This window comes from Pedobacter sp. AK017 (assembly GCF_014200825.1).
Lineage (GTDB): Bacteria > Bacteroidota > Bacteroidia > Sphingobacteriales > Sphingobacteriaceae > Pedobacter > Pedobacter heparinus.
In genome coordinates this window covers 57,672-115,342 of record NZ_JACHCW010000003.1, presented here as the reverse complement: position 1 = coordinate 115,342, position 57,671 = coordinate 57,672, and the positions used below count along the sequence as shown (strand labels likewise).

Below are 57,671 nucleotides of genomic sequence, written 5' to 3'. Positions count from 1 at the left end.
TCAATACCGCTCGAACGTGTTTCGGCAGTAAATTTGATAAATTTTGCTCCTTCAGGTGCAACAGCATGACTATGGCTGTCCTGTAAAGCCGCAAGCTCTACTATAGATTTTCCTTCAGGCGTATCATCTGCCAGTGAGCTCAGCACACAGGCATCCATGAAGTTTTTGATCACTATCCCGGTGGTAGGGTAAAAATTTGTGGCCTTACGGTTACCTATGGTAATGGTTCCGGTTTTATCTAAGAGGAGGACATCTATGTCGCCCGCAGTTTCAACGGCCTTGCCCGATTTGGTGATCACATTGGCTCTTAATGCCCTGTCCATCCCCGCAATGCCAATGGCAGAAAGGAGCCCGCCAATGGTTGTAGGGATCAGACATACAAACAGGGAGATCAGGGCTGCTATAGTGATCGGCGTATTTGCATAATCGGCAAAAGGCTTTAAGGTTACGCATACGATGATGAAAACCAGGGTAAAACTGGCCAGCAAAATGGTCAAAGCAATTTCATTGGGTGTTTTCTGACGGGATGCACCTTCTACCAGGGCGATCATCTTATCCAGAAAGCTTTCGCCAGGCTGAGTGCTTACCTGTACTTTGATCTCATCAGAAAGCACTTTTGTACCACCGGTTACGGATGATTTGTCGCCACCCGATTCGCGGATAACGGGGGCTGATTCACCTGTAATGGCCGATTCATCAATTGTAGCTATACCTTCAATGATCTCGCCATCGGTGGGGATGGTATCGCCTGCTTCGCAGATAAATACATCCCCTTTTTTGAGCAGGTTTGAAGAGTGCACCTCAACCTTTCCATTGCTCAGCAATACTTTGGCCGGTGTTTCTTCCCTGGTTTTCCTTAAACTGTCGGCCTGAGCTTTTCCGCGGGCTTCGGCAATGGCCTCGGCAAAGTTGGCAAAAAGTACGGTAAGCAATAAGATCAGGAAAATAAAGAAGTTGTATACGGCCGATCCCTGTCCGGGGTTGTTCATTGAATAAATGGTAACATAGGCCATAATGGCCGTACCGATCTCGACCGTGAACATGACAGGGTTACGGACCATCACCCTTGGGTCGAGTTTAATAAAAGACTGTTTAAATGCAGTTTGCACTAAAGCAGGTTCAAATAATTTATGAGAAGTTTTCATCTGTCTGTTTCTATTTAAGCATCGTAAAATATTCTGCCAGGGGGCCTAAGGCCAGTGCAGGGAAATAAGAAAGTGCATTTAACACCAGGATTACTGCAAAGGTCATCAGGCTGAAAGTCAGCGTATCTGTTTTTAGCGTACCAGCCGATTCGGGGATGTATTTTTTGGCACCTAGTAAACCGGCAATAGCCACCGGACCAATTATGGGCAGGAAACGACCAAGTATCAATACGAAACCTGTGGCCACGTTCCAGAATACATTGTTGTCGCCCAGCCCTTCAAAGCCCGAGCCATTGTTGGCATTGGAGGAGGTCATTTCATATAACATTTCAGAGAAGCCATGAAAGCCGGGATTGTTCAGCCAGTTTTTGGGCTGTACGGCCCAGGCCGCATCCCCATGGTTTGTAAAGACATAACTGGCTATAGCGGTACCAGCCAAAATCAAAAAAGGGCTTAACAACGTGATCAGCGCCGCTATCTTGATTTCCCTGGCCTCTACCTTATGCCCAAGAAACTCTGGTGTACGGCCCACCATCAGTCCGGAAATAAATACAGCGATGATCAGGTAAATAAAGTAATTCAACATCCCTACTCCACAGCCCCCGTAAAAGGAGTTGATCATCATGCCCAGCAATTGCCAGGTTCCTGTTAAAGGCATGGTGCTGTCGTGCATGCTGTTTACCGAACCGGTAGAGATGATGGTGGTTACTGTACTCCAGTAAGCAGATATGGCTGGACCAAAACGTACCTCTTTACCCTCCATGGCGCCTGTAGCCTGCGAAATACCCATTTTTGCAATTGCCGGATTACCCCCCAGTTCGCTGCTCAGCGTAGGGACCAGCAGGAGCAGCATGCCTATGGTCATTACCCCGAAGATCATCCAGGCCAGTTTTTTACGCCTGATGAAGTAACCGAAGGCAATGACCATGGCGATGGGGATGATCACCTGGGCAATCAGTTCGACCATAGCGGTCAGGTAATTTGGATTTTCCAAAGGGTGTGAAGAATTGGCACCAAACCAGCCTCCACCATTGGTACCCAGGTGTTTTATGGCAATAAAGCCGGCGGCCGGGCCACGGGATACATTTACGGTATCACCCTGCAGGGAGATAAACTGGTCTTTACCTTCGTAACTGGTTGGTGTGCCATTAAAAGCCAGGATAAGGGCCATAATTAAAGACAGGGGCAATAACAAACGGGTAATTGATTTTACAAAGAAATCCCAGAAGTTGCCCAGTTTAACCGAAGTTTTATCTCTGAAAGCTTTAAAAAACACGACCGCAGCAGCTATACCGGTTGCACAGCTTACAAACTGTAAAAACATGAGTACATAATGCTGGGTGAGGTAACTTACCCCAGATTCTCCGGAATAATGTTGCAGGTTACAGTTTACGACAAAACTGATAATGGTATTGAAAGACAGATCTGCCGTCATACCGGGATTACCATCAGGGTTCAGGGGTAGTTTATCCTGGTATATCAGTACAAAAAAACCGTATACCAGCCAAACCAGGTTAATGGTAAGCAGTGCTTTCATGTGCTGCTTCCAGTTCATCTCTTCTTTGGGGTTGATTCCGGACAGCTTAAATATGCCGTTTTCGAGTGGTTTCAGAAAGTCTGTCCAGACTTTTTCTCCGGCAAAAACTTTTGCCAGGTATTTACCCAGCGGAATAGCTATGACCAGCGTGAGCAGGTAAGTAGCAACAATTCCAAGTAATTCAGTGTTCATAGTTTTTAATTAAAATTTTTCTGGTTTAATCAGCACGTAGATCATATAGATGAAGACGGCGATTGCGATAAGGAATAATGCGATCATAACTTTTAGATTTTTTCGAACCAGTCGATTGATTTGTAAAATAACCTGCATAAGATGAGCAGGGCAAGGAGCAAAAGGATTGTTAACATAATTGTGTTGTTTTTGAGAAGCTATAGCCAATTGGCATACCACAAGAAGAAAAAAATACATAACTATCTATAAATCAATATGTAAAATAAAATACAAAAAACCTGGTAAATAAAAAACCCTTCCAAAATGGAAGGGTTTTTATCATTATGGAAGCTTAGGGAAACCTGTGTTAAATGTTGATCCTTCCTTCTACTGAGTCATCCAGTGTTTTGCCAATTGCTGTACCGATCATCATTTTAACACCCGCAACCAGGTTACCATGCTTGTTATCCCAGTAATACCCGAAAGACGGCACTATTTTTAACAGCGAAATACGGGGATCATTCTCCCCTTCTGTAAACCATACTTTCAGGAAGGGGCTCCAAAGTTCCTTTATTTTTGTCTTGTCGTCATGAATACTTGCTTCTGCGGTAAGATATAGGTAATCCGAATGCTTAGAGCCCTGAAAATAGAGTTTTACCCTTGAATCAAGTGCTACTTCGGCATTTACATGGCTGTCATTTGCACTGATGACCCATAGGTTCCCCTCATCATCCACCTGTTGGATAGTCATTGGTCTTACGCCACCGGAAGGTCCGGAAGCCGGTTCTGTACAAAAAAAACAGGTTTCAGCCTGCTCTATTAGCTCTTTGATTTTTTTTACGGCTTCTTCCCGGCCTAAATTTTCTATAGTATCTTCCGGCTGATTTTTATTAATGCTGTTCATAGGAATAGGAGTTAGATAAATTTTATGTTCCTAATAAACAGGTTATGGATGGGAATGTTTCCGCTCTTTTAAGAAAATGAAATTGTTCACACTACCGTGCCTATTTTCAGTTCTTCAATTTTACGGTACAGGGTAGTCAGGCCAATTCCCAATAGTCTTGCGGTTTCTGTTTTATTGCCACGGGTGTATTTCAGTACTTTAATGATGTGCTGTTTTTCCACGGATTCCATTTTTAAGGCATCAGTCTCAGGAATTTGTCCACCCAGATGAAACTCATAAGGCAGCAGGCTGCTGCTGAGTTCCTGCCCATCCGCCAGAATAGCCACACGTTCCATCACATTTTTCAGTTCCCTGATGTTACCTTTCCAGGCGTGTTTCAACAACAATTCTTCAAAATCAGTATCCATTTTAAACTCGGGCTTGTTCACCTTATCTGCAAACTCTTTCAGATAATGCCTGGCGATCAATAAAATGTCAGATTTACGCTGCGATAAAGCAGGCAGCTCTATAAAAAACACAGAGAGCCGGTAATACAGGTCGAGCCTGAACCTACCTGCTTCTGCTTCCAGTTTCAGATCTCTGTTGGTAGCTGCTATGATACGTACATTTACTTTGCTGGTCTGCGTATCGCCCACCTTAATAAAGGTTTGGTTTTCCAATACCCTCAGCAATTTGGCCTGCAGTTCCATGTTCATTTCTCCTATTTCATCTAAAAATATAGTGCCTTCATGGGCTTCCTCCAGCAAACCCTTCTTGTCTTTAACCGCCCCGGTAAAGGCACCTTGTTTATGGCCAAACAATTCACTTTCCAGCAGTTCATGGTTAAAACCACTGCAATTTACGGCAACAAAGGGTTTCATTTTACGGGGACTTTCGTAATGGATGGCCTGTGCAAACACTTCCTTACCCGTTCCGGTCTCGCCCAAAAGCAATACAGTGGTATCTGTGGCCGCTACTTTTCTGGCTAGTTCTATGGCTGCTATGATGGCTTTCGACCGGCCTAGAATCCCCTCAAAACTATACTTTTTACCTACCTTGTTTTCCAGCTCATTTATGCGGTACTGCAGCTTTGCCTTATCCAAAGCTTTGTAAACCAATGGAATGATCTTATCGTTATCATCGCCTTTGGTAATGTAATCAAAGGCACCATTGCGCATGGCCATTACCCCGTCGGCTATGGTGCCAAAGGCCGTCAGGTTAATTACCTCTGCATAAGGCTTTATTTTTTTAATTTCCCTGACCAGCTCGACACCGTTAATATCAGGAAGTTTTACATCGCTTATGACTACATATACATCCTGACTGGAAAGAATTTTGAGCCCCTCCTTTCCGGTACCGGCCTGAAAGACCTTAAAACCTTCCAGTTCTATAATGCGTGCCAAAAGGCTGCATATTTTTTTTTCGTCATCAATGATCAGAACCGTATTCTGCATAGCCTATAATTTCAGCAATATTAGCAATTATTCGAGACAAGTATGTCGTCATGAACGTCAAATTTACTCCTGATGTGGTTCCTTACCGTATTCAGGATTTCCTTTGCTGTATAACTGTGATCGTATCTGATCTCGACTGTAAAACTACATTGGCCCGCCAGATTATTTGTCATGATATCTGTATGAATTGCAGTTACCTGCATCCTTACCGGATCAGGTAAATCCCTTTCTATTGGAAAAACGTATTCAGAAAACCATCTGATATCGTTTAATGCTGTACATAGTGCATTGGTTCCTTCTGCAAAAGGAACCAGACTTGCTCCAGGATGAGCAGTACACTCGAGCCGCATTACCTGTAGCCGGTTTATATTTTTTGCAGGCTGCCCTCCTTCTGCCTTATGCGGATCGAAGAGCATGGCCGTACACAAACAATTGCATCGCTTTTTATTTTCCAGAATGTTATAATTTACACAGCTTTTGCAACCTTCCCAAAAAAATTCGTCCTGCGTGATCTGGGCAAAGCTAACCGGTTCAAATCCCAGCTGGGTGTTCAGCTTCATCATTGCGGCGCCAGAGGTGATACTGAAAATCTTTGCCCCTGGATACCTGCTGCGCGACATCCTGAAAATCCGCTCCTTAATTGCCCTTGCTACACCTGCATGGCGAAACCTGGGCGCAACGATAAGACCAGAGTTGGCCACAAAACTGTTGTTTTGCCAGACTTCAAAATAGGCAAAGCCTACCCATTCGCCAGTACCAGTAACTGCAACCACAGCTTTTCCACCCTTCATTTTTTCGGCAATGCTTTCCACTGTACGGTTGGAAATACCGGAGCCACGTGCTATGGCCGAAGCAGCGGTTTCATTTACAATTTCATGTGCATACCTGATGTCTTCTTCAGTTGCTATACGTACAAATATCATTTGATTATCCATGATAAATTCAATTTTACAAGCCCCTTTCAAAGTGGATGCCTGTTTGGGCCGGTGCTTAGAAAAGCGTATAAAAACCATTGAAAACATCATTTATTTATTTCATGACCTTTTTATGGCAATAGGGAACCTTATCAAAATGACAGGGTTAATTTCATTTTAGTTACCTTTGTTCGTCCCAATCCTATCACAACATGAAATTAAGATCCCATATACCCTTTTCTTTTTTAATTCTTTTGGTTTTTATACTTTCTGCCTGCGGTGATGCAAAAAAGCTACCTGTATTGGGGCCCAGGACAACAGAAACGGTTAAAAATGCTGACGGAACGACCCGCGTGGATACTGTTTATAAAACGATTCCGGCATTTAGCTTCTTAAACCAGGATTCTGTAAACATTACCCAGGATAAGTTTAAAGACAAGATTTATATAGCCGATTTCTTTTTTACTTCCTGCACCACCATTTGTCCGACTATGCACCGCAACATGAAAGCGATTTTTGAAAAATACAAGGACAATCCTGAGGTAATGTACCTTTCACATACCATTGATTTTAAGTATGATACACCTGCTGTACTTAAAAAATATGCGCAGAAACTTGGTGTTGATGATGGCAGATGGCAGTTTGTTTATGGCATTAAGGACAGCGTGTATAAGATAGCCGAGAAGGACTATCTGGTAGCCGTAATTGAAGATACGACTGCTAAAGACGGCTATATACATCAGGGCTGGCTGGTATTGATAGATAAACAAAAGCGCATTCGCGGTGCTTATGATGGTACCGATACCAAGCAGGTAGACCAATTGATGAAAGACATTCCGGTTTTACTGGCTGAAGATAAAAAGTAAAATATGCGCAGGTATTTTATAGGTTTACTGTTTTTATTTGCTGTTGCCACCATCATATTTTCCTGCCAGGATGCCGGCAAAATTAAACAGGATGTTTATTATGTAAATGGACGTGATCTGTACCTGAAGCATTGCCAGAACTGTCATGGGGCCAATGGCGAAGGCCTGGGTACTTTAACACCGCCACTAACCGATACCATCTTTTTAAAAGTAAACAAACAAAAACTGGCCTGTTTTATTAAAAATGGTATAAAAGAGCCCATTACAGTGGGTGGGCTGGAGTATGAAGGCACTATGCCAGGTTTTGCCAATCTTCAAAACATAGACATTGCCCAGCTCCTGGTTTACATTAGTAATTCATTTGGCAATCATCAGGGGATGTATACTTATGAGCAGGTAGCCAAAGATCTTAAAAGCTGTAAATAGCGGCCAGGCTAAAGCGGAACTTCATCAGCAACTGCTATTGCTACCTTCTTTTTTCCGGCCAGCTTTTGAACCACATGGCCTGTTTCTTTTACAGGCTTCTTTTTCTTTTTAAATTTCCGGCCATACCAGATCAAAAACCCTGTTATAGGCAGACTTGCCCCTATTAATGAAGCCAGAAAGGCCATTACCTTACCCGGAAACCCAAGTATACTTCCTACATGAATGTCGTAATTCATTTTACGGAGCTTGCCACCAAGGCCTGCTTCAGCATAAGCTGTGGAATAGATATCTGCCCTGGGGAGTTCTTTAGCCGTATGCTGATCAAAAGTATAACCCTGGCTATTGTAAAACTGACCAGTATTGGGATATACTGTAATGCCGATTGTAGCCTTAGCTTTTGAAGTATCCGGGAAATTATAATAAAAGCCCTGCGATTTTGGATGTTTTGCAATGACCTTATTCCAGGCCAGATCCATAGCCGCCTCTGGTGTATAATATTTATTGGCCTGCAGGGAATCTGATTCCAGCCTTTTAAATTCTGCCAGTTTTTCTCCTCCGGTGGTTACCCAATATAAACCTTCACTATACCATTTAATGCCATAGACCATACCCGTAAGTGCAATGGCCAGCAAAAACAGCAATGAATAAAAACCCAGTACATTGTGCAGATCGAGGTTTACCCTTTTAAACGAAGCTCCCCATTTGACCTTAAAACTCTTGTCGCGCGTAGATTTGTTCCATTTTTTGGGATACCACCAGATCAGACCTGTAATCAGGAGCAGTACAAATACCAGGGTTCCATAATTTACAATAGGCCGGCCAATCTCATAAGGCATCCAAAGAAACCGGTGACCATTCAGAATGAACCTGAAAAAATCAGTCTCATTTTTTTTTCTGACTTCCGTAACCACCACTGCTCCGGTATAGGGGTTAATTTTAAGGGTAGTACCCCCGCCCCTTCTTCCAGCTCCTCTTTCGCCCCTTCCTTTTTTTTCTACTTTATCTTTCAGGTTAAGGTTAATGGTACGCCCCTGCTGATAAGTGGCATATGCTGGTAGTTTATCTGGATAATCGCGGGCTACAATGGCCGACAACTGTCCGGGTGTGAGTACGGGTTTATCTTGTTTTTCAATTCTTGTTTTTGGTTCCAGCAGGCCATTGATCTCTTCATTAAATACCCAGATACAACCTGTTAGACAAACAATCAGCACAATGATACCGGAGGCAAGCCCCAGCCATAAGTGAAGCCATTTATTGATCCTGGTAAAAAGAGTATCCTTACTCTTTTTATTTGGAACTGAATTTTTGTTTCCTGTAGTCATTGTGCTGATGTATTTGGTATTAAAATGTAATTTTTATGGATGTTTAAGATGGGTATTATGGTAAATGCTGGATAGCTGTAATCAGTCCTCCTTCTACTTTCAGTCCTTTTACAGCTGTGCCGGCTGCAGCATCTATTTTATATACATAAGTAGTTCCGTCTTTCAGGTTAAAACCGATATAAGCATGCTTACCATCATTTGGTGCATAGTTATTGGTGGTGACAGTCTGAATATCTGCAGCAGCAGGTGTACCAGATATCAGTTTAAATGTTTTATCGGCCACATTGACAACAGCAAGTTGTTTACCTGTAACATAAGCACCTTTTTCTGCTTTTGGCGTAACATTGGCTATAAAATTATTGCTGCCAATATAGATCCAGTTGGTGACTACATAACCACCCGAAATGGTTTCAAAATTGTAAAAATAGCTCTGGTCAAATTCAGTGGTACCCGCCTTAATTCTGGTAATTGCAGAAGGTTTGGTTGAAGTTAACACGCCGCCATTAACAGCTACAGAAGAAGAAAATGCATAAACATCCCCATTTTCGACCAGGCCAAGTCCGTCTACAAAGTATCTGCCGATAAAGCTGGTACGTGTATCTTTAATTACTTTTTCCAGCTGCATGGCCGGATAAGAATAAACCGCTATACCTGCAAAATCCGGGTAATCCGTTTCAAACGATCTGTTCTTGATCGAGAAAAATGGGGCAAATACCTTAGTACCCACCTGTTTGATCCAGCTAAAATGGGCAATCTCGCCGTTACCAGTGGGTGCAATGGCATCAATTGTACCCTCGCCACTAATGGCGGTGCTGTTATTGGTATTTACCCGGTAATAGTTGGCCAGTGTGGCGCCCGTTTCATTGATGGTACGTGGGATTTTAAGCATCAGTATATCCTCGTTTACCGGTGCAAAAGCCTGAACGGTTTCTGAAACAAAATTAGAAAGTTTGTTTAATTTACCGTCTTTCACATCATAGGAAGTTACAGCACCTGGATTTCCTTGTCCGTACAACATACTGAAAAACTTGTTATTGGCCGTTACATAATAACGGTAGGTACCATCTTGCTCCACACCGTTTCCTATAATAGATACCGCACCTTCATCTAAGCTGCTGGCGGTTACCAGATAGTCGGCAACCCCGGTAGAGGCAATTGGTGTAACAGCGAGTACAAAGTTACCTGGATTTTCAGGTATGTTATTTTTATCTTTTTTGCAGGAAGTTAATGCTGCTGCAAATGCAACAGCCATAATCGCTTTTGTAAGCTTTGCTTTCATATCAATTGTTTTTAATGGTGTATTAATTGTTTTTGTTAAAGAAATATCTTAGGTTGAGGTAGAAACCGCGACCTGGCTTTTGCAGGCTAAAATTGTCAAAAAGGTCTTCATTGGTAAGATTTTTGGCTTCCAGTCCGATATTATACCTTCCTTTAGCCATGCTGTATACAAAGTTCAGGTCATGTGCAAGCTGCTGGGGAACTTCCCGTTTTGCATCATTTGCACTTTTTCCACCCAGGCTGGGCCAGTACAGCCAAAAAGCATGTACATACAATAAATTATAACCAATGCTCAGGTTATTGTTCTTATTTCCAACATTTTTAAGTGATACAGAGATGTCTGCATTTCCATATAAATACGGAATATTCGGCATCTGATCTAAATACAATGGGCTTACAGCACTATAATTGGGTTCATATTTCTGAAGGTTGCGCAGAAACTGATAAGTAAACGTAGATCCGGCTGAGAGCCAGTCTTTATAGGAATATCTGATCTCAGCATCTCCCCCCCAGGTGCTTACTCCTTCCCGGTTATCGGCCACCAGTTTGGTCTGGTTCAGGTTTAGTCTGTTGTAAATAAATTGGTCCGATTGCCTGTAAATTGCATTGGCGGTAATGGAAAAATTGTGTATTTTATTTAATGAAAAGCCATAAATAAGGCCAAGGTTGATGTTGTCACTTTTTTCAGGTTTCAAGGCAGGGTTGCCATCCATATTTTCCAGGTCGCCAAATATCTCGTTGGCTTCAGGCATACGGTTTGTGAGTTCATAAGAACCTTTAAGTTGTAAACTTGAATTGAAATAATAAGTGACTGCTGTACAGTATCCTATTTTTTCTATGGCCGACTCTCCTGTAGCGGCAGTTCCATTAACATTGTTCTGATAAATGTATTTTCCAAATAAGTTGACACTCCACCTGTCTTTCACATTATAACTATAGCCTAGCCCGAGTACGTTCTTATAGGTCTTTTTAAGCAGGTTACTGATATTGTTTGCCGGGTTCAGCAGGTCGTTGGTCTTACGGTTAAAAGTAGTAAAAACATTGTTCAGGGCCACCGACTGGTTGTCGCTGATGTTATAATTGACCATAGCAGTGGCTAAACCATTATTGTTTCTGTATTTAGCAAAAGTTCTTCCACGCTCTCCACTGGTACCTGTATTTTTAGGTACGCCATACCAATCGTACCTTACATTCATGGTATCAATATTCTGTTCATACCCCAAATTGTAGTTGGCATTCACCGTAACATCCAGGCCTTTAATCAGGTCTGTTTTTTTATACTTCAAAGAAGGCATTACAATACTTCCACGTCTGTGTAAAGCACCAAATACAGCTTCCATGCGTGCGCCTGTTTGTATTTCCTTATAATTTTTACCCAATGTAATGCCCAACAATAATTTATCAGCAAAGCCTTTATCTACCAGTCCGACGTTTGCAATCACTGTTTCATTGTGATAGTTATCATGAAATCTTCTCAATTTGATGTCTTCCTTTACACCCGTATTTATAGTAGAGAGCGTTACCTTATAATCATTGTCGGAATAGTTTTGAAAAGCATTCAATTGTACAGTAAAGCCACTTTTACTTGTAGCAACCGTATTGAAAACAGTCCTGTGCGTATTAAAAGAACCATACGCATAAGCAGCATCTATAAAATTGCGCTGACGATCGCCCGTTACTATATTGATGGCCCCACCCAGCGCATCAGCGCCAAGCCACATGGGTACTACCCCTTTGTAAACTTCTATGCGTTCTGCGACATTAATGGGAATATTATTGATCTGAAAAGAGCTGCCAAAGTTATCCATCGGGATTCCATCAATAAAATACCTGATGTGATTTCCTGAAAAACCATTTAAAGAAAGGTTAAAGTTAGACCCTACCCCACCAGATTCCCTTACACGTATACCGGCAACCCTATCCAGTGCACCAGAAATATCCAGTGTAGTGTTGTATAGTTTTTTGGCATCAACAGCCGTTACATTAAAGGCCTGCCTGTTGGTTTCCTGGACTACGGTCCGCCCGATTACCGAAACTTCAGAAAGGTCGTTGTCCCTAGCTTTTAACACCAGCTGTATACCTGAAGTATTGCCTGTTATTGTTACCTTTTGTATCCTATCGGCATAGCCAATATATTTCACTTTTAAACGGTATTCACCTGCAGGAATATTTCTGATGCTGAATTTCCCTTCTCCGTCTGTTACTGAGGATTTATTGCTGCCCTGCAATACAACTCCTGCACCTGTGAATAGTTCTCCACTACCAGATTTTACAATACCTTCAAGTGTATATCCTTGTTGTGCCTGGGCATAAAAGCTAGTGAAGATGAGGAAAATCAACATTAAATACCTGTATATGGTAAAAATTTGCATCTTTGAATTATTAATATTTATTTAGACTTATTCTTAATTGATGCAAAAGTATGTGTTACTTTGTACGAGAGTTGCAGGAATTTATACGAATTAAGCAGAAAAAATTATGGTAGATATTTACATTAAAGATGTTTCAGGGAACATTCTTTTCAGGGAAAAGATGGAGCTCAGTAAAGTTAGCGAACTGCTGCTGCTGGTTAAAAAGTTTACCATACCGTCGTCATCCCTTTCGGGCGCAGGCTGGACAGAAAAAGAAACAGATACTTTTACCGCTATTGCCGAAATGATCGGGAACGAGCTGTCGAGAAATTTTTCCATCCAGGAGCTGGCAAACCATGCGGGCATGAACCGTACCAAGCTTCAGGCGGGCTTTAAGCAGGTATACAAAAAAACGATCAACTCATTTACGCATGATTTAAAAATGGAGCGGGCCAAAGTGCTGCTGACGGCTGCACAGGGCATTGGTTTGAAGGAAATAGCCGGTATGCTGGGCTATCGTTATACCAATCACTTCTCAGCAGCATTTAAGAAAAAATTTGGTATTTCACCTTCAACATTCAAGAACAACAATTCCCGGAACTGATTCATCAGCTAATATACATTCTTTTCCTATCTTTGCTGAAAATGCAAGCTGTTCTATCGCTGGCCCGGTTCGCCGGGAAAGAGGAAAGTCCGGGCAACACAGAGCATCCCGCTTCCTAACGGGAAGAGGTTCAGGAATGAATACCTGAATTATGGAAAGTGCCGCAGAAAATATACCGCCGATGGCTTTTAAGCACAGGTAAGGTTGAAAACGTGAGGTAAGGGCTCACGAGTTTTGCCAGTGATGGCAAGGTTGGTAAACCCCGGGAGTTGAAAGACCAAATAGGCTAACGCATGTAGGGCTGCTCGTCCGATGTTAGTGGGTAGGTCGTTAGAGATAAATGGCAACATTTATAGTAGATTAATGGTAGAAGCCCGATTTATCGGGAACAGAACCCGGCTTACAGGCTTGCATTTTTTATTTTATAAATGGGTTATTAAAATTATATTAGTAGCCAGACACAAAATGATTAGCATTACCTATGGCAAAATTATTAATAATTGATGATGAAAGGGCAATAAGAAGTACTCTTCGTGAGATTTTAGAATACGAGAATTACGAGGTTGAAGATATTGACAATGGTATTGACGGACTGGAACTGATCAAAAAAAAGAAATTTGATCTTGTACTGTGCGACATTAAAATGAATAAAATGGATGGCATGGAAGTACTGGAACAGGCCCTGGCCTATAGTCCGGATCTTCCTTTCATCATGATATCTGGCCATGGTACTGTAGAAACCGCCATAGAAGCCAGCAAAAAAGGGGCGTTTGATTTTATATCTAAACCACCTGATCTGAACAGGTTGTTGATTACAGTCAGAAATGCCCTGGACAGGGGTAATCTGGTTACTGAAACTAAGGTATTAAAAAGAAAGGTAAGCAAGACCAGGGACATCCTGGGCAGTTCAGAAAATATTGGAAAAATTAAAGAAACCATTGAACGTGTTGCGCCTACTGAAGCCAGGGTATTGATTACAGGTGCAAATGGTAGTGGTAAAGAGTTGGTGGCACGCTGGCTGCACGAGAAATCGCAACGTGCGGAAAGTCCGCTTATAGAAGTAAACTGTGCTGCAATCCCGTCGGAACTGATAGAAAGTGAACTATTTGGTCATGAAAAGGGTTCATTTACCTCTGCAGTAAAACAACGTATCGGTAAGTTTGAACTGGCCAATGGCGGCACTTTGTTTTTAGATGAGATTGGCGACATGAGCCTGTCTGCGCAGGCTAAAGTACTTCGAGCCTTACAGGAACATAAAATTACACGTGTAGGTGGAGAAAAAGAACTGGAAGTTAATGTCCGAGTACTGGCGGCGACAAATAAAGACTTGCTCAAAGAAATTGAAGCCGGAAATTTCAGAATGGACTTATACCACCGTTTAAATGTGATCAATATTCATGTTCCACATTTAACTGAGCGTACAGAGGACATCCCCGAAATTGCCTTAAACTTTCTTGAAGAAATTTGCAGGGACTACGGTATGCCGGTTAAAAAAATCAGTGATGGGGCTATGACAGCCTTACAGGCTTTGCCATGGACAGGGAATGTCCGTGAATTGCACAATATGATTGAGCGGCTGATTATTTTAAGTGATAAGGTTATTACTGAAAATGATGTAATTGCTTTTGCGAATCCTGGCGGCGGGACCAATATTGGGGCTGTAAATACGGCGAATGGCCAGTCAGGACTGGGGCATGGGCCGGCAGTTGATTATGATAAATTTAATAATTTCCAGGATTATAAAGATCATGCAGAAAGGGAATTTATTAAATTCAAGCTGGAAAAAAACAACTGGAATGTATCTAAAACAGCTGATGATATTGAAATCCAGCGTAGTCACCTATACAGTAAGATTGAAAAATTCGGTTTGAAAAGGGTAGCAGAATAAGCTAGCCCATATAATCTGCCTGTCTGCTCAACAAGGCCCTGTATTTATTAAAGATGGCTGTTTTTGAGACAAGGCCAAGATATTTTCCTTGCTCATCCAATACAGGTAGCAGCCATGCATTTTCTTTTTCCATCTTTTGCAGCAGGTGTTTTAAAGAATCGGAAATGACTGCTACATCCGGTGCAGTTTGCATCAGGTCTTGCACGGCTAATGTATCTGAATTGCTGATGCCTTTTTTAAGCAGGTCTTCCACATATAACAAACCCTTAAAGTCCTGCTCATTCCCCACTACGGGGAACAGATTTCTTTTAGATTGTAATATTTCGTTCAGTCTGTCAGAAATCAGGTCATTTTCATTTAAAACCAGGTAATCATGCTCTAAAAGATGCCTCAGTTTCATCATGTTCAATACAGTTGCATCTTTATCTTCAAGAGAAAGCAGTTCCCCTCTTTCTGCAAGTGGCTGTGTATAAATGGAATATTTATGCTTACTGCGGTTAATCAGATAGGCAATTGCCGAAGTAATCATTAACGGAACCATCAATACATAGCCCCCGGTAATTTCTGCAATTAAAAAGATACCGGTTAAAGGGGCATGCATAATGGCACTTAAAGATGCGGCCATACCTGCAACAATAAAATTGGCCACGCTTAAATGGGCAAGACCGAGTGTATTGATTGCAAATGCGACAGCAAAACCAATTAAACCACCCATAATTAAACTGGGAGCAAAAATTCCCCCGTTACCACCGGCGCTTAAAGTAATCAGTGTGGCAGCAGATTTGGCAAAAACAGTAACGACGGTAAAGAGAATAATGACCCAGGGCAGACTGCTGTATTCGGCAAAGATACTGTTACTGAGCAGTGTAGTATAATTACCTCCCAGCAGATTTTTGATGGTAATGTATCCTTCCCCATATAACGTAGGAAATAAAAAGACCATTATTCCCAGCATTAAACCACCCAATACTACTTTTTTATAGGGGTTTCTAATTTTGTAAAATGATGTTTTAATAAAGCTGTTTACTTTTTTAAAATAAATAGAAAACAAGCCGATCAGTACAGCCAGCAATACGTAATAGATCAAAGCATTCATCTTCCAGCCTTCTGTAACCAGAAAAAACAGCTGCTCGTTATAGAACAAACGGGCAACTACAGCTGCCGTAGCCGCAGAAAGCAATAAGGGGATAAAAGCTGGAATGGTAAATTCTGGCAGCAGGATCTCTATGGCAAAGACTATCCCGGCAATGGGACTGTTAAAGGCTCCTGCAATACCTGCCGCGGCCCCACAGGCCAGCAGCATAGTAGTTTCCCTGTAAGATAAGCCCAGAAAACGACCAACTACAGAACCAATGCTACCACCACTGGTTACAATGGGTGCTTCCAGTCCTGTCGAACCACCAAAACCCACCGTTAAAGCTGCGGTTATCACTTGCGAATAAATATTGTGTGGCTCTATTTTGCTCGACTTTTTAGATATGGTATAGAGTATAGGCGTTAAACCGGTTTCAAACTTACCTTTTCGGATAAACCGGCGCACATACAATACGGAGAGCAGAATTCCTATGAAAGGAAAGAAGAAAAAAAGATAATACTTATACTGCCAGTGAAAACCAGTCTGCAAAAAATCTTCAATGTGGTGTGTCAGCGATTTAAGTAATGCCGCTGCAAGACCCGCCAGTATACCGACAATCAATGCAGCTATGACCAGGAAATTCCTGTTAGAAATTTTTGTTTTCCTGTACTGATTAATGGCATCTATATAACTTACTAATCTAACGTACATCTTAAAACAGCTTTAAGCGTCGAACTTGTCCAGTAATTTAATCAGTGTAGCAAAATCTTTAGGATAAGGAGCCTCAATTACAATATCCTGTCCGTTCAGTCCCTTAAACACCAGGTGCCGCGCGTGAAGTGCAAAACGCTTCATAATGGGCTGTTCCTCTTCATCTTTTGCCAAACGGTAACCTTTTTTTAAGCTGGAAAGGTATACAGGCTTGCCCCGGTACATATCGTCGCCGGCAATGGCTGCACGTTGTGTAGCCAGGTGTATCCTGATCTGGTGCATGCGCCCGGTAATGGGCTTGCATTCTACCAGTGTATAATGCCTGTAATGTTTCAAGGTATTGAATATGGTTTCTGCACGTTTGCCTTCCTTACGGTCGATGGTCACACTTTTATTACCATCATTTAAAATGGGGAGGTCGATAAACAATTCTTTGAATGTAAACTGTCCGTCAACTACCGCATGATAAGTTTTATTTACTTTACGTTTTTCAAATTGCATGGCAACGTTACGGTAGGCTTCTGGTGTTTTGGCGATAATAATGGCACCTGACGTTTCCTTATCTAAACGGTGACATACCTGTGCATCAGCTACATATTGCTTTGCCAGGCGGAGAATGTTCACTTCTCCTGAGCCGCCACGTTCATCTAATGATGCGACGAAGGGCGGTTTATTTACTACGACATAATCATCGTTTTCAAACAGTATGAGATCTTTAAAATTTGGGTACTTCACTCGGTAATTTTATGTAAAGTACAAAAGTAAGCATTCTTAGTGGCAATGTCTAAGACAACTCGAACTTATACCCTACTCCTTTTACGGTAGCGACGTAGGTTTCGCCCAGTTTCTCGCGTAATTTACGGATATGTACATCAATGGTACGGTTGGTTACCACTACAGAATCTTCCCAGATATTCTTTAATATAGATTCGCGTGTATATACCTTACCTGGTTTAGAGGCCAAAAGGTACAACAGTTCAAATTCTTTTTTAGCCAGCACTACCTTTTGCCCGTTCTGGTACACCAGGTAAGCTTCCCTGTCGATTACCAGGTCCCCTATTTCCACCTTATTGTCTGACACGTCGTCCGTACTTGAATTTCTTCTTAAGATGGCATTGATACGGCTTACCAGGGCACGGGGTTTAATGGGTTTGGCGATGTAATCATCAGCACCCACGTTAAAACCGGCAATCTCGGAATATTCTTCACTGCGGGCAGTAAGGAATACCATAAATGTATTTTTAAATTCAGGAATGGCACGCATCAATCTGCAAGCTTCGATCCCATCCATTTTAGGCATCATAATATCCAGGATGATCAGATCAGGATGTACCTTTTTCGCAATCGTAATCCCTTCCTGTCCGTTACCCGCCAGATAAACCTGATAACCTTCTTTTTTTAAGTTGTATTCTATTAATTCTAAAATATCGGGTTCATCATCAACAATAAGTATCTTCTGTTTTACGGTGCTCATAGCTTTAATTATTTGTTACGAAATTAGGTAATCAATTATAATATAGCGTTAAACACAGGTTAACAAATTGTTAATTACACCCTGTATATTAACATGAATTTAGGGTTAGCGTAAAGTTTTATTTAAAAAAGCATCCAGTTCTGCACCGCGAAGGTTTTTAGCTATTATTTTTCCATTCGGATCTACAATAAAAGAACTTGGAATGGCATCTATACCATATAACAACGCTGTTGGACTTTCAAAATCTTTCAGGTCGCTGGCATGTGCCCAGCTCAGGTTATCGGCTGCTATGGCTTTTTTCCAGGCTTCTGCATCTTTATCCAGGGAAATTCCTAAAATGGTAAAATTCTTATCTTTATAGGCATTGTAAGCTTTCACTACATTGGGATTTTCCTGTCTGCAGGGCATACACCATGATGCCCAGAAATCAAGCATTACATATTTACCTTTAAAATCGGCCAGTTTAATAGGCTTGCCATCTACACTGTTGATGATAAATTCCGGGGCTTGCTGCCCTACTTGTACAGATTTAAGTTTAGCCATTTTTACCAGAAATTCGGCAACTGCAGCATTGTTATTGAAATTACTTTTAATCTTATCGGCATAATCTACCAGCTCTTTTTCATACTCTGCCGGGTTTAACAGATTAACGGCATAAAAGCCCGCAAGCGAGCTGGTATTGTTTTGTGCGAACTTAAGGACAGCCTTATTTAAGCCATCAATCTCCTGGGTATAGGCAGGTCGCATTTGCTCCATGATCATGTCCCTCTTATCGGGCTGTGCGGCTACGGCTTCATCAAAACTGCGCTGGATCTCCCCTATCTTAACCATATACTGGTTTTTAGTTTTGTTCAGTTCTTCCAGTTTATCTGCTTCTACAGCACCTGATATGGTATAGCCAAGGTTTTTATCGGCCAGATCTGCCTGTATTTTGATCTGATCACCATTCTGGGCTATAATCATGTATTCACTATGACCTGAAGATATCCTGAAAAAATCTACTGCGGGCGTGCTATGGATAAATTTAAACTCCCCTTTTTCTGAAAACACCGTTGAATCCAGGGGTTTTACCTGATCCTTTTGTATACCAAACAGGTAAACCTTACTGCCTGCTGCCGCATTTTTAAATGTTCCTTCTACTACAAAATTCCCTTTGTCTTTACATGCTGCAAAAACAATGCATAGCAGCACTATATATCCGATTCTCTTCATCATATTCCTGATTATTTTAACTTATCCTGTAACAATTGATTTATTTTCTGAGGGTCAGCCTTACCTTTGGCGAGCTTCATTACGTCGCCGACAAAAAGACCCAACACCCCTTTTTTACCTTTTTTATACGCTTCAACCTGCGCCTGATACCTCGCCAGTACTTCATCTACAAAGGCAGACAGTTCATCACCGTTGTCTACGATCAGCAGGTTCAGTTTTGCTGCCAGTTCCAATACGTTAACGGCAGGGGCTTTAAGCAATTCGGGCAATAACTGATGTAAAGCAACCTGCTGTGTAATTTGCTTATCATCAACCATGTTGATCACATCGGCGAGCTGTTCCGGAATAACTTTAAAATCTGCTATGCCGATCTCTTTTTCATTTAGCAATGCCCTTATTGGTCCTGTAAGCCAGTTTACCAAATTCTTTTTATTATTAACAAACTCCAATGCATCGTTAAAATACTGCAAAAGATCGTGGTCTTCAGCAAGCATAGTTGCCTCAGAAGTACTTACTCCATAATCTGCTACCAGTTTTTTGGCAATTTCCTGTGGTAATGCAGGCATATCAAATTTTAACTGGGCCAGCCATTCATCTGAAATGTGTACGGGTGCCAGATCCGGGTCAGGAAAATAACGGTAATCGTTGGCTTCTTCCTTGCTCCTCATGGGTGCAGTAGTTCCCTTGTCTGCATCAAAAGTAAGTGTACTCTGGACAATACTGCCACCACTCAAAACCACTTCTTTCTGACGGCCAAACTCAAAATCAATTGCCCTGCGCACATTTCTTATGGAGTTTAAGTTTTTTACTTCACAGCGCGTACCAAATTCAATTGCTCCCACTTTCCTTATAGAAATATTGGCATCACAGCGTAAGCTTCCTTCTTCCATATTTCCATCACTCACATCCAGGTGCCGCACCAGTTTTCTGATCTCGGTAAGCAAAAGTGAAGCTTCTTCCGCACTGCGGATATCGGGTTCAGTTACAATTTCAACTAAAGGTACACCAGCCCTGTTCAGGTCGACATAAGAATATCTGTCATCCTGGTCGTGCAGACTTTTACCTGCATCTTCTTCCAGATGGATGCGGTTGATACCGATCCGTTTTTCTTCTCCGCTGCCCAGGGTTACATTGATAAACCCATTCTGACAGATGGGTTTATTGTCCTGTGTGATCTGATACCCTTTAGGCAAATCGGCATAGAAATAGTTCTTTCTGTCAAAATAGTTAACCTGATTGATATTACAGTTTAAGGCCAGGCCCATTCTGGCAGCTTTAGCTACTACTTCCCTGTTCAACTTAGGCAGTGCACCAGGCAGGGCCAGTGAAACTGCCGAGATGTGTTCATTGGGTTTTGCTCCGAAAGCTGCACTATCGGATGAAAATATTTTAGATTGTGTATTGAGTTGTACGTGGATCTCTAAACCAGATACCAATTCGAATTCTGATGGAGAAACTGAGGTTTTCGTACTCATTTATAGGCAATAGTTTTCTTAATTTCTGATGTGTTTTACATACAAACATAACCATTTATACGTTAAAAACCTTTATTTATCTACAGCAACGATACTACTATCCGCCACTTTAGCCGAATCTTGCGACGTAAAATTTACACTGTCTGCATTTTCAGTTGCCACCTTACCGGCAGCTACCGGGGCTTCATATTCGATAACTTTACCGCTTTTATGCCGCACAGGCTTAGGGTGTTTGTTATAAAAAACAGCACCTACAGCTGTAACAATTAATGCTGTACAAGCAATTGTAAGATATTTAAATTCCCTTCTGCTATAAAACGGTGTACTTTTTTCTTCTGTCATTTTAAGCTGTCATTTCTATAATGGTACCCTAAAGTACTCAAATGCCTGTTTTATTTTAAATAAAAACAAGTATCAAATAAATTTGTTTAACTGGACTCCGGTTAAAAACTCGTTTTTAACCCTGTTGTAAACCAGCTGCCAGGCATGGGCACTGCTCCAGCTTCAATGTACTGAATGTTAAACAGGTTTGCCCCCTCAGCATATAGGCTATAGTGTTTTTGCTTAAAGGCTATTCTCGCATCCATGGTCATGTAATCCTTGTAATTGATGCGCTCATTGTAGCGGCTGGTTAACGTAAGCGAGAACAGCTGATAAAACTCTCCGCTGATGGTACTGCTCAGTTGGTTCCTCAGACTTTCCAGTGCATAACGCGAAAAATTTGCTGTAGCCGATGTTTTTTTAAAGCTGGGATCCAAATTGGTATAAGCTATACCAATCCTGATGTGGTTCAAAACCTGTCCTTCCAGTTTCCGGGTATAATCTGTACTGAAGGTAAGACCATTTGTATTTACGCGGCTAAAGTTTTGTGGTTGCCATGGATCGGTCTGTATATTTTTAACCCAATCAATGAAGTTATCTATGCGGCGAACGAAATAACTGGCATTCATGGTAAAGTTCTCGTTGTTAAATTTAACTCCGGCTTCGGCATATCTGGATTTTTCCGGTTTTAGCTGATCATTCCCGATATTGGTAGGTCCTTTATAGTAGAGATCTGTATACGTAGGCAGGCGTTGTCCGGTTCCGACATTGGCGAATACACGCCAGTTACCATAAAAATTATATCCAAGGTCCAGTCCCGGGAAGCTTTGCCATCCATAATCCGAATTGTAATTTATATAAGCCCCAAGGTTGATCTGTAAATGTATGAGCGGTTCAAATTTATATTCAGCAAAAAGCCCTGCATTGTTACGGTTCCTTTTACCCAGGTTTGTACTGTTAATGCGCTCTGACCTTGCTTCCAGTCCGAGCCCAAAAACCCCTATATCGGTTTGTATATTATTGTTCAGTTCTGCATCAAAAACATTAGTCTGGTGATGGTTATGAAATTTATCCGGCGTTTGTTTGATGTAAAGATAATCATCTGTGTTGTTCCTGAAGCTGATTCTGGGCACCATTATCCAGTTTTGGCCCAGCTTAGCGGTATAAGAAACTGAGGCCAGGGCTGTTTTTACGGTTTCTTCTGCTTCTTTATCGCCTGGTGCCGAATAAAAAGCATTTGCACCAAAATTATTATGGGTATAACCGGCAAGCACATCAATTACATCCGTTTTACCCGCAGCAAATTTTCCCTGGTAATATACTTTCTGATTGTTAAAAGCAGTATTGTAACGATAGCCATTACCTGCCTCCTGGCTGGCCGAAAACAAGTGCTGAGCCGTTTTTGACACCAGGTTCCCTGTGGCCTGAAGACCATAATTGTAATATGTATCACCCGAAATATTGTCTTTAAAACTACTCCCGGCAAATACATTTGCAGAAAGGCCTGTTTGTTGCGCATTGCGGGTTACAATATTAATGGCACCGGTTAAAGCGTTAATACCATAAACCCGGGACGCCGATCCACGCAAGACTTCGATATGGTCAATATCGTTTATGCTTATGGGTAGGTTCATCATGTTGTGGCCTGTCTGCGGATCAGAAACTTTGAAGCCATTGATCAGAACAAGCGACTGGTCAAATGTCCCCCCATCTATACTGATATCGGCCTGCACACCACCGGGACCACGCTGACGGACATCTACACCTGAAATATAGCTGAGCAATTCGGCAACTGACCTTGCCGGCAAACCCAGGACCTTCTCCCTGTCCATGATCCAGATGTTCCTGTTTTGCTTGGAAAAAGGAAGCTGAAGCCTGTTTTCTTTTACTACAACTTCATTCAGTTTATTAACGGTATCCTTATTTAATTTAACCCGGCCTTGCTGTGCACGGGCAGAAAAAACCATCGAAAACCAATAAAACATTAATAGCATTAATAGCGTGGAGAGCTTTGAGAGCGCCGAACATGTTGAGCGCGTTCGTACAGGAAAAACATTAGCTTTTAAATACATCTTTTTTGATTTCGAGCGGCAAATATAATGCTTTCCGGAAATCTGTTTAAAAAAGCATTGGGTTGTTATAATACCCCAATGCTTTATAAGATATATTATTGAAGGGTTACTGTTGCCACAACAGGAAGATGATCTGAAGCCAGTGTATTTATTGTTCCATAGCTCAACACGTTAAAGCCTCCGGGTCGTGACATAAAATAATCTATACTCCTTGTTGCTGCATTAGAAGGATGTGTTGCCGGGCAACTGCTTATACAGCCTAAAGTAAACTTTTCTTTTAACTTGGCTATGGTAACAGAACTAGGTATTTCATTAAAATCACCACCCAGAATAAAAGGATAGCTAATGCCAGTTACGATGTTGTTGATGGCGGTTGCCTGCAGTAAACTATTCCCTGCTGCAGGTCCAAGATGATCCAGGTGCGTACCGGCAAAATTAAACATGGCCCCATTTTTCTCAGTCCTGATCACAGCCATCTGTCTTGGCTCTCCCGTTCCGGCAGGCAGCACATAACGCGTAATTTCATACAAGGGCCATTTAGAAAGTATGGCATCACCGTATTCGCCCCCGTCAAAGTCCATTGCTTTTGAGAAATAATAATACATTCCTGTTAATTTACCCAACTCTTCGGCCTGGTTTATGGAAGTACCCGAACGGTTGGTATATTTATCTACCTCCTGCAAGCAGACCAGATCCGGGTTTTGCGCTGTAATTACATTTGCGATGGTCTGCAAACCACTGCATGCCAACAGAATGTTGTATGTCATGAGTGTAATTTCTTCAGACTGGGCGGCAATGCTGTAGTCATATTTCCAGATCCTTGCCCTGTAATTTGATGTACCTACGAGGTTTTGCCATTGGTGCCATACACCGCTGCTTGCACAAAAATCAATATGTGCAGCGTTTGATGGGTCTGCCTGGATCAACCTGCCTGAGATCTGGTTCACGCAGGATTTCACACCGCTTCTAAAGGCATAATTTCCAATCGCTGTAAATGCTTTGCTGGTCTTGTTATAGGTATATACACCTGTACTGCTGCATACCCATAATTTATTGGGATCACCGGCAAAATCTGTCACATCCTGTCCCCCTGCTGTTGGTAATGTACTTCGTAAAGAAACATTTTCGGTAAGTGTAGGTGCTGCAGCAGTACCACCCACGGTTAAGGCGGCCAATACAGAAGCTCCGGCAATTGTTCCGGTTACCCGGATTACATTATTTACCGGATCCCAAAGTACTGCAGTGGGCGAAGTAATGCTAAACTGCGTGTAGCTGGTACTGCTGCCCCCTTGAGAGGAAGTATATACCCGCACCCAATTGCCATCCTTTGCTGCAACTACTATATTCCCATTGGGCAGAAGCTCCACGCCGTGCGGTGTGGTACCTGCCCCGAGGTTTAATGCCCACTGCCTTTTTCCGGTGCTTTGAATGGCAATGGTGGCCAGGTTACCTCCAACAGCAGCCCATGCACCACCCCAGGGGCTTTGGCGGATCCTTACATCTCTTGGATCTCCCCAGGCATTTACTTCTGTCGAACTGTATAATCTTGCCGTAGTAGGGCTCCAGCTCATTTTTAGTGCCGCCGCCGTCCAGTTTGCTGCGTAACAATCATAAACATTGATCTTGTCGTTGGTTACATCCAATACAGCTACCCAGCTATCTTTAATGGAAGTTCCGGCCAGGCTTGTTAAAGGGGTCAAAGTACTTTGAGTTGCCCCGCGGTTCTGTTCTGCTTCATTTCCCGGGTTTAATTCTGCTTTGTAACATGAGCTGGCCAAAAACAAGGCTGAGGCGACTATTATTGCTATAACATTAATTCTTTTCATAACGCTTTCTTTTAATTCAGGCAGATTTGACCCTGCTTTTTGATGAATAACTGATTATTTAACCAATTGTATCTCTGTAACAAGCGGCAAATGATCTGATGCATAACTTTCATTCACTGTCACATAACTCAACACATTAAATTTTTCTGCAGGGCGCATCATTACATAGTCAATTGTTGAACCTGGTTTTTGCGCAGAAAAAGTTAAAGGGCAGGAAGATTTACATCCCCAGCTCAGTTCCTGCCTTAAGATCGTAAGGGGGTTAGACATGGGGGTGGCATTAAAATCACCGGCAATAATTAGTGGCAAAGTAAAGGTCTTCACAATTTTAACGAGTTCAGTAGCCTGGAGCATCCGGTTATCCTCGGCAGTCAAATGGTCCAGGTGGGTAGAGGCAAACAAAAAGCGCTGGCCTTCTTTCTCCACAGTGATGAGGGCTACAGACCTGGTTTCGCCTCCAAGTTTTGCAGTTACCGGCAGTTCATAACCCTTGCTTTCCAATATTGGGAAACGGGAAAGCACAGCATCACCAAACTGACCGCCATCATAATCAATTGCCTTGGTGTAAAAATAATTCATCCCTGTAAGCCTGGCCAGTTCTTTAGCTTCGTCAAGACTTGTCCCTGAACGGTTGGTATTCACATCTACTTCCTGTAATGCGACCAGGTCCGGGTCCTGGGCTTTTATTACAGCAGCAATAGCAGGCAGATCAACAATACCGGCAGGTTTCGAGGGTGGGTTGCCAATATGAATGTTATAGGTCATGACCTTTATTTTTGCACCTGTAACCTGAACCGGTGGTTCTGGCTGTTCTACATTTGAACCTCCTTTTCCTTTGCCACAAGATAGCAGCAACAATAAAAAAAAGGCTGGTGTACAATATTTTACTGACAATATTTGTTTCATGGTACATTTAATTAACAAACAGATCAGGCACCTGTAAGTACTATACAGGTGCGCTGTTCTTAAAAAGAATTGGTTATTTCCAGCCATCTGGCTGAACGAGATTAGGGTTCAGATCCTTTTGTGGCAATGGTACCGGCCACAGGTAGTTTTTAGGTTCTACGAATTTCCGTCCTGAATTGATAATAAGGTAACCCTGTGCATCTGTGGGGATAGTAGCAATGTAGACCTGATTGTAAGCCGGCACAAGACTTTTCTTTATCCCTTTCACATCTTCTGCCAGTAAGCTGCCTTGCTTCCAGCGCAGGATATCAAAATAACGGTGTCCTTCCAGTGCCAGCTCAATCCTGCGTTCCCTTCTGATCTCGGTACGAAGGTCCATACCCCAGGCATTCAGCTCAGTGATCTTCATCTGGACCATACCAACCCTGGTTCTTAATTTATTAATGGTATCGTCCAGATCGGTCTGGGTTAAAGTACCCTGCTCCATCCTGGCTTCTGCGTAGGTCAGCAAGACCTCCGCATACCTCAGCAAATGGATGTCGTTGGCATCTTTATTATAAACACCCACTGCAGTTGGCTCTACATATTTAAGGTTGTAATAACCTGTACCGGTTACCGTTCCTTTTTTATCGGCATCCCATTTTGGCAAATTGAAAATGGCATTTGGGTTTGAATCCTGATCACCGTCATCTTTACCTTCCCAAGCCGTACCTGGACTTAGCACAGTTTGTATCATCCGGGGATCCCTGTTCTGGAAAATAGCAGCATAAGTGCTTTCGCTATATAAGGCAGATTTGTCAATCGGTTTTCCATCGCTGCATAAATAAGCATCTACAAGGGATTTGGTAATGCTAAAACGCGAAACCTGATCGGGCACCCAGCTTTCTCTGCTGAGGTTATGCTCCGATACATTGGCAAGATATGGCCTGGCCAGGATAGTTTCTTTATTGGCAGCATTGGTTATTTTACCTTTGTAAGTAAACAGTTCCTTGTAGCTTGTGCTGGTATTTCCATTTGAGTACAAGCTGTATATCCCTAAATTCATAACGGCTTTAGCGGCTGCTTCAGCCACATCCCATTTCTGAAAGAACAAGGCAACTTTTGCTTTCCATCCCAGGGCTGCGCCCCTGGTAATCCTACCCGAATCAACGGCTGTATAAGTTGGGGGAAGCGAAGGCGCTGCAGCTTCCAGTTCCTGCAAAACAAAGTTCAGTACTTCAGCCTTTGGCGTCTGAGTGGCCATTATCTCCGGATCACCTATATTTAAGGTTTTGGTGATCAGAGGCACATCGCCGAACAACATGATCAGAAAGCTATAATAATGGGCGCGTAAAAACCTTACTTCTGCGGCATACCTGCTAAGCAGATCTGGCTTTACACCCTTTGCTTTTTCATAATTCTGGAGAAAATGGTTGCACCTGCGGATCGCAGCATATTGTTTTACCCACTCATTATTGATCGATGGAAGGTTATAATCAAAAACACCGGTAGAGATAGACAGGTAGTCGGAAAGTGGCGGATAGATGATGTTATCGCCACAGCGTTCCAGATCAACATAGCTATCCTGCAAGGTTTCACTTTTTCCTTTCAGATAAGCATAGCAGCCATTTACGGCCAGCTTAAGTTGTTCTTCAGTTTCCCAGAAACTAACATCGGTAATGGCATCCAGCGGCTGACGATCTAAAAAATCCTTGGAGCATCCGCTTAACAGGGAAGCCAGGGCAGGCATGGCGATGAAGGAGGACAGGCTATAGAATGTGGCTTCACGTAAAAATGACCTGCGGTTTTTATATGATGTATTTTCGTTATTCATGACAATTATTTTAATCTTAGATTGATACCAAAAATGATTGTTTTAACCTGGGGATAAAATCCGCCATTGCTGATCTTATCGCCACTGGCCTCGCCCGGTACAATGGTTTCCGGATCGTATGCACTAAAAAAATTGGTGCTTGTAAAGAGGTTATCGGCCGAAAAGAAGATCCTGAACTGATCGACCCTCCATTTACTGATCCATTTGTTTGGAATGGTGTAGCCCAGCTGGATATTCTTTAACCGCAGATAGGAAGCATCCTGCAACCAGTATTCGGCCAGCTGCCTGGTCGTATTCCGGGTATCCTTAAATAACAGGCGCGGATACCAGGCAGTGGTATTGTCAGGCGTCCAGTGATCCAGGTGCATTTCCTGTGGAAAAGCTGCATCAGCATAAAAAGGATGTATGGCAGGACCGGAAATGTATCCGTTTGCCTTGCCTACGCCCTGAAGGAAGAATGAAAAATCGAACTGTTTAAAACCAAGGTTACCCCTGAAAGAATAAGTGTAATGCGGAAAAGGATCGCCAATTACGGTACGGTCCTTATCTGCCGATATGATCCCATCCCCATCCAGATCAACAAACTTCAAGTCGCCCGGAGCCACTTTTCCTGCATCTACAGGAAATACCGGAAAGTTAGGACTGAGTTTTCCGGTTACCTCATCCTTTGTAAAATCGGCTGCCTGAGCCAGCCCCGCTGTTTTGTATCCATAATAAGCATTGATCGGATAACCTACCAAGCGAATGTTATTGGCAATAGTTGGTGCTACGCCCCCCAAACTGATTACTTTGTTCTTTACATCTGAAAGCTGGGCGCTGAAACCGTACCTGAATTCCTTGATCTGGTCGTTCCATCCCAGATTCAATTCCCAACCTTTATTGGATACAGAACCGGCGTTCTGATCAGAAACTGAAACGCCAATTACTGCCGGCTGGGCAACTTTAAGCTGTATATCCCTTGTTTCACGGTTATACCATTCAGCTGTAAACGTGAGGCGGTTTTTGAAAAGGGCCAGGTCTACTGCTATGTTAAACATCCTTACCTTTTCCCATTCCAATGCCGTATTGGCGAGAACAGTTTGGGCAAATCCCTGTGTAAGGACATTGCCTATCGGCATGGTAGATACTGAAATGATAGAAGGTATATAAGGATAATATTCGCCATAACCTGAAGCATCTGCATTATACTGATTGCCCAATAAACCGTAGGACATCCGGATTTTTCCTTCACTTAACCAGGCTAAGGCGGTACTGTTCTTTATGAAATTTTCCTGTGTAAAGCGCCAACCTGCAGATGCAGAAGGGAATAAGCCATAACGCGACTCCGGAGCATAAGTTGAAGTCCCATCGTACCTTAAATTGGCTTCAAAAAGGTATTTATCTGCAAAATCATAGTTTATACGGCCAAAATACCCCCTCAATGCATATTGAAAGGCATCACCATAATTGGTAGGATTTGCAGTCCCAAGATTTAACACGGGAACATTATCGCTCAGAAAATTAGTTTTGACGGCACGCCAGTAATCATTTCTGCGCCATTCCAGTTGGGTACCTGCCAGGGCCTTTAAATGGTGTGCATTTAAATTTAACCGGTAATTTACCTGTGCAGCGAAAGTCTGGATCTTATTGATGTACTGACGTTCATCAAGGGTATTGTTTGGGTTTGAGGTATACCAGATGGCCCCTGTTTCGGGATAAAGATAATCTATCCTGCGGGAGAAGATATTTCTGTTCTGGTTGTGCATGTCCAGACCATATTGCGCCTGAAGTTCCAGATCTTTCATCAGATGAAGTGTGGCTGCTATACTTCCGGTAAACTGCTGTGTTTTGGCCAGGTCAAATCCTCCATCTGTTGCAATTGCTACCGGATTACTTGAACCACCACCATAGCCCCATAAACCATTTGTAAATTTAACCGGACTTAAAGGTGAGATGGTAAGGCCTGTATAAAAAACACCTCCATTCTGACTGGTAGCAGCAGAAGATTGGTTTACATCACGGTCTATATAGCCCAGATTAGCATCTATATCCAGTATATCCAATATTTTTGCAGCGTTGAGCCTGATCCTTGCATTGTTGCGTACCGTACCAAACTGGTCTCCAACAGCCAGTCCCTGCTGGTCCTGCCGACCATAGGACATATAATACTTCAGGTCTGAAGAACCACCTGTAAAACTAACAGCATGATTTTGCTGGGGCGCATTATTTTTATAGATTTCATTGAACCAGTTGGTATTGGCAAAATAATTCGGATCAGATCCGTTACGTGCAGTTTCTATCTGGGACTGGGTAAATGATGGGGGGATACCTGAATTGGACTGTGCTTCGTTCAGCAGTTCCATATAAGCAGCCGAACCCAGCATTTTTGGCAATGCAGTGGGTTTTTGAATCCCATAGTAGCCGTTGTAACTGATGCTGATCTTTTGATTTAAGCTGCCCGACTTGGTGGTAATCAGAATGACCCCGTTAGCCGCCCTAGTTCCGTATATAGATGTGGAAGCTGCATCTTTTAACAGGGAAACAGACTCAATATCTTCCGGGTTGATACTGTTCAGGTCCTGAGGAATACCATCTACAAGTATAAAAGGCTCAGAATTGTTTAAAGAAGTTAATCCCCTTATGCGCAGCATGGCCCCGGATGCTCCAGGCATTCCACTTTGCCCTACAGCCGTTAAACCGGGGAGCAAGCCCTGAAGTCCACTCGATACGGAAGTGATTGGCCTTCCTACCAGATCTCTGGCAGAAATGGTACTTACTGAACCCGTGAGATTGCTTTTTTTCTGGGTTCCGAAACCCACAACAACAACTTCATTCAAGCCGGTCTGGTCTTCCTTTAAAACTACATTGATTACTGTCTGGCGATCTACCCTGATCTCATTGGTGATAAAGCCGAGATAAGACACACTCAAAACAGCATTGTCTTCAATGCCTTTTAAAAAGAACTCTCCGTTATTATTGGCAACCGCTGTTGTTTTAGTTCCTTTTACATGTACAGAAGCACCGGGCAGCGCTTTTCCATTATCATCTGTTATTCTGCCACGTACATCTATGGCATTGAATACAAACATTAATTTGTCCATTAACGAAGCATTCTGTTTGATCAGAATGGTTTTATCCTCTATGGTATAGGTTAATCCTCTGCCCTGGATTACCTTTTCCATAACTTCATCCAACGCGGCATTGCTGAAACTGACGTCAATGGTGGAATTGATCCTGATTCTGTTGGTAGACAGCAGGACATCATACCCCGTCTGTTTCCTGATCTCCTTAAAAATGCGCTGCAGGGTAATGCTTTTCCGCTCTAAGGTCATTCTTTGCCCAAAAGAGGAAGCACTAACCTGCAGCAGGGTGGTAATTAATATGACAGTGGTTAACCTCATAATTAATAGCAGTTTAGCTATGCTGCCAGATGGCATACATAAAATTTTAGTATAATTTTTATACATTTGATTGTCTGTGTTTATGCGATTGCTGTTGATTTAAGACCTCAGGGCAAGCGCAATGAATCATGAATAATTAATTGTTCGGCCGGTTTTACCGGATGGTAGCAGATTTAGAAAGGGGTGTTCGCTGCACTCCTTTCTTATGGCTATCCATATAAGCGGTTAAGTTTTCTTTTCTGGATTTTTCATTTGATGTTTAGCTGGTTATTTAATTGGTTGTTTTATCATTAAAGGCTGACTGTTATTTCTCGGACACATGAACTGTTTTCCCTTTCACTTCAAATTTCAGGTTACCAGTAGTTTCGAGCTTGGTCAGCACCTTTGATATTTTTTCAAAACGGCTTATGGTGCCATAGTACTTTACACTTTTAACCGCTTCATCTTCATAGTTCACACTTACATTGTACCAACGGCAAAGCTTTGCCATTACACTGGCCAGATCTTCATTATCAAACATGAAATAGCCATTTTTCCAGGCTATTGCATCTTCTGCATCACCACTTACCAGTTCTATTCCTTTTGCACCGTTAATGGCCTGCTGACCAGGTTTAAGCAGGGCATTTCCTTTATCATTTTTAATGCGGACGAGTCCCTCCAGTAAGCTTGTTTTTGTAGCGGCCTGATTGGTATAGGCACTGATGTTAAAATGGGTTCCCAGTACTTCTACTTCCTGACCTTTGCTGACTACGATAAATGGTACTCTGGCACCTGCGGCAGATGTTTTAGACTTGGTCCTGATCTTTGCCACTTCAAAATAAGCTTCGCCGTTAAGCTCAACTTTCCTGCTATCCAAACCCGAAAATGTGGCCGGGAATTTCAAACTGGAAGCGGCATTCAGCCATACCCTGGTACTATCCGGTAAAACAACCTGATAAGTACCACCATCTGGGGTGCTGACCATCATTTCCTGTTGTGATGAAGGACCTGATCCCGGCATAGCACCAGGATATAAGTCCTCAGTCCGGGGGGAAACCTGAACTTTACTTCCATCATTATAAGTTAATGTTGTGGTGTTGATCACTATGCCACTTTTAACTCCACTTAAGTTTACTTTACTGCCATTTACCAGGGTAAGTACAGCTTTATTGCCACCCGGTTCAACGTCATAAGAAAGCGCTGTTGTTTCTACAGTCTTATATCTGACCCTATAAAAATAAAAGCCTGCTGTCAGACATAAGAAAACAGTAGCAGCTGCCGCTATCCTCCGGATCAGAACCTTTGATTTTCTTAACGGTATAATTTCACGTTGCAGGCGTTCCAGCATTCTTTTGTGTACAAGATGTTCGTCATCAGGATATTCAGCATCCGCATAAGCGATATCCCGGTACCATTGATGCAGTTGTTCACGCTCTTCATTAGTTGCTGTACCTGCAGTATATTTTTTAATCAGGTCATTGATCTGTTCCTGCTTCATCCGCATATTTCATTCTTATGTTAATATACAGGTGTACTGTGAAAAGGGGCTGACCCTATATAGAAATTAAAATAAATTTTTCCAGAGTACGGACGACAACAGCAAGAGCAGGCCGGAATCTTTGAGGTTTCCCCTAATTATTTTCAGGGCACGTGTTAAATTGGCCTCTACTCCTTTTTCCGAAATATTCATCCTATCAGCAATTTCAGCATTATTCAGCCCCTCTTCCCGGCTGTATTTAAAGGTAAGACGACATTTTTCAGGAAGCTGCTCTACAATGCCGTTGATGTATTCTTTAAGAAACAGGGCATCGAGTTTATCCTCATCATAGCTACTTTCTTTAAATTCATAATTTTTAAGAGCCAGTTGTTTACGCTGCTGCACTTTCTGGTAATGTTTAAAAATATTAAATTTTATGGCTGTTGTTAAAAATCCAGGAACATTCATTATCAAGTCCCCGTCCCTTCTGTTCCACAAGGCGATAAAAACCTCATGTACAATATCTTCAGCATGCGATTTATCCTTACAATGGTTCCAGGCCAGCAGTAACATTTTCTTCCAGTACCGGTTATAAATCTCTGTATAAGCATCTTTGTCTGCTTCTTTTAGCAGAACAGCCAATTCATTATCGCTATGCGTACCATAAGAAACCATTGCGTTGTAATCCTTATTTAAAGCTAATCATATCTGTCTCAATGTTAATTAAATATTTTTGTTTTATTGTAATGATGCAGTGCGCAATCCTGAATTTTTATAAGCTGCGTTAAAAATTGATATAAAAAACAAGCTGCCATAGGGGTAAACTCAAAACTGGGTGTCTCATCAGAAACAAACCCATCACAATGAATATAAAATATCTCTTCATTCTTATTGCAGTTTTCAGTCTGCAACACCTTAGGCTCCATGCACAAAACAAAGATTCCCTAAACCTGAACAAAACACAGCTTAGACAGACACTCAAGGGAACGCTGATTGATAAAGGCACTAAACTGCCCTTACAGGGCGCAACGGTCAGGTTGTTGACCAATACCAGTGTTAAACCGGTAAGTACGGATGTACAAGGTATTTTCAGGTTAAGCGATGTTCCATTGGGACGTCAGATATTACAGATCAGCTTAACAGGTTACGGACAGCTTACGCTCTCTGAAATACTGGTAACCAGTGGCAAGGAACCCGTATTTAACCTGGAAATGGAAGCACAGGCCAATAACCTGAACGAAGTGGTGGTAAATGCAAATTCGGGTAAAAAACCATTGAACCAAATGGCTTTAACCAGCGGACGTTCCTTTTCACCTGAAGAAACCAATCGTTATGCCGGTGCTTTTTTTGACCCTGCGAGAATGGCCCAAAGTTTTGCAGGTGTAGTTGCCGGTGGCGATGACAACGAGATCATTGTAAGAGGAAATTCTCCTAAAAGTCTGCAATGGCGGCTGGAAGGTATAGAAATTATAAACCCCAACCATTTTGGCAGCGAAGGTGCTTCAGGAGGAGCCGTTAGTATGATCAATACCACTGTTTTGAGTACTTCAGATTTTTATACCGGAGGCTTAGCAGCTGAATACAGTAATGCTTTATCAGGTGTATTCGATTTAAAATTCAGAAAAGGAAATACCGACAAACGTGAATATGCGCTTAATATTGGAGTGCTGGGTGCCGGGGCTACCTTTGAGGGACCATTTAAAAAAGGAGGGAATTCTTCTTATCTGATCAGTTACCGTTATTCTTCATTGAGCTTACTGGAAAAGGTAGGCGTTAAAGTATCCGATGAGGGCGTGCCCAAATATCAGGATCTGTCTTTTAATCTCGTGTTTCCTACAAAAGCAGCCGGCACTTTCTCTCTTTTCGGAATCGGCGGCCTCAGTAAGCTCCACAAAGATGCAGAAAGGGAGTATACCAAATGGGAAGAAAGAATGGACGGCCAGGATATGAGATTCGGTTACAATGCCGGGAGTGCTGGCTTAAAACATACCTATATTGCCAGCAGTAAGCTGTATTTTAACAATATCATTTCTGTTTCCGGCAACCGAAGCACCAACCATATTGATACCCTGAACAACGATTATCAGCCCAGCCTGACGGATAAAAACCAATATACAAACACTGCATTACGTTATGCGGGAATGCTGAACTATAGCATCAATACCTCAAATGTGATCCGTGCAGGTGTAAATGCCAGTTTTTTAAGTTATAACCTGTACGGACTGGAATACAATACAGAAATAAAAGCATTAAAGGAATTAATTAACCAAAAAGGAAATACCAGCAGTTACGATGCTTTTGTGCAGTATAAAGCTGAACTTAGCAGCAGGCTAACCCTAAATACAGGTATGCATGTCAACTACTTTAATTTAAGCCGGAGCTGGACAGCAGAGCCGCGTTTGGGCTTAAACCTGGAACTGCCTGCCGATCAGCAATTGTCCTTCGGAGCCGGCTTGTATAGTCGCCTTGAACCACTTTCCTATTATTTTGCCAAAGGCAACGAACCCGCAGTTGGTCAGCCAGCTACAGCACAAAGCAATAAACTGGAACCTACAAAATCTGCCCAGGCGGTACTGGGGTATGAAAAATTATTTGGTGGAAGCCTCAAATTTAAAACAGAGGTTTACTATCAGCATTTATATGATGTACCTGTATCTTCAGACCCTTCCGTGAACTTTTCGCTGCTTAATGTATCGGATAATTCGGCCATATCTTCTTCCGCTTACCGTTCGCTGATCAATAAAGGAACAGGTAAAAACTATGGCATTGAACTTTCACTGGAAAAGTCATTGAGCAAGGGGTATTATTTTATGGTTACCTCCTCATTTTTTGACTCCAAATTCAAAGCTCTAAGTAAACAGGAATTCAACACTGCTTTCAATACCCGTTATGTGGGCAACTTATTACTGGGTAAAGAATGGAAAGTGGGAAGAAATAATCTGTTCGGGCTAAATGGCAAGCTCATTTATGCAGGCGGCAGACGCTATACACCTGTATTGGTTGAAGAATCTATGAGGCTTGATGAAGAAGTGATCGATCAAAATAAAATCAACACCTTAACTGCCGACCCCTATATGCGTGTTGATTTCTCTGCCAGTTACCGCATCAACGGTAAAAAGGTAAGCCACCTGATCCTTATGGATATACAGAACCTGCTCAACAAGGAAAACACTGTAGGTATGCATTACAATCCAAGCAAGCGCATTATAGAGGCCGCAAAATGGAGTGGTATCATCCCAACCCTCAACTACAGAATAGAATTTTAAATTAGTTTTATGTGGTAACTACCCCCCTTGCCCTGGCAACCTTTAGTAAGATGTCGAACATTTTCTCGGGTGCAAAAGGTTTATTCAGAATATCATATACATGGATCTTTGAAAATTTTTGCTTCACTTCTATCATGATATCTGCGGTAAAAATCACAGGATGAATATCGGGATGCTTACTCCTGATGATCTCTGCAAGGGCATAACCATCCACACCAGGCATGTGCAGGTCAAGCATCGCCACATGATAATTCTTCATATTTATCAGCCGGAGAGCTTCCTGCCCATCCTGTGCGCAATCTGCCAATATGCCAAAAAATTCGAGCTGCTTTTGTGCAACCATCAGATTGATCAGGTTATCTTCCACCAGAAGTACCTGTAAACCTTTAAGCTGGTCTTTATAGAGTGAAAATACGGGTGACGAAGGCAAGGCCTCATCTGCATTCTGATTGGCGGCAATTTCAAAGCTCAGGTCAAAGTTAAACTCGGCCCCCTTACCTGCCTCACTCTTTAGTATTACCCTGCTGTTGTGCAATTCTGCCAGCTTTTGAGTAATGGTTAAACCTAATCCTGTACCAGAATGCTCGCGGTGTGCCGATTGCTGGATCTGTTTAAAGCTTTCAAATACACTTTCCTGCAATTCGGGCGGAATGCCCATACCGGTGTCCTTTACCGCAAAATGAAGAAATGCGCGATTGGATTCAACAGTTAACAGCTTGATCAAAAGTGTGACTTCGCCACGATCTGTGAACTTTATGGCATTGCTGATGAGATTATTTAGCATCTGGCTTAAACGTACGGGGTCTGCTATCAGCCTTTGCGGAATGTCATCATCTATAATACTTTTCAATTTTATACCCTTAGCTTCGGCAAGTGATTTGAACTGGTTTTTAATATTTTTTATCAGTCTGAACAAATCGATCTCTGCAACAATAAGTTCCAGTTTTTCGTTTTCCATTTTGGTAAGGTCCAGAATATCATTGATCAGCTGCATCAGATGATCTGCAGAAAAGATCAGGTTACCAATATATTCTTTCTGGTCCATGGTATGGTTCAGCTTCAACAGATTGGCAATACCAATGATGCCGTTTAGAGGCGTACGGATCTCATGGCTCATGACCGATAAAAAGTCAGACTTGGTTTTTGAAGCTTTTTCTGCTATACTGATTGCTTTTTTCAATGCTGCATTACTTAGTTCCAGCTGTTCTTTTGCTTCTTTCAAAGCAAAATCGGCCAGTTTCTGCGCAGTAATGTCCTGTATACTCAATACCAGTATGTAATTTTCCGGTTCAGGCGATTTTACTACCGGCTTGATTCTGGCTTTAAACCATTCATTAATGTTGGCATCAAGGTGCTGATAGATCACTTCCTGTGCAAGCCCCGTACGAATGGCTTCATTTACAGGCCCAGTAAAAGTGGCCGATTGAGGGCCCATCACTTCGGCAATTATTTTACCAAGAAAGGCTTCTTTAGGCATAAAAAGCACACTTTTATCTGACACCCAAACATTCTTAAAGATATGGTTTCCGTCGATCTCGAATACTATGTCTTCCAGGGAAGTAATGAGTGACTGCAAGTGTACTGCTAACTCATGGAGCTTTTCGTCGCTCTGTTCATCATCCTGAGCTAATCTGTTCTAATTAAACAATAGGTTAAACAAATATAGTCAAAATCATTACTTAAAGCAGTTTATCCTTAAGTATATCTGAATATTGCCCTACTGAGTCATCATAGCCTGGGCCTTGTGCAATACACCAGCCAGCCCCTCCTTATTTTTGCCACCTGCAGTAGCATAAAAAGGCTGACCACCACCGCCGCCCTGAATATCTTTTGCCAGCTCTCTAACAATATTGGATGCATTTAAGCCCCTGTCTTTTACCAGGTTTTCCGATAACATGACGGTAATACCTGGTTTATCATCAATAAGAGTGGTAAATACCAGAAATAAATCATCCACCATATCTTTTACTGCATAAGCCAGATTTTTAACCGCATCGGCATTTGGCAGGTCGACATGTGTGGCAATCAGGTTAATGCCGTTAATGGTTTTAAGGTGATGCACAATTTCGTGCTTCAGATTTGCAGATTGTTCCAGAATTGCCTTTTCAGCATCTTTTTTCAGCCTGCTATTTTCTTCAATCAATCCGGCAACTGCAGCTTTCAGGTCTTTATTGCCTTTCAGCAATTCTCTCAACTCATTCAGTTCCTTGTTTTGTGCCAATACAAATGCTTCAGCCTTATCGGCAGTGATGGCTTCAATACGCCTCACTCCTGCAGCTACTGCACTTTCAGCGATAATCTTAAAATAACCGATCTGTCCGGTAGCCTGTACATGCGTCCCCCCGCAAAGCTCTTTGGAATAATGGTCGTCAAAAGTAATGATCCTTACCAGATCTCCATATTTTTCACCAAACAACGCTGTTACACCACTGGAGATAGCCTGATCATAAGGCACATACCGCTGTTCTTTTAATGGAATATTTTCCCTGATCTTTTGATTCACAAGGTGTTCGATCTGTGAAAGCTCTTCATCTGTTACCCGGGCAAAATGCGAAAAGTCGAAACGAAGATAATCAGGGTTTACCAATGAACCTTTCTGATTTACATGGCTGCCCAATACCTTTTTCAAAGCTGCATGCAACAAATGCGTAGCTGTATGGTTGTCCTGAGAAAGCAGACGTTTATTTTCGTCAATTACGGCCCAGAAATGTCCTTCAATATCTTCAGGCAACGTATCTGCATAATGTACAATTACCCCGTTCTCTTTCTTTGTATCTGTAATCTCTACAAAGAAAAGGCGACTGTGATCTTCCAGACGACCGGTATCACCAACCTGTCCCCCGCTTTCCGCATAGAACGGAGTTTTGCTCAATACAATTTGATATTGTTCTTTTCCTTTAGCACTCACCCTACGGTACTTGATGATCTCTGTTTCTGCTTCCGCATCATCGTAGCCTACAAACTCCACTTCCAGGTCCGGATTAACCAGTACCCAGTCACCGGTATCTACAGCAGTTGCCGCACGGGAGCGTTCTTTTTGTTTAAGCAGGGCTTTATTGTATTCCTCCATATCTACCGACCAGCGCTTTTCACGGGCCATCAGCTCCGTTAAATCTATCGGAAAACCATAAGTATCGTTCAGTTCAAAAGCAAACTCGCCTGATATAACCATCTGGTCTTTCAAAATGCTATGTACCCATTGGTCCTCAAACGATTTTTCGGGGTCAATGGCATTTTCTGACATCAGAAATTCTGCCTGCTTTTTAGTGTAGCTATCAAAGCGTTGGATCCCTGTAGCTAAAGTTCTTAAAAAGGAAACTTCTTCTTCCAGGATCACCTTTTGAACAAAATCCTGCTGTAAGGCCAGCTCCTCAAAAACGCCCTTAAACTGTTCGGCCAGTACAGGGACCAGCTCGTTTAGGAAAGGATCTTTTAAGTTCAGGAATGTATAGGCATAACGTACAGCACGGCGTAAAATACGCCGGATCACATAACCGGCCTTATTGTTTGAAGGCAGCTGCCCATCGGCAATAACAAAAGCTATTGCACGGACATGATCGGCCATTACCCGCATGGCAATGTCTGTTTGCTCATGCGTACCATACTGAATTCCTGCTTTTGCAGCAATAAACTGAATCAGTGGCTGAAATACATCCGTATCATAATTAGAAGACTTGCCTTGTAATACCCTCACCAGACGTTCAAAACCCATACCTGTATCTACGTGCTGTGCCGGTAAAAGCTGTAATGAACCATCTTTAAGGCGGTTAAACTGCATAAACACATTATTCCAGATCTCAATTACCTGCGGATGATCGGCATTTACCAAAGTTTTACCTTCAACAAGCTTACGCTCATCATCAGGGCGACAATCCACATGGATCTCAGAGCATGGACCGCATGGTCCTGTGTCCCCCATCTCCCAGAAATTGTCTTTTTTATTGCCAAGAATAATGCGTTCTTCGGGCACATACTGTTTCCAAAGTTCGTAGGCTTCAGTATCTCTTGGTAAGCCTTCCTTTTCATCTCCTTCAAAAATAGAAACGTAAAGTTTATCCTTTGGTATTTTATAAACTTCAGTAAGCAGCTCCCAGCTCCAGGCAATGGCTTCTTTTTTAAAATAATCTCCAAAGCTCCAGTTGCCAAGCATCTCGAACATGGTATGATGATAGGTATCAATCCCAACTTCTTCCAAATCGTTATGCTTGCCTGAAACACGCAGACAGCGCTGCGTATCGGTTACCCTGGGATATTTTATGGGCGCCTCTCCTAAAAATAAATCTTTAAACTGATTCATCCCTGCATTGGTAAACATGAGGGTTGGATCATTTTTAACTACAATTGGTGCAGATGCCACAATGTGATGCTGTTTCGATTCAAAAAATTTTAAGTATGCCTGTCTGATTTCCTTAGCTGTCATCCTTCTCTTGATTTATTTTGAACAAACTTAGATAAAATTATTTTTTTTTCTTGTGCCCATGGATACTTGCTTAACTTTACCTAAGTTTGAATGCTTTAAATAAAACCTGTAATCAATTCATAATCAACACTAAAATATGCCTTACAAAGAACGGGAAATTAATAAAATGTATTACACCATGGGGGAAGTTACCGAAATGTTTGGTGTAAACGCATCTCAGATCCGCTTTTATGAAAAGGAATTTGACGTGTTACAGCCTAAAAAAAACAAAAAAGGCAACCGTTTATTTACACCTGAAGATATTGAAAACCTGAAGATCATCTTCCACCTGGTAGATGACAAAGGCTTTACGTTAAAGGGCGCCAAGGAACACCTTAAAAACAATACAGGGGAAGTAAAGGAAAACCAGAAGATCATTGCCTCTCTTGAAAAGCTAAAGGACTTCTTATTAAAGCTAAACGAAGAAATTTAATTTAATTCTTAAATTATTTTTTAATTTAATTTATAATCCGGTGATTGGGCCAGTTTACCCCCATCACAATGAGAATATTATGCTTACTGATTTTTCTGTTGTGCCGGTTAAATCCTAGCCGGGCACAGGAAGAAGAAAAGATCAGGGACCTGATAGAAAACCAGGCTGAAAATGTAACGGATGAAGATGACCTTTCTGAATTGACAGAACGGCTGGCCTTTTTTCGTAAGCACCCTATTAACCTTAACCAGACTACTGCTGAAGTATTAAAGAGCCTGATCTTTCTTTCTCCGCTCCAGATAGGCAACTTCTTTAATTACCTTGCCAATGGCAACAGGCTGCTGGATGTACTCGAATTGCAGGCCATACCGGGTTTTGATACGATAACTATCAGTAAACTGCTCCCCTTTGTAACGATTAGTGCACCGAAAATTTATGAACATATAAAACTCAGACAGCTGCATACAGCAGCTGAGCACGACCTTATGTTAAGGTACAGCACTTTGTTGCAACAGCAAAAGGGTTTTAAAGATTTACCAGGCAGCCGCTATCTGGGTACACCTGAAAAGATCCTGTTGCGCTACAGGTACATTTTTCCCGGATTTGCATCTGCAGCACTGATCATGGAAAAAGATGCGGGTGAGCCCTTCTTTAATAAAAAAACAGGAATGGATCACCTTTCGGCACATTTGGCGCTCTATAATCTGGGCAGGATCAGGAAACTGGTTGTGGGTGATTATAGTTTGCAGTTCGGACAGGGATTAACTTTATGGTCGGGCTTTGCTTTTGGCAAAGGACCAGACATAACCAGTGTGGCAACTAAAGATGCAGGTCTGAAACCCTATACCTCTTCCAATGAAGCTTCTTTTTTCCGTGGAGTGGCCAGCACCATCGATTTGGGGAAAAACATTAATTTCAGTCCTTTTATATCTTACAGAGAACTGGATGCCAGCTTAAAAGCCATGCCGGATAGCAGTTATACCCTTTCAAACATAGGTATTAGCGGCCTGCACCGCACAGCTACAGAACTCAAGAACCAAAAACGCCTGTCACAATTGGTTTATGGGGCTGCCCTGCAATATATAACAGATAACCTGAACATCGGGCTTGTTAGCTATCAATCGGCATATCAGCACCTGTTTGTAACGGGTAGCCAGCTTTACAATAAATACAGTTTTACGGGCAAATCTTTAAGCAATGCAGGATTACACTACAACTATACCTATAACAGCATCTATTTTTACGGCGAACTCGGCAAGAGCCTTAAATCGGGCTGGGCAATACTCAATGCTGCAATGGCCACTTTATCGCCCAAAACATCAGCAGTATTGCTTTACCGCAATTACGATAAAGATTACCACAATTTTTTCAGCAGGGCTGTTGGAGAAGCTACGGAAACCAATAATGAACAAGGCTTATATATGGGATTGAACTATATGCCGGTAAAAAATTTAATTTGTTCGGTATATGGCGACTATTTTAAATTCCCATGGTTAAAATACAGGGTAGATGCTGCTTCATCAGGTTATGAATTGTTAGCCCAGCTGGTTTATACAAAGGGCAAAATACTCAAGGCTACCTTAAGATTTAAAAGGGAACAAAAGCAGCAAAACCCAGATGCAGACAACAGTTATAAGCAGCTGGTTAATGTATTGAAACAAAGTTACAGATTGGAATGGAACTGGAAAATAAACCAGAAGATAAACTTTCATCAAAGGACAGAAATAACTCAATATCAAAAAGATATAAACAAAATAGAAACTGGATATCTCATCTATAAAGATGTAGATTATTCCCCAATGTCTTCACCCATAAGCGCCAACCTTCGCCTTGCCTATTTCAACACCCCATCCTATAACAGCAGGATCTATGCTTATGAAGATGATGTGCTTTATGGTGCTGGCTCCGGTGTCTATTCAGGAAAAGGTATTCGCAGTTACCTTAACATAAAATACCATTTAATGAAAAAAATGGACATATGGGGCAGATATGCCCTATCCCTTTACAGGCAAACAACCACTATAGGTTCCGGATTGGATGAAATCGAGGGTAACTGTAAAACTGAAGTTAAATTTCAGGTCAGGTACCAGTTCTGATGGCATCATTTATGCCCATCCATAAAGCTGAAATTGCTTTTGTAAGAATACTGCTCCCGTTTTCAATGGGCATCCTCGCTGTTTATCAGTTAACCGTACCTGGTCTTCTGAAGGGCCTTATGCTGACGCTTGGCCTGCTTTTCATTTGCCTCTTAATCCTAAATTTAGGCTACAGGCAACTGAACATTTATCATCGGAAGACAATTATCGGGATCCTGATCTATAGCATGATCTTCCTTTCAGGATGCTTACACTCTACTTTATATAAACAATTATTATATACTGATTATTACTCATTTAAAAAATATAAATACCTAAAAATAAGAATTATCGATGAGCCTGAAATAAAACCAAATATAATTTTGTTTACTGCTTTAACGACAAAAGGCTATGGTTTTGACAGCTTATACGGGCGGACAAACAAATGCCTTCCCCAATCCACTTCCGGAAAAATACGTGTAATCCTGAAACCCCAGCCCAGGGCCACCCTTATCTTAAAATATGGGGACGAGCTGATCATACCTGCCCGGATAGCTGAAATAGAACCGCCCGGCAACCCTTCAACGTTCGACTTTAAATCCTGGCTTGCGGCAAAAAACATTTATCACCAGACTTTCTTAATGCAGAGAGAACTTGTTAAATTAAGCAGCAATACCGGTAATCAATTTATAGCACATGCTTTACAATTAAGGGAAAAACAGGTAGCCCTATACCGGAAAATCATAAAAGATGACAATGCCTTTGCAGTGGCAGCAACGCTGATACTTGGTTACAAATCGGATTTAAATACAGAAACACTGGATATATACGCTAAAACGGGTACCATCCATGCCCTTTCTGTCTCGGGTATGCATGTTGGTCTAATTTACCTGGTATTAAACTGGATGCTTTCGTTTCTCGATACAAAACGAAGCTTCAAAGTATTCAAGACTGTATTGATCCTTGGTCTGATCTGGGGCTATTCCCTGCTTACCGGCTTCTCTCCTTCCGTGCTCCGCTCTGCCATTATGATCTCCGTATTCATCATCGCTAAATTATTTGCCAAAACAACCAATAGCTATAACATCATTGCTTTTGCGGCTTTTTGTTTACTGCTTTATAACCCATTTCTTATCTGGGATATAGGCTTTCAGCTTTCCTTCCTCGCTGTTTTCGGATTGATCTACCTGCAACCTAAAATTTATGGCTGGCTCTCAGTTAAAAACCCAATACTGGACAAGATCTGGCATACCACAGCCATGTCTTTAGCTGCGCAACTGGCTACCTACCCGTTAAGCATCTATTACTTTCACCAGTTTCCCCTCTATTTTTTAGTCAGCAACCTGTTTATTACGCTCCCTATTGCCCTTATTATGTATCTTGGTATCTTCATTCTAATGTTCAGGCTAACGGGCCTGGGAGCTTTATTTGAATGGCTCATCAATTTTACCAACAGGGGTCTGGATAAAATTGCCGGCCTGCCATTTTCAGGTATTTCGGCAATATGGATCAGCAAAACTGAGCTCATGCTGCTTTACCTTACATTGATATGTTTTACAATGGCGATGCAGGGCTTCAAAAAAAAGTGGTTGTTTACCTCGTTAATGTTATTTTTAGTTTTTCAAAGCCTGCTGACTTACGACAAGACCAGGGCATTGCAGCAAAAAACAACAATCAGGTTTAAATTGAAAAGAAACTATGCCCTGGCAATGGTAAAGGGCAACACGGCTATAATATATACCGACCTGCAACCCGACAGCAAAACTTTTAAATATCAGGTTAAACCCGCTTTGGACCAGCATAAAGTATATAAAGTTATTTTTTTAAAAAAATGATGTTAAAATACAACTACAAATGAATGCCGGACTTCCTTGTATTGATAATTGAGCTGAAAATGGTACAAAGCACAAATTTGTTTTGAGATGGCCAGGCCCAGGCCCATCCCTTCTGATGCCGCATTTTTATAGAAACGTTCAAAGGCCTTATCGGCAATCAGGCCTTCGCCGTACCCTGTATTGGACATGCACAGCTCCTGTGCTGTCAGAGATATATTGATCTCTCCGCCGCGATAATTGTGGCGAATGGCATTACCCAGCAAATTGTTAATTAACATATCTGCAAGGTGCCGGTTCATTACCAGCTCTCTATGATCCAATTGTGTAGTCAGGGTTAGCTCATGCGAATGTATCAGTTCTTTAAACTGCCTGATCTTTTGTTCCAGTAATTCTTTAACATCAATGTTCTCCTGATCACCGATCAGGTTATTTTCAATCTTTGCCAATAACAACAAGGATTGGTTGAGCCGCGACAACCTGCTTACACCAAGATAAACATCTTCAATTAATTGCCCCTGCCGGTCGGTAAAAGCACCGGTCTGGATTAAAGTATCCAATTTGGAATTGATTACGGCCAGGGGCGTCATCATCTCATGCGATGCATTATCCGTAAAAGTTTTAAGTTCTTTATAATCCCGCTTAACCCTTATCGCCATGGCAATTACGGCCTGGTTAAGTTCAGTGAACTCGTCTATCCTGGTCTGATCAGCGATAATGTCATTCTTATCGGCCAGGTTAAACGCTTTCATTTGCTCCAGTACCCCATAAAAAGGCTTCCACAGCTTATTCAACAAAAACCTGTTGATCAGCATCAGGGTAAGCAACAGCAAGGCCGTTACACCAAGGGTAATGATAAAGATTATCCTGACTAGGTCTTCTGCCTCTACCCTCGATTTGGTAATTGTGATTTCATAAAGCTTCCCGTTTACCTTATGGAAAGTATTTAATCCCCTTCCTGGTTCAGACTGATTCTCCGAAGCATTGTAAAAATCGGTATTAAAAAACTCCCGCTCTACGGTACTACCAGAATCAACAACCTTATAAACTACCTTCTGGTCTTTAAAACTTCCTGGCAAAGGCAGCTTTTTAAAAGTATTTGCATAGGAAATGATCTCATCTTCTTCAATAGTCAAATCTTTATCCAGTTGATCTGTTAAAATAAAATGGATTACGGTATAATAGACCAGTCCTGTAAAAATGAGTACAATGAAAGACGCCACTAAAGTAACCCTGTTGTATTTTACGGCTAACTTCATTGGTTTTCAAACTTATATCCGACACCGTACATCGACCTGATGTAATCCGGACAGCCAGCCTCAACCAGCTTTTTCCTCAGGTTTTTGATATGGGTATAAATAAAATCAAAATGATCGGCCAGATCAATTTCATCCCCCCATAAATGTTCGGCAATTGCATTTTTAGAAATCACCTTTCCCTGGTTGGCAATAAAGTAAACCAGCAGGTCGTATTCCTTTTTTGTAAGGGTCAAAATTCCCGGTAGTCTGGCCAATTCCGGTTTTATAGAAACGCTCATTGCCAGCGTGTCAATGCTGATCTCGTTAAAAACAATGGTATTGCTGCCATTATAACTTTTACGCCTTACAATTGCCGCTACCCTGGCCTTAAGTTCAGAAAGGTGAAAGGGTTTGATCAGGTAATCATCTGCACCAAGGTTTAACCCATCAATCTTATCATCCAAAGCCTGACGTGCCGAAATAATAAGCACCCCTTCTTTTTTGTTCATTTTTTTTAAACTGCGCAGAATTTCCATCCCATCTCCCCCAGGCAAACTCAGGTCGAGCAAAATGCAGTCGTAATTATAGATGCTGATTTTCTCCAAGGCTGAATTAAAATCTACCGCAGCCTCACAAATATTCCCTTCCCCGGTAAAATATGAAATAATACTTTCTCTAAGCGATGCTTCATCTTCTATAAGCAGTATCTTCATGCGGGTTATTTTTTAATAATGGATAAAGTACAAATAAAGATTTAAAATTTGAAGATAATTTGTAGTTCGTTTGCTAACTTACAGCTACGCTTTTATGAAAACAATCTGATTAAAATTTAAGTACATGTGGTGGATCTATGCTTTATTGTCAGCTTTTTTTGCGGCCCTTACGGCTGTTCTTGCTAAAGTAGGGATCAAAGGTATTGATTCCAACCTGGCAACGGCAATCAGAACGGTTGTCATTTTACTTTTAGCCTGGGCAATTGTATTTTTCAGGAATGACCAGCAGGGCATTTCCGGATTAACACGACAAAACTGGACCTTTCTGATCCTTTCGGGCCTTGCCACGGGTCTATCCTGGGTATTTTATTTTAAGGCACTTCAATTGGGCAAGGTTTCGCAGGTTGCCCCGGTTGATAAGGCCAGTGTGGCCATTGCCATTTTGTTATCTGTTATATTTTTAGGTGAACCCCTGACCCTCAAAACCGCAGTTGCCGTATTGATGATTATAGGTGGCTCCATTATCCTTATCTTTCAATAATTTACCTGGATTTAATGGTACAGCTTCCTGATCATACTCGGTAACACTACCAGCAATAGCGGAAGACCAACAATAAAACCTCCCGTAACCGCTATAGCAAGCGGCTGATGCAGCTGGGCACCGGCGCCAATGCCCAGGGTTAAAGGGAACAGTGCAATTATAGCCCCCAGAGCAGTCATCAACTTGGGTCTTAGACGTGTTGAAATGGCATAAGTAATGGAATCATCAACATTCATGATGGTCAAAGATTCTTTAAATTGTAAAAAAGTAAACACTGCATTTTCTGCAATGATCCCAACAATCATGATCAGCCCCGTATAACTTCCAACGTTTAAAGGGGTGTGCGTGATAAACAAGGCAAGATAGCTACCCGATATACCTAGTACTGCGATAAATAAAATCAGAAATGCAATTTTAAAATCTTTAAATAAAAACAGGATCACACTAAATACCAGTAAACTGGAAGCTATAAGTATGGTCATCAATTCTCTGAACGATTGCTGCTGTTCGGCATAAGCCCCACCATATTCGATGTGATAACCGGCAGGCAAGGTGATGTTTGCAGCCACTTCTCTTTGGATGTCCTTCATTACACTCCCCAGATCCCTATTGTCCAAACGGGCAGTAATCACACCGATGGATTGCAAATTTTCCCTTGATACTTCGGCACTACCTCCGCTTAGTGTTACCCTGGCCAGTCCCTGAATGGGAACAGTTTTTCCATTCGGCATAAATATTTTCAGTCCCTCTATATTGGAGATACCAAATTGCCTGCTTCCCGGATAGATCATCCGGATGGGGGACAGTTGCTGCTGATCATACAAATTTCCAATTATATTACCTTCCAAAGCGGTTTGCACCTGGAACTGAAAGCTGGCCGGACTAACGCCATATTGCGCCAGCGCAGAAAAATCGGGTTGTATATTTACTGTAGGACCAGATAAGACAATACCGTCAAACACATCGGCGACACCTGCTATCCCGGTAATCATGACAGCTACCTTTTTCGACAAAGCCTGTAACTTTTTCTGATCGTTACCAAATATTTTCAGTTCAACAGGCTGGGTAGAACTCATCAGGTCGCCCAGCATATCCCCAATCACCTGTCCAAAATCTATCACCAATGCCGGCTGGGTACTTTCGATCATACGCCTGATTTCTGCAATCACTTCATCCGTACTTTTGGTCCTGTTTGCTTTCAGCTGGATCAGGTAATCACCCGTGTTGGGTTCGGTAATAAAAAAACCCATCTGTGTACCTGTCCTTCTCGAATAAGCGGCAACTTCTGGTATCTTCACCAATTCTTTTTCTACCCCTTTAAGCATCCTGTCGGTCTCGGCCAAAGATGTACCTGGCGGAGAATTATAGTCCAGCACGATACTCCCTTCATCCATTTCGGGTAAAAAACCCGTTTCCAGTCGCGGATAACTATAAACAATAGCAGCAACAAGTAACAGTACGCCAATCATGCTGATATATGGCCGGTGTATAAAATAGCTGATCCATTTCTGGGTCTTAACAGGATGCATTTCCCTTTTTTTACCCACCGTATTTAACCCCGCATCCCGTGTAAGCAGCAGATAGACTACCGGTAAACCAATCCAGGTTACAAAAAACGAACAGATCAGCGTAATGATCATGGTATTGGTCATCACCTGAAAATAAGAACCAGCCACACCGGTCATTAATACAAAAGGTATAAATATGACTATTGTACTTACAGATGAGCCCAGCATTGCCGGAAAAAGATAATCGATGGCCTTTTTCAGGAGTGTTACTGTGGGTTCTTCAGGATGCTCTTCATGCGTCCGGTGAATTTGCTCTACAACCACAATCGCATCGTCAATGATCAGACCAATAGCGGCTGCTATGGCACCCAGCGTCATGATATTTAAAGAGTAGCCTACCAGGTATAAAACAATAAGTGTCAGACACAAGGTTACAGGTATGGTAATCAGTATGGTGGCACTGGCCTTTAAAGATCTTAAAAAGATAATGGCAACTACAATTGCAAGCCCCAAACCTATCAGCAGGCTATCCCTTACGCTTTTTACCGATTCATTTACAAAATCGGCCTGCACATAATAGGGCTTTATGTTTACCCCTGCCGGGAGGATTTTTTTAAGGGTATTTATCTTCAGCTCCATCTGATCAGACAGGTCCACCAGGTTCGCATTGGGCTGTTTAATTACCGCAACCAGGATCCCTTCCCTGCCATTTGCATTCACCCTGGTATAAGTTACGCCTTCCTGTATTTTAACCTGAGCAACATCTTTAACCCTTATCATGCGGTTCCCCATTTTACCAATGGTCAGGTCTTCCAGTTGTGCCCTGGTTTTAACTGTAGCATCAGTAATGGACAGATACAAAAAGTTGTGATCCGAAAGATATCCATTTGATTTTATAAAATTTGTCTGTGCTAAAATGGAGCTTACCATTTCAGGTGATATGGATAAGGCTGCCATTTTTTGTTCGTCCAGTTCCAGCCAGTATTCTTTTGTTTTACCGCCGATGATCCTGATCTCGGAAACACCATCTACCTGCGACAAAAAAGGCTTAACCGTATACGTAGCCAATTGTTTAAGCTCTATAGCCGATTTGGTGTTGCTTTCCAGGCTATATCCACTTACCGGCAATATAGATGGGTTCATCTTTTCGACAGATATATTAATTCCCGGCGGAAGCGTAGCACTGATCTTGGCAATTTGTGATTCTATCCTTTGCTGGCTCAGATCGATGTTCGCATTGCTGTTCATGTAGGCCGATATTTCACAGCTGCCCCGGCTGGTATTACTTCTGACCAGCTTTAAATCGGGCACCTGCTTCACCGCATTTTCAAGTGGCCTGGTAACTGTTACTACCATTTTATCAACCGGCTGCAGTTCAGCCTCAGCAATGATCTTTACTTTTGGAAAAGTAATTTCCGGGAAAAGTGATGTTTTTAGCTGAAAAAAAACATAACAGCCACCTGTTAGTACCAAAATCAGTATAACCAGCAGGGGATTCTTGTGAGAGATAAAGAAGTTCTTCATAACTTTTTAACCACTTTAACCTTTGCCGTATCCGGGATACCATAATTCCCTGTAATAATGATCCTGTCGCCGGCATTAAAAACAGGACTTAAGATCTCCACCTGCTTATCGTTTTCGATCCCCCTTTTTACCGGTACTTTCACTGCTGTTGAATCGTTGATCATCTTCATCACCCAAAACTCGTCCTCTGTTTCATTGGCCAGCACTGCCGATTTAGGCAGTACCATGGCATTCGGCCTGGCCAGTTTAATTACCTTTACCTGTGCTATCAAACCCTCTGGCAAAGACTTCAGCGGATTTACCCCAATAATTATCCGTTCTGTCTGCGAGGCCGAATCTACTGATGGTAACGTCCCCCGAACTGTTCCATTTAACTTCTCCCCATCCGGAAGCGTCAGTTCCAGGTTTTTGTTAAGTGCAACCAGCTGATGTAATTCGTAGGGCATATCCAGCAAAAAAACAAGACTCCGTTGGTTACTGATGGTAGCCAGGGCCTCACCTTCCTGCACATAATCTCCCTTCTGATGGTTCACCATGGCGACAAAACCAGGCTGATCGGCCCTGATATTCGATATTCCGGAGAACTTAAAAGCAGGATCAAGCTGGTTAACAGCATTCCCTATCGCCCTGGCCTCTTTGGTAATGAGGCTAAACAGCAGCTGACGTGGTGCAACCTGCTGGCCTTGCAGTATAGCTACCGACTGAACATAACCTGTTATATTTGCCTTTACATAACTCTTTTGCAGATAGGCAGATACGGCGTTTAACGTTACAAAATCTGTTAAAGTACCTGCAGATATATGTCCTACTTCAACGGGCGCGCCCGGCACTACAGCTATTTCTGAGCTGGTATCCTGCTGACTGCAGGCAAAGTTAAACAAGAGCAGGACCATGCCGGGCATAAATAAATAACTAGCTTTCATAGTTTTGATCATCTGTTCCAGTAATTGAGCTGGTTGATAAGTTTTAAACGATTGATATCTGTTTGTCTGAACTGATTTTGTGCGGCCATATAATTGTTGATGGCAATCACCAGATCTGCAATTTTTACATCGCCGGTACGCAATAATTTCAGGTCAACTTCTACCAGGCTCCTGGCAAATTTGATCTGGTCTTTTATTTGTACATATAAGCCTTCTGTTGCTGTAATCTGCTGGTAAAGCATATCTATCTGCTGCCGATGCTGGTTTATAAAGAAATCCCGGTATGCAGTGGTCGTTTGCGCCTGTAAATTCAGCTTGTCCAGCTGCATTTTCTTTTGCCGTCCGTCGTAAATAGGTACCGATAAGGTGAAACCGGCACTTGTGCCAAAGTTCTTATAAGGCTGCAGCAGAAAAGAAGAATTGTACCCTCCATTTATATAAACACTTGCTTTTGGCAGGTAATTGAGTACTACAGCTTTACGCTCATTGCTATTTTTAGCACTATCGATAGCAAAACCCTGCATAAAAAAAGGATGGTTTGTTAATGTATTTCCTTCAAATCTGAATACAGGTTCTTTTAACATGACCGTACTGGTATCTTTAATCCCGGTTAAATAATTCAGTACCGCGTAATCGTTTTTGAACTGCAGTTCGGCCTGCTTTAGCTGCAATTGCTGCTGCTTTAGTGTAACCAGGAAGGTCAGGTAATCCGTTTGGCGATAGGCATTTGACCGGGTAAGCTGTTTTAACAGCACTTCTTCTCTGTCCAGCAAATTACAAACGTCGAGGTTAAACATTACCTGTTGCTGACTGGCATAGGCATTAATATACTGTTCTGCTATAGTTTTACCCAAATCCAGTTCCGACCGGTTAGCAGCATACTTTATGGAATCCATTTGCAGCAGCAACTGCTGCTGTCCATTTGTTTTAAGCCCCTTATTGATCAGGTTATAATTTGCCGTAAGCAAGGCATCAAATGTATGAGCATTGGTTAAAGCTTCATCATGACCATAACCGTTGATCACCGGAGCATATAAACCGGTTGAACTTGCCGTTACCTGGGGAAGATACCCGGCCCTTAACCGGAGACTGTCGATCTTAGTCATCAGCAACTGGTTTTTAAAGTCCCGGCTAACCGGATTTAGTGTTAGGGCCTGCTGAATAAAAAAATTAAGGTCCCTGACTAGCTTACCAGGGCTTTGTGCCGCTGCTGTTAAAGAAAAAAAACAGATCAACAGCAGAATAAGGTGCCGCATTTTTTTAAAATGTTCCATTCAATGAGAGTCCAATACTATGTTGCTGATAGGAAGGTAAAACATTATACTGCAAAGTACTTTTACCGAGCACCAGTCTTTTTAACTTGGGATAAACTAAATAAGCTATTTTGGCAGACAGAATACCAACACCAGCCCCCGCTACTACGTCACTAAACCAATGTTTATTGTTATACATCCTGAGTGTTCCGGTAGCCGTTGCCACCGCATAACCAGCCACACCATACCAGGGCGATACATCTTTATATTCCTGCTTTAAAAACTCGGCCGCTGCAAAAGCATTGGCAGTATGGCCCGAGGGGAAAGAATTAAAACCAGAGCCATCTGGGCGTTCTCTATGTGTGGCACGCTTTAAGATAGAAACAGAACCGCCCATAATGGCGGAAGACAATACGTATATACCTGTAGCATCCAGCAAGCTGTGTTTTCCTTTTATGCCAGCCAGATTTAACCCGTAAACAGCCACTGCCGGGGCAAACTGCATATAATCGTCTGCATGCGCAGCAAATAAGGGATGGTCTTCCTGTAACTCATTTCTGGTACTGTAATCCAGCCTCCGGATCAGGTTATCTCCGGCAAGTGTAATTACACCATAGACAATAAATGCTGCCGGAATTATAAAAGGAGTAAAACCTGGCTTATAGGGTTCCATGCCCGTATACTTATAGCTGTTTGGCATTGCTGTCAACAATAAAGTATCCTGTAGCTGCGCCATACAAAAAACAGGTAACATCAAACATAAAATGACGATAAATAGTCTCCTGTATACTGCACAATAATAAGAAGGGTACATGATCGTAAATTTTACACCAAATTAAAACCCAATTGTGTAGAAAATCTGTAGCGTAAAACTGGCATCTTCTTAACCTTATCTTATATTTGGCTTAATAAATAAGACTTATATGACTGAACCCCTGGTTTTTTATACGGTAAGCCAGCGTATAGCTACCATATCTATTAACCGACCCGAAAAACGCAATGCATTAAATTCCGAGCTGGTAGCCCAACTGACCGCTGCATTTGTAAGGGCATCGGAAGATCCTGCAGTTAAGGTGGTCATTTTAAAAGCCAATGGCACTGCCTTTAGCGCGGGGGCCGATCTGGCCTACCTTCAGCAGCTTCAGCAAAACAGCTACGAGGAAAACCTGGCCGATTCTGAAAATTTAAAACGCCTGTTTACCACCATTTATTACCTGCCCAAAGTAGTGATTGCCCAGGTTGAAGGTCATGCCATTGCGGGCGGATGCGGTTTGGCAACGGTATGCGATATTGTATTTGCCGTGCCTGAAGCCAGCTTTGGTTATACCGAAGTAAAACTTGGTTTTGTACCAGCAATTGTAGCCTGTTTTTTATTGCGTAAAACCAGCGAAACCATTGCCAAAAAATTGTTGCTTACCGGAATTCTGTTTACTGCTGAAGAGGCTTTAAGCTATGGACTCATCACTTTTGTAACAAAGAAAGAAGAGATCAGTCTTAATGTAAACAATTTTGCATTAAGTTTGTGCAATGAAGCTTCTGCTAATTCGTTAATGGTAACTAAACAGCTGATCGGGCAGACCACAAATCCGGAACTCGATAATTGTCTGGCCGCGGCCGTACAGCTCAATGCCAGCGTTAGGGAAACTGAAGATTTTAAAAAAGGTGTTGCTGCCTTTATCAGCAAAGAAAAAATTAACTGGTAAAAATATTATTAAGGATATGTTTAAATCAATCAAAACAGGAGTTTTAGCCATCATTTTAATTGGTACAGCTATTATGGCCAAAGCGCAAAAAGTTATAGACTCCGGCACACTTACCTACGGTATAGAATATGTGCTGACAGATGACCAGAAAAAACAGGTAGACCCATCTGTATTACCTTCTGAAAGTAAAGTTGATTTTAATGGAAATTTATCGAAGGTACAGATAGATATGGGTATGGCCATGCTGAAAATCATCACCGACGCTTCAGTTAAAAATTCAGTGGTACTGGTTGATGTACCAATGATGCAAAAGCAATATGCTGCAAAATTATCTAAAGAAGAATTAGAACAACAGCGGGGTGCCTTAAAGTACAGTGATTTTAAAGCTACCGGTGAAAAACAGAACATTGCGGGCTTCAATGCCGAAAAATTCACCTACAAAGATAACAATGGTACAAACTATGAATTGTGGGCCACTACAGAACTTAAATTACCGGCAGGTGGGAGCCCATTTGGTTTTGAAGAACTGAAAAGTACCCCCATCAAATTCCCTGATATAAAAGACGGAGTTAAAACCATACTTACTTTAAAGGCTGTAAAGGAAGGCAAGGTAGGGCCTTTTTCTATCAACATTCCGAAAGGGTATGAAGAAAAGACCATGGCCGAGCTCAAAGCAATGCGGGGTGGTAATTAAACCCTGAATCGAATGCTGAAAAGTTTGCTCTTCTTTCTGCGCTTCTTTTTGTTCTGGCTGTTGTTCTTCTTTATAGACCGCCTGATATTTATATTCATTTACCATAGGCAACTGGCATCGGTTCCATTATCAGAAAGGCTGGCTACTTTTTACCATGCCATTCCCTTAGATTTATCTATGACTGCTTATCTGGCTGTCATTCCACTTTTAAGTTATATTTACTGGCTGTTAAACGGCCGTAAAATTGTAGAGTTGAAATGGATAGCTGTTTACAACACCGTCCTCACTGTCATATTCAGCATTCTTGCGGTAGTTAATTTCAACATTTACCGAGAATGGGGCAGCAAGGTAAACGCAAAGGCACTTGGTTTTGCCTTTTCATCACCCCAGGAAGCCATGGCCTCCAGTGCTTCCTCACCCATTGGCCTTTCCATCTCATTACTCATCCTGTTAATTGCACTGGGTCTGTTTCTGCAACGCTATGTAGTATCCAGGAAACTCAGTTTTACTCAAACATCAATCTCGCTCAGGGCAATCGCCTGCCTTTTCTTAATTGCCTGTAATTTCTTGTTGATCAGAGGTGGTTTGGGTAAATCCCCTATTACGCAGAGTATGGCTTATTTTTCGAAAGACCAGGTGCTTAACCATGGGGCAGTAAATACAGAGTGGAACTTATTGTCGAGCCTGCTGGCTTCCAGAATGACGAAGACCAACCCATATATATATATGGACAAGCAACTGGCCGAACAAAATACTAAAGCACTATATACTACCGCAAAAGATACCACCATTAGCCTACTCAACACCAAACGCCCCAATGTGGTGCTCATAATTATTGAAAGCTTTACAGCCGATCTGACCAAGACCCTTGGCGATGAAGACGGGATAACTCCGCATTTTGATACATTAATGCACAAGGGTGTGCTTTTCAGCCAGATCTACTCTCCAGGTAGCCGTACCGATAAAGGTCTGATGGCAGCACTGGCAGGCTTCCCTACACTTGCCGCAGGCAGTATTGTAAAATGGCCTGAAAAGATGCAGAAGATTCCCGCTATCTCGCAGCTACTCTTTAAAAATGGTTACCATACCTCTTTCTTTTATGGTGGGGAGTCGGAATTCGACAATTACAAAGCCTTTATCCTGAGCCACGATTACCAAAAGCTGGTAGACAAGAACAGCTTCAAAGGCAATGAAATGAAATCGCCCTGGGGCAAGTACGATGAGCTGGTATTTGCAAGGCAGCTTGCCGATTTAAACCGTGAGCAGCAGCCCTTCTTTTCTACCCTGCTTACCCTTACCAACCATGAGCCATATACTTTACCGGGTACACCTAAATTTGGCAATATGGATAATGTAGCAAAGTTTAAAAGCACAGCTTATTATACCGATTCCTGCATCAATGCCTATTTGACAACGGCCAAAAAGCAGACCTGGTACAAAAACACCCTTTTTATATTTGTGGCCGACCATGGGCATGTATTGCCAAAAAACAGGCAGGACATTGCTGTACCGCAGCGTTATCACATTCCACTCCTGTTTTACGGAGAGGTAATCAAAAATGAATTTAAAGGTAAAAGGTTTGACCGGATAGGCAGCCAGACAGATATTGCAGCCACCTTATTGGCCCAGCTTAACCTGCCTGCAACTACGTTTACCTGGAGCAAAAACCTGTTAAACCCTTATACCAAACCATTTGCTTTTTTTAGCTGGGACAACGGAATGGGTTTTATTGATAACCAGCAATGTGTTACCTTTGATAATGTAGGCAAAATGATATTGTACAACAGCAATGCGGCCGATAAAGCACAAACAGCAAAAACCCTTGATCATGCAAAAGCATATCTCCAAAATGTATATCGTCAATTTATAGAACTTTAATAAAATGAATTTCAGAAACATCGTGTTTAAACTGGCGCTGGCCCTGTTAATTGGCTTTTGCAGTAAAACCCATGCACAAAATAGACCTGAACTTAAGTGGACTAAAGATGGGAATGCGTATTACCAGTTTACGGATGGGGAGCTGGTATCCATTTCACTGGCCCAGAATGAACGTAAAACCATTATAAGCCGCGATTTGCTTTATGCCTCCGGCCAGCATACCATCGGCAGAATTAAAGATTTTTTCTTTTCTGAAGATGGCAACAAAGTGCTCATTTACACCAATAGCAAAAAAGTTTGGCGGTATGAAACCCGTGGCGATTATTTTGTGGCCGATTTAAAAGCAAATACGATTACACAGGTTGGAAAAGATAAACCCGCATCATCACTCATGTTTGCAAAATTCTCGCCCGATGGCAATAAAGTTGCCTATGTTAGTAAACACAATCTGTATGTAGACGATCTGATGGCCAAAAGTACCAAAGCACTAACTACCGACGGAACAGAACGCCTGATCAATGGTACATTCGATTGGGTATATGAAGAAGAATTCGACTGCCGGGATGGTTTCAGGTGGAGTCCAGACGGACAATCTATCGCCTATTGGCAAATTGATGCCACAAAAATCAAAAACTTTCTGATGATAGACAATACAGATTCTATCTATCCTTTTACCATACCTGTAGAATACCCTAAAGTAGGTGAAAACCCATCTTCCTGTAAGGTTGGTGTAGTAAATATTGCCTCAGCGCAAACCAAATGGCTCAATATTCCCGGTGACGCGATCCAAAACTACATCCCAAGAATGGGTTGGATACCTGGTTCCAACGAAGTCATCTTACAGCAGCTAAACAGGGAGCAAAATGTAAGCAAGCTATTTGTAGCCAATGCAGCTACAGGTGTAGCCCAGAACATCCTTACCGAGACAGATCAGGCCTGGATAGATGCGGCCGATGAAAACTGGGAATGGGTCAATGAAAACAAGGAGTTCATCTGGATGAGCGAAAAAGACGGGTGGCGCCACGCCTACCGCATCAGTAAAGATGGGAAAAGGCAGACCCTGATCACCAA

At 42.1% G+C, this 57,671-nt stretch carries 43 protein-coding genes and 1 other RNA gene (2 of these 44 cut by a window edge); 14 read left to right on the top strand and 30 right to left on the bottom strand.

Annotated features, from left to right (window positions below):
• The 6 genes from kdpB to HDC92_RS05390 all read right to left on the bottom strand — a co-directional run.
• Positions 1 to 1,145 carry the 5' portion of a potassium-transporting ATPase subunit KdpB gene (gene kdpB, locus HDC92_RS05415; protein ID WP_183872855.1) on the bottom strand. 886 nt of this gene lie to the left of the window's left edge, so only the first 1,145 of its 2,031 coding nucleotides appear in the window; it begins with the start codon at positions 1,143 to 1,145; its stop codon lies off the left edge, out of view.
• A gap of 10 nt (positions 1,146 to 1,155) precedes the next feature.
• The gene (gene kdpA, locus HDC92_RS05410) at positions 1,156 to 2,874 is read right to left on the bottom strand and encodes a potassium-transporting ATPase subunit KdpA (RefSeq protein ID WP_015808324.1); all 1,719 of its coding nucleotides are present in this window, start codon (positions 2,872 to 2,874) and stop codon (positions 1,156 to 1,158) included.
• Between the two features lie 9 nt (positions 2,875 to 2,883).
• Positions 2,884 to 2,961: a potassium-transporting ATPase subunit F gene (locus HDC92_RS25350; protein WP_084240239.1), complete on the bottom strand. Its 78-nt coding sequence runs from the start codon at positions 2,959 to 2,961 to the stop codon at positions 2,884 to 2,886.
• 259 nt (positions 2,962 to 3,220) lie between these two features.
• Positions 3,221 to 3,757, bottom strand: coding sequence for a pyridoxamine 5'-phosphate oxidase family protein (locus tag HDC92_RS05400; protein WP_015808325.1), 537 nt, complete (start codon positions 3,755 to 3,757; stop codon positions 3,221 to 3,223).
• A gap of 86 nt (positions 3,758 to 3,843) precedes the next feature.
• A complete protein-coding gene (locus HDC92_RS05395; protein ID WP_183872853.1) occupies positions 3,844 to 5,190 on the bottom strand; it encodes a sigma-54-dependent transcriptional regulator in 1,347 nt (448 codons plus the stop codon).
• Between the two features lie 20 nt (positions 5,191 to 5,210).
• On the bottom strand, positions 5,211 to 6,125 hold the full coding sequence (locus tag HDC92_RS05390; RefSeq protein ID WP_183872851.1) for a peptidase dimerization domain-containing protein: 915 nt from the start codon (positions 6,123 to 6,125) through the stop codon (positions 5,211 to 5,213).
• Positions 6,126 to 6,316: 191 nt separating this feature from the next.
• Here HDC92_RS05390 and HDC92_RS05385 point away from each other — a divergent pair, with 191 nt between their 5' ends.
• Positions 6,317 to 6,970 carry an SCO family protein gene (locus tag HDC92_RS05385; protein ID WP_183872849.1) on the top strand — a complete coding sequence of 218 codons (654 nt, stop codon included), beginning with the start codon at positions 6,317 to 6,319 and terminating at the stop codon, positions 6,968 to 6,970.
• A gap of 3 nt (positions 6,971 to 6,973) precedes the next feature.
• A complete protein-coding gene (locus HDC92_RS05380) occupies positions 6,974 to 7,396 on the top strand; it encodes a c-type cytochrome (protein ID WP_015808329.1) in 423 nt (140 codons plus the stop codon).
• Positions 7,397 to 7,404: 8 nt separating this feature from the next.
• On the opposite strand, the gene HDC92_RS05375 is transcribed toward HDC92_RS05380, so the two are convergent.
• From HDC92_RS05375 to HDC92_RS05365, 3 genes are read right to left on the bottom strand one after another with little or no spacing between them, the layout of a single operon-like run.
• Positions 7,405 to 8,718, bottom strand: coding sequence for a PepSY-associated TM helix domain-containing protein (locus HDC92_RS05375; protein ID WP_015808330.1), 1,314 nt, complete (start codon positions 8,716 to 8,718; stop codon positions 7,405 to 7,407).
• A gap of 55 nt (positions 8,719 to 8,773) precedes the next feature.
• A complete protein-coding gene (locus tag HDC92_RS05370) occupies positions 8,774 to 9,997 on the bottom strand; it encodes a DUF4374 domain-containing protein (RefSeq protein WP_015808331.1) in 1,224 nt (407 codons plus the stop codon).
• Positions 9,998 to 10,019: 22 nt separating this feature from the next.
• Positions 10,020 to 12,338 (bottom strand): TonB-dependent receptor, encoded by a 2,319-nt coding sequence (locus tag HDC92_RS05365; protein ID WP_183872847.1) that lies wholly within the window; start codon positions 12,336 to 12,338, stop codon positions 10,020 to 10,022.
• Between the two features lie 136 nt (positions 12,339 to 12,474).
• Here HDC92_RS05365 and HDC92_RS05360 point away from each other — a divergent pair, with 136 nt between their 5' ends.
• The 3 genes from HDC92_RS05360 to HDC92_RS05350 all read left to right on the top strand — a co-directional run bounded on the left by HDC92_RS05360 (position 12,475) and on the right by HDC92_RS05350 (position 14,839).
• Positions 12,475 to 12,951 carry a helix-turn-helix domain-containing protein gene (locus HDC92_RS05360; protein WP_183872845.1) on the top strand — a complete coding sequence of 159 codons (477 nt, stop codon included), beginning with the start codon at positions 12,475 to 12,477 and terminating at the stop codon, positions 12,949 to 12,951.
• A 40-nt stretch (positions 12,952 to 12,991) separates the two neighbouring features.
• Positions 12,992 to 13,370, top strand: an RNA gene (gene rnpB, locus HDC92_RS05355) — RNase P RNA component class A.
• A gap of 62 nt (positions 13,371 to 13,432) precedes the next feature.
• Positions 13,433 to 14,839, top strand: coding sequence for a sigma-54-dependent transcriptional regulator (locus HDC92_RS05350; RefSeq protein WP_183872843.1), 1,407 nt, complete (start codon positions 13,433 to 13,435; stop codon positions 14,837 to 14,839).
• 1 nt (position 14,840) lies between these two features.
• On the opposite strand, the gene HDC92_RS05345 is transcribed toward HDC92_RS05350, so the two are convergent.
• The 13 genes from HDC92_RS05345 to HDC92_RS05285 all read right to left on the bottom strand — a co-directional run bounded on the left by HDC92_RS05345 (position 14,841) and on the right by HDC92_RS05285 (position 33,235).
• A complete protein-coding gene (locus HDC92_RS05345; RefSeq protein ID WP_183872841.1) occupies positions 14,841 to 16,625 on the bottom strand; it encodes a chloride channel protein in 1,785 nt (594 codons plus the stop codon).
• 12 nt (positions 16,626 to 16,637) lie between these two features.
• On the bottom strand, positions 16,638 to 17,360 hold the full coding sequence (locus HDC92_RS05340; protein WP_183872839.1) for an RluA family pseudouridine synthase: 723 nt from the start codon (positions 17,358 to 17,360) through the stop codon (positions 16,638 to 16,640).
• A gap of 49 nt (positions 17,361 to 17,409) precedes the next feature.
• On the bottom strand, positions 17,410 to 18,099 hold the full coding sequence (locus HDC92_RS05335) for a response regulator transcription factor (protein ID WP_015808338.1): 690 nt from the start codon (positions 18,097 to 18,099) through the stop codon (positions 17,410 to 17,412).
• A gap of 105 nt (positions 18,100 to 18,204) precedes the next feature.
• Entirely contained in the window at positions 18,205 to 19,314 is a 1,110-nt protein-coding gene (locus HDC92_RS05330; RefSeq protein ID WP_183872837.1) for a TlpA disulfide reductase family protein, read from the bottom strand.
• Positions 19,315 to 19,322: 8 nt separating this feature from the next.
• Entirely contained in the window at positions 19,323 to 20,786 is a 1,464-nt protein-coding gene (gene gatB / locus HDC92_RS05325; RefSeq protein ID WP_183872835.1) for an Asp-tRNA(Asn)/Glu-tRNA(Gln) amidotransferase subunit GatB, read from the bottom strand.
• 72 nt (positions 20,787 to 20,858) lie between these two features.
• Positions 20,859 to 21,128 (bottom strand): hypothetical protein, encoded by a 270-nt coding sequence (locus HDC92_RS05320; RefSeq protein ID WP_183872833.1) that lies wholly within the window; start codon positions 21,126 to 21,128, stop codon positions 20,859 to 20,861.
• A 101-nt stretch (positions 21,129 to 21,229) separates the two neighbouring features.
• Complete coding sequence (locus HDC92_RS05315; RefSeq protein WP_183872832.1) at positions 21,230 to 23,074, bottom strand: TonB-dependent receptor plug domain-containing protein; 1,845 nt, start codon at positions 23,072 to 23,074, stop codon at positions 21,230 to 21,232.
• 200 nt (positions 23,075 to 23,274) lie between these two features.
• Positions 23,275 to 25,005: a DUF6528 family protein gene (locus HDC92_RS05310; protein WP_183872830.1), complete on the bottom strand. Its 1,731-nt coding sequence runs from the start codon at positions 25,003 to 25,005 to the stop codon at positions 23,275 to 23,277.
• Positions 25,006 to 25,059: 54 nt separating this feature from the next.
• Positions 25,060 to 25,911 (bottom strand): endonuclease/exonuclease/phosphatase family protein, encoded by an 852-nt coding sequence (locus HDC92_RS05305; RefSeq protein WP_255484455.1) that lies wholly within the window; start codon positions 25,909 to 25,911, stop codon positions 25,060 to 25,062.
• A gap of 73 nt (positions 25,912 to 25,984) precedes the next feature.
• Entirely contained in the window at positions 25,985 to 27,724 is a 1,740-nt protein-coding gene (locus HDC92_RS05300; protein ID WP_183872826.1) for a RagB/SusD family nutrient uptake outer membrane protein, read from the bottom strand.
• 5 nt (positions 27,725 to 27,729) lie between these two features.
• Positions 27,730 to 31,104: a TonB-dependent receptor gene (locus HDC92_RS05295; protein ID WP_183872824.1), complete on the bottom strand. Its 3,375-nt coding sequence runs from the start codon at positions 31,102 to 31,104 to the stop codon at positions 27,730 to 27,732.
• Between the two features lie 304 nt (positions 31,105 to 31,408).
• Complete coding sequence (locus HDC92_RS05290) at positions 31,409 to 32,581, bottom strand: FecR family protein (RefSeq protein ID WP_183872822.1); 1,173 nt, start codon at positions 32,579 to 32,581, stop codon at positions 31,409 to 31,411.
• A gap of 66 nt (positions 32,582 to 32,647) precedes the next feature.
• Positions 32,648 to 33,235 carry a sigma-70 family RNA polymerase sigma factor gene (locus tag HDC92_RS05285; protein WP_015808348.1) on the bottom strand — a complete coding sequence of 196 codons (588 nt, stop codon included), beginning with the start codon at positions 33,233 to 33,235 and terminating at the stop codon, positions 32,648 to 32,650.
• A 188-nt stretch (positions 33,236 to 33,423) separates the two neighbouring features.
• Between HDC92_RS05285 and HDC92_RS05280 the strand changes: the two genes are divergently transcribed.
• Entirely contained in the window at positions 33,424 to 35,826 is a 2,403-nt protein-coding gene (locus tag HDC92_RS05280) for a TonB-dependent receptor (RefSeq protein WP_183872820.1), read from the top strand.
• 7 nt (positions 35,827 to 35,833) lie between these two features.
• On the opposite strand, the gene HDC92_RS05275 is transcribed toward HDC92_RS05280, so the two are convergent.
• Both HDC92_RS05275 and alaS read right to left on the bottom strand, forming a co-directional pair.
• Positions 35,834 to 37,402, bottom strand: a complete 1,569-nt coding sequence (locus HDC92_RS05275) for an ATP-binding protein (protein ID WP_183872818.1) — start codon at positions 37,400 to 37,402, stop codon at positions 35,834 to 35,836.
• Positions 37,403 to 37,543: 141 nt separating this feature from the next.
• Positions 37,544 to 40,246: an alanine--tRNA ligase gene (gene alaS / locus HDC92_RS05270; RefSeq protein ID WP_183872817.1), complete on the bottom strand. Its 2,703-nt coding sequence runs from the start codon at positions 40,244 to 40,246 to the stop codon at positions 37,544 to 37,546.
• Positions 40,247 to 40,382: 136 nt separating this feature from the next.
• Here alaS and HDC92_RS05265 point away from each other — a divergent pair, with 136 nt between their 5' ends.
• The 3 genes from HDC92_RS05265 to HDC92_RS05255 all read left to right on the top strand — a co-directional run bounded on the left by HDC92_RS05265 (position 40,383) and on the right by HDC92_RS05255 (position 44,628).
• Positions 40,383 to 40,718, top strand: coding sequence for a MerR family transcriptional regulator (locus tag HDC92_RS05265; RefSeq protein WP_015808352.1), 336 nt, complete (start codon positions 40,383 to 40,385; stop codon positions 40,716 to 40,718).
• Positions 40,719 to 40,786: 68 nt separating this feature from the next.
• Positions 40,787 to 42,814, top strand: a complete 2,028-nt coding sequence (locus HDC92_RS05260; protein WP_183872815.1) for a helix-hairpin-helix domain-containing protein — start codon at positions 40,787 to 40,789, stop codon at positions 42,812 to 42,814.
• Positions 42,814 to 44,628, top strand: a complete 1,815-nt coding sequence (locus HDC92_RS05255) for a ComEC/Rec2 family competence protein (protein WP_317618085.1) — start codon at positions 42,814 to 42,816, stop codon at positions 44,626 to 44,628. The genes HDC92_RS05260 and HDC92_RS05255 overlap by 1 nt, the downstream gene beginning before the upstream one ends.
• 2 nt (positions 44,629 to 44,630) lie before the next feature.
• Here HDC92_RS05255 and HDC92_RS05250 read toward each other — a convergent pair whose 3' ends face one another.
• On the bottom strand, positions 44,631 to 45,884 hold the full coding sequence (locus HDC92_RS05250; RefSeq protein WP_183872811.1) for a sensor histidine kinase: 1,254 nt from the start codon (positions 45,882 to 45,884) through the stop codon (positions 44,631 to 44,633).
• Positions 45,881 to 46,576: a response regulator transcription factor gene (locus HDC92_RS05245; protein WP_183872808.1), complete on the bottom strand. Its 696-nt coding sequence runs from the start codon at positions 46,574 to 46,576 to the stop codon at positions 45,881 to 45,883. The genes HDC92_RS05250 and HDC92_RS05245 overlap by 4 nt, the downstream gene beginning before the upstream one ends.
• A gap of 124 nt (positions 46,577 to 46,700) precedes the next feature.
• On the opposite strand from HDC92_RS05245, the gene HDC92_RS05240 reads away from it, so the two are divergent.
• Positions 46,701 to 47,117 (top strand): EamA family transporter, encoded by a 417-nt coding sequence (locus HDC92_RS05240; RefSeq protein ID WP_183872806.1) that lies wholly within the window; start codon positions 46,701 to 46,703, stop codon positions 47,115 to 47,117.
• A gap of 11 nt (positions 47,118 to 47,128) precedes the next feature.
• Here HDC92_RS05240 and HDC92_RS05235 read toward each other — a convergent pair whose 3' ends face one another.
• The 4 genes from HDC92_RS05235 to HDC92_RS05220 are packed head-to-tail and all read right to left on the bottom strand — an operon-like array spanning position 47,129 to position 53,061.
• Positions 47,129 to 50,149, bottom strand: a complete 3,021-nt coding sequence (locus HDC92_RS05235) for an efflux RND transporter permease subunit (RefSeq protein ID WP_183872804.1) — start codon at positions 50,147 to 50,149, stop codon at positions 47,129 to 47,131.
• Positions 50,146 to 51,072, bottom strand: a complete 927-nt coding sequence (locus HDC92_RS05230) for an efflux RND transporter periplasmic adaptor subunit (protein ID WP_183872802.1) — start codon at positions 51,070 to 51,072, stop codon at positions 50,146 to 50,148. The genes HDC92_RS05235 and HDC92_RS05230 overlap by 4 nt, the downstream gene beginning before the upstream one ends.
• Before the next feature lie 8 nt (positions 51,073 to 51,080).
• Positions 51,081 to 52,346, bottom strand: a complete 1,266-nt coding sequence (locus HDC92_RS05225) for a TolC family protein (protein ID WP_183872800.1) — start codon at positions 52,344 to 52,346, stop codon at positions 51,081 to 51,083.
• On the bottom strand, positions 52,333 to 53,061 hold the full coding sequence (locus HDC92_RS05220) for a phosphatase PAP2 family protein (protein ID WP_183872798.1): 729 nt from the start codon (positions 53,059 to 53,061) through the stop codon (positions 52,333 to 52,335). The genes HDC92_RS05225 and HDC92_RS05220 overlap by 14 nt, the downstream gene beginning before the upstream one ends.
• Before the next feature lie 187 nt (positions 53,062 to 53,248).
• Here HDC92_RS05220 and HDC92_RS05215 point away from each other — a divergent pair, with 187 nt between their 5' ends.
• The 4 genes in view from HDC92_RS05215 to HDC92_RS05200 are tightly spaced (at most 16 nt apart) and all read left to right on the top strand, a layout consistent with a single transcriptional unit that may run on beyond the window.
• Entirely contained in the window at positions 53,249 to 54,028 is a 780-nt protein-coding gene (locus HDC92_RS05215) for an enoyl-CoA hydratase/isomerase family protein (protein ID WP_183872796.1), read from the top strand.
• A gap of 16 nt (positions 54,029 to 54,044) precedes the next feature.
• The gene (locus HDC92_RS05210; protein ID WP_015808363.1) at positions 54,045 to 54,722 is read left to right on the top strand and encodes a hypothetical protein; all 678 of its coding nucleotides are present in this window, start codon (positions 54,045 to 54,047) and stop codon (positions 54,720 to 54,722) included.
• 12 nt (positions 54,723 to 54,734) lie between these two features.
• Entirely contained in the window at positions 54,735 to 56,600 is a 1,866-nt protein-coding gene (locus tag HDC92_RS05205; protein ID WP_183872794.1) for an LTA synthase family protein, read from the top strand.
• A gap of 4 nt (positions 56,601 to 56,604) precedes the next feature.
• A protein-coding gene (locus tag HDC92_RS05200; protein WP_183872792.1) for a S9 family peptidase crosses the window boundary here: on the top strand, positions 56,605 to 57,671 show its 5' end (the start). 1,111 nt of this gene lie beyond the right edge of the window; only the first 1,067 of its 2,178 coding nucleotides appear in the window; its start codon is at positions 56,605 to 56,607; the stop codon falls past the right edge of the window.

What these genes read in the sequence shown, in the direction of transcription:
- kdpA (WP_015808324.1), bottom strand. Translation starts at nt 2,874, where the DNA reads ATGAACACTGAATTACTTGGAATTGTTGCTACTTACCTGCTCACGCTG.
- HDC92_RS25350 (WP_084240239.1), bottom strand. Translation starts at nt 2,961, where the DNA reads ATGATCGCATTATTCCTTATCGCAATCGCCGTCTTCATCTATATGATC.
- HDC92_RS05400 (WP_015808325.1), bottom strand. Translation starts at nt 3,757, where the DNA reads ATGAACAGCATTAATAAAAATCAGCCGGAAGATACTATAGAAAATTTA.
- HDC92_RS05395 (WP_183872853.1), bottom strand. Translation starts at nt 5,190, where the DNA reads ATGCAGAATACGGTTCTGATCATTGATGACGAAAAAAAAATATGCAGC.
- HDC92_RS05390 (WP_183872851.1), bottom strand. Translation starts at nt 6,125, where the DNA reads ATGGATAATCAAATGATATTTGTACGTATAGCAACTGAAGAAGACATC.
- HDC92_RS05385 (WP_183872849.1), top strand. Translation starts at nt 6,317, where the DNA reads ATGAAATTAAGATCCCATATACCCTTTTCTTTTTTAATTCTTTTGGTT.
- HDC92_RS05380 (WP_015808329.1), top strand. Translation starts at nt 6,974, where the DNA reads ATGCGCAGGTATTTTATAGGTTTACTGTTTTTATTTGCTGTTGCCACC.
- HDC92_RS05375 (WP_015808330.1), bottom strand. Translation starts at nt 8,718, where the DNA reads ATGACTACAGGAAACAAAAATTCAGTTCCAAATAAAAAGAGTAAGGAT.
- HDC92_RS05370 (WP_015808331.1), bottom strand. Translation starts at nt 9,997, where the DNA reads ATGAAAGCAAAGCTTACAAAAGCGATTATGGCTGTTGCATTTGCAGCA.
- HDC92_RS05365 (WP_183872847.1), bottom strand. Translation starts at nt 12,338, where the DNA reads ATGTTGATTTTCCTCATCTTCACTAGCTTTTATGCCCAGGCACAACAA.
- HDC92_RS05360 (WP_183872845.1), top strand. Translation starts at nt 12,475, where the DNA reads ATGGTAGATATTTACATTAAAGATGTTTCAGGGAACATTCTTTTCAGG.
- HDC92_RS05350 (WP_183872843.1), top strand. Translation starts at nt 13,433, where the DNA reads ATGGCAAAATTATTAATAATTGATGATGAAAGGGCAATAAGAAGTACT.
- HDC92_RS05345 (WP_183872841.1), bottom strand. Translation starts at nt 16,625, where the DNA reads ATGTACGTTAGATTAGTAAGTTATATAGATGCCATTAATCAGTACAGG.
- HDC92_RS05335 (WP_015808338.1), bottom strand. Translation starts at nt 18,099, where the DNA reads ATGAGCACCGTAAAACAGAAGATACTTATTGTTGATGATGAACCCGAT.
- HDC92_RS05330 (WP_183872837.1), bottom strand. Translation starts at nt 19,314, where the DNA reads ATGATGAAGAGAATCGGATATATAGTGCTGCTATGCATTGTTTTTGCA.
- gatB (WP_183872835.1), bottom strand. Translation starts at nt 20,786, where the DNA reads ATGAGTACGAAAACCTCAGTTTCTCCATCAGAATTCGAATTGGTATCT.
- HDC92_RS05320 (WP_183872833.1), bottom strand. Translation starts at nt 21,128, where the DNA reads ATGACAGAAGAAAAAAGTACACCGTTTTATAGCAGAAGGGAATTTAAA.
- HDC92_RS05315 (WP_183872832.1), bottom strand. Translation starts at nt 23,074, where the DNA reads ATGGTTTTTTCTGCCCGTGCACAGCAAGGCCGGGTTAAATTAAATAAG.
- HDC92_RS05310 (WP_183872830.1), bottom strand. Translation starts at nt 25,005, where the DNA reads ATGAAAAGAATTAATGTTATAGCAATAATAGTCGCCTCAGCCTTGTTT.
- HDC92_RS05305 (WP_255484455.1), bottom strand. Translation starts at nt 25,911, where the DNA reads ATGAAACAAATATTGTCAGTAAAATATTGTACACCAGCCTTTTTTTTA.
- HDC92_RS05300 (WP_183872826.1), bottom strand. Translation starts at nt 27,724, where the DNA reads ATGAATAACGAAAATACATCATATAAAAACCGCAGGTCATTTTTACGT.
- HDC92_RS05295 (WP_183872824.1), bottom strand. Translation starts at nt 31,104, where the DNA reads ATGAGGTTAACCACTGTCATATTAATTACCACCCTGCTGCAGGTTAGT.
- HDC92_RS05290 (WP_183872822.1), bottom strand. Translation starts at nt 32,581, where the DNA reads ATGAAGCAGGAACAGATCAATGACCTGATTAAAAAATATACTGCAGGT.
- HDC92_RS05285 (WP_015808348.1), bottom strand. Translation starts at nt 33,235, where the DNA reads ATGGTTTCTTATGGTACGCATAGCGATAATGAATTGGCTGTTCTGCTA.
- HDC92_RS05280 (WP_183872820.1), top strand. Translation starts at nt 33,424, where the DNA reads ATGAATATAAAATATCTCTTCATTCTTATTGCAGTTTTCAGTCTGCAA.
- alaS (WP_183872817.1), bottom strand. Translation starts at nt 40,246, where the DNA reads ATGACAGCTAAGGAAATCAGACAGGCATACTTAAAATTTTTTGAATCG.
- HDC92_RS05265 (WP_015808352.1), top strand. Translation starts at nt 40,383, where the DNA reads ATGCCTTACAAAGAACGGGAAATTAATAAAATGTATTACACCATGGGG.
- HDC92_RS05260 (WP_183872815.1), top strand. Translation starts at nt 40,787, where the DNA reads ATGAGAATATTATGCTTACTGATTTTTCTGTTGTGCCGGTTAAATCCT.
- HDC92_RS05255 (WP_317618085.1), top strand. Translation starts at nt 42,814, where the DNA reads ATGGCATCATTTATGCCCATCCATAAAGCTGAAATTGCTTTTGTAAGA.
- HDC92_RS05250 (WP_183872811.1), bottom strand. Translation starts at nt 45,884, where the DNA reads ATGAAGTTAGCCGTAAAATACAACAGGGTTACTTTAGTGGCGTCTTTC.
- HDC92_RS05245 (WP_183872808.1), bottom strand. Translation starts at nt 46,576, where the DNA reads ATGAAGATACTGCTTATAGAAGATGAAGCATCGCTTAGAGAAAGTATT.
- HDC92_RS05240 (WP_183872806.1), top strand. Translation starts at nt 46,701, where the DNA reads ATGTGGTGGATCTATGCTTTATTGTCAGCTTTTTTTGCGGCCCTTACG.
- HDC92_RS05235 (WP_183872804.1), bottom strand. Translation starts at nt 50,149, where the DNA reads ATGAAGAACTTCTTTATCTCTCACAAGAATCCCCTGCTGGTTATACTG.
- HDC92_RS05230 (WP_183872802.1), bottom strand. Translation starts at nt 51,072, where the DNA reads ATGAAAGCTAGTTATTTATTTATGCCCGGCATGGTCCTGCTCTTGTTT.
- HDC92_RS05225 (WP_183872800.1), bottom strand. Translation starts at nt 52,346, where the DNA reads ATGGAACATTTTAAAAAAATGCGGCACCTTATTCTGCTGTTGATCTGT.
- HDC92_RS05220 (WP_183872798.1), bottom strand. Translation starts at nt 53,061, where the DNA reads ATGGCGCAGCTACAGGATACTTTATTGTTGACAGCAATGCCAAACAGC.
- HDC92_RS05215 (WP_183872796.1), top strand. Translation starts at nt 53,249, where the DNA reads ATGACTGAACCCCTGGTTTTTTATACGGTAAGCCAGCGTATAGCTACC.
- HDC92_RS05210 (WP_015808363.1), top strand. Translation starts at nt 54,045, where the DNA reads ATGTTTAAATCAATCAAAACAGGAGTTTTAGCCATCATTTTAATTGGT.
- HDC92_RS05205 (WP_183872794.1), top strand. Translation starts at nt 54,735, where the DNA reads ATGCTGAAAAGTTTGCTCTTCTTTCTGCGCTTCTTTTTGTTCTGGCTG.